Source organism: Saccharopolyspora hattusasensis, assembly GCF_050972075.1.
Classification (GTDB): Bacteria; Actinomycetota; Actinomycetes; order Mycobacteriales; family Pseudonocardiaceae; genus Saccharopolyspora; species Saccharopolyspora hattusasensis.
Map to the genome: position 1 here is coordinate 3,653,789 of NZ_JBPCDC010000001.1, position 54,980 is coordinate 3,708,768.

At 69.4% G+C, this 54,980-nt stretch carries 60 protein-coding genes (1 of these 60 cut by a window edge); 11 read left to right on the plus strand and 49 right to left on the minus strand.

Annotated elements, in window-relative coordinates; all coding sequences use genetic code 11:
• The 4 genes in view from ACRXBZ_RS16870 to ACRXBZ_RS16885 are tightly spaced (at most 54 nt apart) and all read right to left on the minus strand, a layout consistent with a single transcriptional unit that may run on beyond the window.
• Positions 1–84 carry the 5' portion of an acyclic terpene utilization AtuA family protein gene (locus tag ACRXBZ_RS16870; RefSeq protein WP_433879897.1) on the minus strand. 345 nt of this gene lie to the left of the window's left edge, so the window shows 84 of its 429 coding nt (coding positions 1–84); its start codon is at positions 82–84; the stop codon falls past the left edge of the window.
• A 54-nt stretch (positions 85–138) separates the two neighbouring features.
• Positions 139–411 carry a hypothetical protein gene (locus tag ACRXBZ_RS16875; RefSeq protein ID WP_433879898.1) on the minus strand — a complete coding sequence of 91 codons (273 nt, stop codon included), beginning with the start codon at positions 409–411 and terminating at the stop codon, positions 139–141.
• The gene (locus tag ACRXBZ_RS16880) at positions 338–1,165 is read right to left on the minus strand and encodes an SLC13 family permease (RefSeq protein WP_433879899.1); all 828 of its coding nucleotides are present in this window, start codon (positions 1,163–1,165) and stop codon (positions 338–340) included. The genes ACRXBZ_RS16875 and ACRXBZ_RS16880 overlap by 74 nt, the downstream gene beginning before the upstream one ends.
• Positions 1,162–1,428 carry a hypothetical protein gene (locus ACRXBZ_RS16885; protein WP_433879900.1) on the minus strand — a complete coding sequence of 89 codons (267 nt, stop codon included), beginning with the start codon at positions 1,426–1,428 and terminating at the stop codon, positions 1,162–1,164. The genes ACRXBZ_RS16880 and ACRXBZ_RS16885 overlap by 4 nt, the downstream gene beginning before the upstream one ends.
• Positions 1,429–1,851: 423 nt before the next feature.
• Here ACRXBZ_RS16885 and ACRXBZ_RS16890 point away from each other — a divergent pair, with 423 nt between their 5' ends.
• A complete protein-coding gene (locus ACRXBZ_RS16890; RefSeq protein ID WP_433879901.1) occupies positions 1,852–2,388 on the plus strand; it encodes a LysR substrate-binding domain-containing protein in 537 nt (178 codons plus the stop codon).
• A gap of 78 nt (positions 2,389–2,466) precedes the next feature.
• Here ACRXBZ_RS16890 and ACRXBZ_RS16895 read toward each other — a convergent pair whose 3' ends face one another.
• The 3 genes from ACRXBZ_RS16895 to ACRXBZ_RS16905 form a co-directional block, all read right to left on the minus strand.
• Positions 2,467–3,156: a demethylmenaquinone methyltransferase gene (locus ACRXBZ_RS16895; RefSeq protein WP_433879902.1), complete on the minus strand. Its 690-nt coding sequence runs from the start codon at positions 3,154–3,156 to the stop codon at positions 2,467–2,469.
• Entirely contained in the window at positions 3,078–3,671 is a 594-nt protein-coding gene (locus ACRXBZ_RS16900) for a GNAT family N-acetyltransferase (protein ID WP_433879903.1), read from the minus strand. The genes ACRXBZ_RS16895 and ACRXBZ_RS16900 overlap by 79 nt, the downstream gene beginning before the upstream one ends.
• A 270-nt stretch (positions 3,672–3,941) precedes the next feature.
• Complete coding sequence (locus ACRXBZ_RS16905) at positions 3,942–5,066, minus strand: glycosyltransferase family 4 protein (RefSeq protein ID WP_433879904.1); 1,125 nt, start codon at positions 5,064–5,066, stop codon at positions 3,942–3,944.
• Positions 5,067–5,243: 177 nt separating this feature from the next.
• On the opposite strand from ACRXBZ_RS16905, the gene ACRXBZ_RS16910 reads away from it, so the two are divergent.
• Positions 5,244–6,104, plus strand: a complete 861-nt coding sequence (locus ACRXBZ_RS16910; protein WP_433879905.1) for an inositol monophosphatase family protein — start codon at positions 5,244–5,246, stop codon at positions 6,102–6,104.
• A 3-nt stretch (positions 6,105–6,107) separates the two neighbouring features.
• On the opposite strand, the gene ACRXBZ_RS16915 is transcribed toward ACRXBZ_RS16910, so the two are convergent.
• The 3 genes from ACRXBZ_RS16915 to ACRXBZ_RS16925 all read right to left on the minus strand — a co-directional run bounded on the left by ACRXBZ_RS16915 (position 6,108) and on the right by ACRXBZ_RS16925 (position 8,430).
• Positions 6,108–6,692, minus strand: a complete 585-nt coding sequence (locus tag ACRXBZ_RS16915; protein ID WP_433879906.1) for a hypothetical protein — start codon at positions 6,690–6,692, stop codon at positions 6,108–6,110.
• Between the two features lie 205 nt (positions 6,693–6,897).
• The gene (gene paaC / locus ACRXBZ_RS16920) at positions 6,898–7,773 is read right to left on the minus strand and encodes a 1,2-phenylacetyl-CoA epoxidase subunit PaaC (protein ID WP_433879907.1); all 876 of its coding nucleotides are present in this window, start codon (positions 7,771–7,773) and stop codon (positions 6,898–6,900) included.
• Between the two features lie 174 nt (positions 7,774–7,947).
• A complete protein-coding gene (locus ACRXBZ_RS16925) occupies positions 7,948–8,430 on the minus strand; it encodes a DUF3592 domain-containing protein (protein ID WP_433879908.1) in 483 nt (160 codons plus the stop codon).
• Between the two features lie 205 nt (positions 8,431–8,635).
• Here ACRXBZ_RS16925 and ACRXBZ_RS16930 point away from each other — a divergent pair, with 205 nt between their 5' ends.
• Complete coding sequence (locus tag ACRXBZ_RS16930) at positions 8,636–9,832, plus strand: isochorismate synthase (protein WP_433879909.1); 1,197 nt, start codon at positions 8,636–8,638, stop codon at positions 9,830–9,832.
• A gap of 13 nt (positions 9,833–9,845) precedes the next feature.
• Here ACRXBZ_RS16930 and ACRXBZ_RS16935 read toward each other — a convergent pair whose 3' ends face one another.
• Entirely contained in the window at positions 9,846–11,345 is a 1,500-nt protein-coding gene (locus tag ACRXBZ_RS16935) for a M1 family metallopeptidase (RefSeq protein ID WP_433879910.1), read from the minus strand.
• Positions 11,346–11,938: 593 nt separating this feature from the next.
• On the minus strand, positions 11,939–13,609 hold the full coding sequence (menD, locus tag ACRXBZ_RS16940) for a 2-succinyl-5-enolpyruvyl-6-hydroxy-3-cyclohexene-1-carboxylic-acid synthase (protein WP_433879911.1): 1,671 nt from the start codon (positions 13,607–13,609) through the stop codon (positions 11,939–11,941).
• A gap of 133 nt (positions 13,610–13,742) precedes the next feature.
• On the opposite strand from menD, the gene ACRXBZ_RS16945 reads away from it, so the two are divergent.
• The 3 genes from ACRXBZ_RS16945 to ACRXBZ_RS16955 all read left to right on the plus strand — a co-directional run bounded on the left by ACRXBZ_RS16945 (position 13,743) and on the right by ACRXBZ_RS16955 (position 17,065).
• Positions 13,743–14,666, plus strand: a complete 924-nt coding sequence (locus ACRXBZ_RS16945) for a 1,4-dihydroxy-2-naphthoyl-CoA synthase (protein WP_168585572.1) — start codon at positions 13,743–13,745, stop codon at positions 14,664–14,666.
• Between the two features lie 280 nt (positions 14,667–14,946).
• Complete coding sequence (gene menE, locus ACRXBZ_RS16950) at positions 14,947–16,137, plus strand: o-succinylbenzoate--CoA ligase (RefSeq protein ID WP_433883902.1); 1,191 nt, start codon at positions 14,947–14,949, stop codon at positions 16,135–16,137.
• A 55-nt stretch (positions 16,138–16,192) separates the two neighbouring features.
• Complete coding sequence (locus ACRXBZ_RS16955; protein WP_433879912.1) at positions 16,193–17,065, plus strand: 1,4-dihydroxy-2-naphthoate polyprenyltransferase; 873 nt, start codon at positions 16,193–16,195, stop codon at positions 17,063–17,065.
• Positions 17,066–17,191: 126 nt separating this feature from the next.
• Here ACRXBZ_RS16955 and ACRXBZ_RS16960 read toward each other — a convergent pair whose 3' ends face one another.
• Genes ACRXBZ_RS16960 through ACRXBZ_RS16970 form a run of 3 tightly spaced genes read right to left on the minus strand, consistent with a single transcriptional unit; the run spans position 17,192 to position 19,206 of the window.
• Positions 17,192–17,758 (minus strand): DUF3558 family protein, encoded by a 567-nt coding sequence (locus ACRXBZ_RS16960; protein WP_433879913.1) that lies wholly within the window; start codon positions 17,756–17,758, stop codon positions 17,192–17,194.
• 33 nt (positions 17,759–17,791) lie between these two features.
• Positions 17,792–18,895, minus strand: coding sequence for an L-cysteine desulfhydrase Cds1 (gene cds1 / locus ACRXBZ_RS16965; protein WP_433879914.1), 1,104 nt, complete (start codon positions 18,893–18,895; stop codon positions 17,792–17,794).
• Entirely contained in the window at positions 18,892–19,206 is a 315-nt protein-coding gene (locus tag ACRXBZ_RS16970; protein ID WP_433879915.1) for a DUF4229 domain-containing protein, read from the minus strand. The genes cds1 and ACRXBZ_RS16970 overlap by 4 nt, the downstream gene beginning before the upstream one ends.
• 174 nt (positions 19,207–19,380) lie before the next feature.
• Here ACRXBZ_RS16970 and ACRXBZ_RS16975 point away from each other — a divergent pair, with 174 nt between their 5' ends.
• Both ACRXBZ_RS16975 and ACRXBZ_RS16980 read left to right on the plus strand, forming a co-directional pair.
• A complete protein-coding gene (locus ACRXBZ_RS16975) occupies positions 19,381–19,605 on the plus strand; it encodes a BldC family transcriptional regulator (RefSeq protein WP_168585575.1) in 225 nt (74 codons plus the stop codon).
• Between the two features lie 218 nt (positions 19,606–19,823).
• Positions 19,824–20,015, plus strand: a complete 192-nt coding sequence (locus ACRXBZ_RS16980; protein WP_190820593.1) for a hypothetical protein — start codon at positions 19,824–19,826, stop codon at positions 20,013–20,015.
• A 43-nt stretch (positions 20,016–20,058) separates the two neighbouring features.
• Here ACRXBZ_RS16980 and ACRXBZ_RS16985 read toward each other — a convergent pair whose 3' ends face one another.
• The 17 genes from ACRXBZ_RS16985 to ACRXBZ_RS17065 form a co-directional block, all read right to left on the minus strand.
• Positions 20,059–21,681 carry a MinD/ParA family ATP-binding protein gene (locus ACRXBZ_RS16985; RefSeq protein WP_433879916.1) on the minus strand — a complete coding sequence of 541 codons (1,623 nt, stop codon included), beginning with the start codon at positions 21,679–21,681 and terminating at the stop codon, positions 20,059–20,061.
• Positions 21,682–21,917: 236 nt separating this feature from the next.
• Positions 21,918–22,916: a c-type cytochrome biogenesis protein CcsB gene (ccsB, locus tag ACRXBZ_RS16990; RefSeq protein ID WP_433879917.1), complete on the minus strand. Its 999-nt coding sequence runs from the start codon at positions 22,914–22,916 to the stop codon at positions 21,918–21,920.
• Entirely contained in the window at positions 22,916–24,538 is a 1,623-nt protein-coding gene (gene resB / locus ACRXBZ_RS16995; protein ID WP_433879918.1) for a cytochrome c biogenesis protein ResB, read from the minus strand. Before resB ends, ccsB begins: the two co-directional genes overlap by 1 nt.
• On the minus strand, positions 24,538–25,320 hold the full coding sequence (locus tag ACRXBZ_RS17000) for a cytochrome c biogenesis CcdA family protein (RefSeq protein WP_433879919.1): 783 nt from the start codon (positions 25,318–25,320) through the stop codon (positions 24,538–24,540). Before ACRXBZ_RS17000 ends, resB begins: the two co-directional genes overlap by 1 nt.
• A gap of 296 nt (positions 25,321–25,616) precedes the next feature.
• Complete coding sequence (locus ACRXBZ_RS17005) at positions 25,617–26,213, minus strand: TlpA family protein disulfide reductase (RefSeq protein ID WP_433879920.1); 597 nt, start codon at positions 26,211–26,213, stop codon at positions 25,617–25,619.
• Entirely contained in the window at positions 26,210–26,845 is a 636-nt protein-coding gene (locus ACRXBZ_RS17010; protein WP_168585581.1) for a histidine phosphatase family protein, read from the minus strand. Before ACRXBZ_RS17010 ends, ACRXBZ_RS17005 begins: the two co-directional genes overlap by 4 nt.
• On the minus strand, positions 26,842–28,191 hold the full coding sequence (gene hemL / locus ACRXBZ_RS17015; RefSeq protein ID WP_433879921.1) for a glutamate-1-semialdehyde 2,1-aminomutase: 1,350 nt from the start codon (positions 28,189–28,191) through the stop codon (positions 26,842–26,844). Before hemL ends, ACRXBZ_RS17010 begins: the two co-directional genes overlap by 4 nt.
• A 49-nt stretch (positions 28,192–28,240) precedes the next feature.
• Positions 28,241–28,594 (minus strand): hypothetical protein, encoded by a 354-nt coding sequence (locus ACRXBZ_RS17020; RefSeq protein ID WP_433879922.1) that lies wholly within the window; start codon positions 28,592–28,594, stop codon positions 28,241–28,243.
• 180 nt (positions 28,595–28,774) lie between these two features.
• Positions 28,775–29,113 carry a transport-regulating membrane protein Mce1N gene (gene mce1N / locus ACRXBZ_RS17025; RefSeq protein ID WP_433879923.1) on the minus strand — a complete coding sequence of 113 codons (339 nt, stop codon included), beginning with the start codon at positions 29,111–29,113 and terminating at the stop codon, positions 28,775–28,777.
• A complete protein-coding gene (locus ACRXBZ_RS17030; protein ID WP_433879924.1) occupies positions 29,106–29,525 on the minus strand; it encodes a hypothetical protein in 420 nt (139 codons plus the stop codon). The genes mce1N and ACRXBZ_RS17030 overlap by 8 nt, the downstream gene beginning before the upstream one ends.
• On the minus strand, positions 29,525–30,196 hold the full coding sequence (locus ACRXBZ_RS17035) for a proline-rich domain-containing protein (protein ID WP_433879925.1): 672 nt from the start codon (positions 30,194–30,196) through the stop codon (positions 29,525–29,527). Before ACRXBZ_RS17035 ends, ACRXBZ_RS17030 begins: the two co-directional genes overlap by 1 nt.
• A gap of 52 nt (positions 30,197–30,248) precedes the next feature.
• Positions 30,249–30,803, minus strand: a complete 555-nt coding sequence (locus ACRXBZ_RS17040; protein ID WP_433879926.1) for a hypothetical protein — start codon at positions 30,801–30,803, stop codon at positions 30,249–30,251.
• Between the two features lie 73 nt (positions 30,804–30,876).
• Entirely contained in the window at positions 30,877–31,404 is a 528-nt protein-coding gene (locus ACRXBZ_RS17045; protein WP_433879927.1) for a hypothetical protein, read from the minus strand.
• Between the two features lie 42 nt (positions 31,405–31,446).
• On the minus strand, positions 31,447–32,034 hold the full coding sequence (locus tag ACRXBZ_RS17050; protein WP_433879928.1) for a hypothetical protein: 588 nt from the start codon (positions 32,032–32,034) through the stop codon (positions 31,447–31,449).
• A complete protein-coding gene (gene hemB, locus ACRXBZ_RS17055; protein WP_433879929.1) occupies positions 32,031–33,014 on the minus strand; it encodes a porphobilinogen synthase in 984 nt (327 codons plus the stop codon). The genes ACRXBZ_RS17050 and hemB overlap by 4 nt, the downstream gene beginning before the upstream one ends.
• A gap of 77 nt (positions 33,015–33,091) precedes the next feature.
• On the minus strand, positions 33,092–33,298 hold the full coding sequence (locus ACRXBZ_RS17060) for a DUF397 domain-containing protein (protein ID WP_433879930.1): 207 nt from the start codon (positions 33,296–33,298) through the stop codon (positions 33,092–33,094).
• 23 nt (positions 33,299–33,321) lie between these two features.
• Positions 33,322–34,158, minus strand: a complete 837-nt coding sequence (locus ACRXBZ_RS17065; protein ID WP_433879931.1) for a helix-turn-helix domain-containing protein — start codon at positions 34,156–34,158, stop codon at positions 33,322–33,324.
• A gap of 152 nt (positions 34,159–34,310) precedes the next feature.
• Here ACRXBZ_RS17065 and ACRXBZ_RS17070 point away from each other — a divergent pair, with 152 nt between their 5' ends.
• Entirely contained in the window at positions 34,311–34,676 is a 366-nt protein-coding gene (locus ACRXBZ_RS17070) for a hypothetical protein (protein ID WP_433879932.1), read from the plus strand.
• A gap of 113 nt (positions 34,677–34,789) precedes the next feature.
• Here ACRXBZ_RS17070 and ACRXBZ_RS17075 read toward each other — a convergent pair whose 3' ends face one another.
• The 6 genes from ACRXBZ_RS17075 to ACRXBZ_RS17100 all read right to left on the minus strand — a co-directional run bounded on the left by ACRXBZ_RS17075 (position 34,790) and on the right by ACRXBZ_RS17100 (position 41,083).
• Complete coding sequence (locus ACRXBZ_RS17075; protein WP_433879933.1) at positions 34,790–35,254, minus strand: transposase; 465 nt, start codon at positions 35,252–35,254, stop codon at positions 34,790–34,792.
• Between the two features lie 474 nt (positions 35,255–35,728).
• On the minus strand, positions 35,729–37,261 hold the full coding sequence (locus ACRXBZ_RS17080) for a bifunctional uroporphyrinogen-III C-methyltransferase/uroporphyrinogen-III synthase (protein ID WP_433879934.1): 1,533 nt from the start codon (positions 37,259–37,261) through the stop codon (positions 35,729–35,731).
• A 14-nt stretch (positions 37,262–37,275) separates the two neighbouring features.
• Positions 37,276–38,214 carry a hydroxymethylbilane synthase gene (gene hemC / locus ACRXBZ_RS17085; RefSeq protein WP_168585597.1) on the minus strand — a complete coding sequence of 313 codons (939 nt, stop codon included), beginning with the start codon at positions 38,212–38,214 and terminating at the stop codon, positions 37,276–37,278.
• Positions 38,211–39,596 carry a glutamyl-tRNA reductase gene (locus ACRXBZ_RS17090; protein WP_433879935.1) on the minus strand — a complete coding sequence of 462 codons (1,386 nt, stop codon included), beginning with the start codon at positions 39,594–39,596 and terminating at the stop codon, positions 38,211–38,213. The genes hemC and ACRXBZ_RS17090 overlap by 4 nt, the downstream gene beginning before the upstream one ends.
• Positions 39,593–40,447, minus strand: coding sequence for a redox-sensing transcriptional repressor Rex (locus tag ACRXBZ_RS17095; RefSeq protein ID WP_433879936.1), 855 nt, complete (start codon positions 40,445–40,447; stop codon positions 39,593–39,595). Before ACRXBZ_RS17095 ends, ACRXBZ_RS17090 begins: the two co-directional genes overlap by 4 nt.
• Positions 40,448–40,846: 399 nt before the next feature.
• Positions 40,847–41,083 (minus strand): glutaredoxin family protein, encoded by a 237-nt coding sequence (locus ACRXBZ_RS17100; RefSeq protein ID WP_168585600.1) that lies wholly within the window; start codon positions 41,081–41,083, stop codon positions 40,847–40,849.
• A gap of 697 nt (positions 41,084–41,780) precedes the next feature.
• Between ACRXBZ_RS17100 and ACRXBZ_RS17105 the strand changes: the two genes are divergently transcribed.
• Positions 41,781–42,668: an HAD family hydrolase gene (locus ACRXBZ_RS17105; RefSeq protein WP_433883903.1), complete on the plus strand. Its 888-nt coding sequence runs from the start codon at positions 41,781–41,783 to the stop codon at positions 42,666–42,668.
• A gap of 163 nt (positions 42,669–42,831) precedes the next feature.
• Here the strand turns inward: ACRXBZ_RS17105 and ACRXBZ_RS17110 are convergent, their stop codons facing one another.
• From ACRXBZ_RS17110 to proC, 7 genes are all read right to left on the minus strand, one after another.
• The gene (locus tag ACRXBZ_RS17110) at positions 42,832–43,245 is read right to left on the minus strand and encodes a VOC family protein (protein WP_433879937.1); all 414 of its coding nucleotides are present in this window, start codon (positions 43,243–43,245) and stop codon (positions 42,832–42,834) included.
• A gap of 164 nt (positions 43,246–43,409) precedes the next feature.
• Positions 43,410–43,997: an HdeD family acid-resistance protein gene (locus ACRXBZ_RS17115; protein ID WP_433879938.1), complete on the minus strand. Its 588-nt coding sequence runs from the start codon at positions 43,995–43,997 to the stop codon at positions 43,410–43,412.
• 380 nt (positions 43,998–44,377) lie between these two features.
• Positions 44,378–45,301 (minus strand): lysophospholipid acyltransferase family protein, encoded by a 924-nt coding sequence (locus ACRXBZ_RS17120; RefSeq protein WP_433879939.1) that lies wholly within the window; start codon positions 45,299–45,301, stop codon positions 44,378–44,380.
• A 64-nt stretch (positions 45,302–45,365) separates the two neighbouring features.
• Entirely contained in the window at positions 45,366–46,400 is a 1,035-nt protein-coding gene (locus tag ACRXBZ_RS17125; protein ID WP_433879940.1) for an NAD-dependent epimerase/dehydratase family protein, read from the minus strand.
• A 166-nt stretch (positions 46,401–46,566) separates the two neighbouring features.
• On the minus strand, positions 46,567–46,668 hold the full coding sequence (locus ACRXBZ_RS17130) for a 30S ribosomal protein bS22 (protein ID WP_010241351.1): 102 nt from the start codon (positions 46,666–46,668) through the stop codon (positions 46,567–46,569).
• A gap of 261 nt (positions 46,669–46,929) precedes the next feature.
• The gene (locus ACRXBZ_RS17135) at positions 46,930–47,154 is read right to left on the minus strand and encodes a helix-turn-helix domain-containing protein (RefSeq protein ID WP_029535864.1); all 225 of its coding nucleotides are present in this window, start codon (positions 47,152–47,154) and stop codon (positions 46,930–46,932) included.
• A 335-nt stretch (positions 47,155–47,489) separates the two neighbouring features.
• Positions 47,490–48,311 carry a pyrroline-5-carboxylate reductase gene (gene proC, locus ACRXBZ_RS17140; protein ID WP_433879941.1) on the minus strand — a complete coding sequence of 274 codons (822 nt, stop codon included), beginning with the start codon at positions 48,309–48,311 and terminating at the stop codon, positions 47,490–47,492.
• Between the two features lie 172 nt (positions 48,312–48,483).
• On the opposite strand from proC, the gene ACRXBZ_RS17145 reads away from it, so the two are divergent.
• A complete protein-coding gene (locus ACRXBZ_RS17145; RefSeq protein ID WP_433879942.1) occupies positions 48,484–50,112 on the plus strand; it encodes a long-chain fatty acid--CoA ligase in 1,629 nt (542 codons plus the stop codon).
• 264 nt (positions 50,113–50,376) lie between these two features.
• Here the strand turns inward: ACRXBZ_RS17145 and ACRXBZ_RS17150 are convergent, their stop codons facing one another.
• The 4 genes from ACRXBZ_RS17150 to ACRXBZ_RS17165 form a co-directional block, all read right to left on the minus strand.
• Positions 50,377–51,165: an acyl-CoA thioesterase gene (locus ACRXBZ_RS17150; RefSeq protein ID WP_433879943.1), complete on the minus strand. Its 789-nt coding sequence runs from the start codon at positions 51,163–51,165 to the stop codon at positions 50,377–50,379.
• 206 nt (positions 51,166–51,371) lie between these two features.
• The gene (locus ACRXBZ_RS17155; RefSeq protein WP_433879944.1) at positions 51,372–52,229 is read right to left on the minus strand and encodes a sugar phosphate isomerase/epimerase family protein; all 858 of its coding nucleotides are present in this window, start codon (positions 52,227–52,229) and stop codon (positions 51,372–51,374) included.
• A gap of 49 nt (positions 52,230–52,278) precedes the next feature.
• Positions 52,279–53,448, minus strand: a complete 1,170-nt coding sequence (locus ACRXBZ_RS17160) for an Rv0497 family membrane protein (protein ID WP_433879945.1) — start codon at positions 53,446–53,448, stop codon at positions 52,279–52,281.
• The gene (locus tag ACRXBZ_RS17165; protein ID WP_168585611.1) at positions 53,445–54,479 is read right to left on the minus strand and encodes a Ppx/GppA family phosphatase; all 1,035 of its coding nucleotides are present in this window, start codon (positions 54,477–54,479) and stop codon (positions 53,445–53,447) included. Before ACRXBZ_RS17165 ends, ACRXBZ_RS17160 begins: the two co-directional genes overlap by 4 nt.
• Positions 54,480–54,980 lie beyond the last annotated feature (501 nt).

Here is a 54,980-nt window from a genome sequence, read left to right on the forward strand (position 1 = left end):
CCGCTGCTGGCCGAGCGCGATTGTGCGTTCCGCCAGGCATTCCAAGACCAAGTCGTCCAGTTCGGCCCGCGCCGCGAGGTCCACCGCCGGTTCGATCCGGTCCGTCCCCGGCGAATCCGGCTCCGCCCCCGATGCTCATCACAGCACCCCCGTGACCAGTGCGACCGCGGTCATCACCAGTGTCGTGCAGAACGCCCACCCGAAGATGAACCGCTGGTGGTCGCCGAGGTCGACCTTGCTCATCCCGAGCAGGATGAACGTCGAGGCGGTCAGCGGGCTGAGCGGGAAGCCGGTGGTCATCTGACCGAGGATCGCGGCGCGTCCGATCGCGGCCGGGTCACCGCCGAGCGCGGACGTCGTCTCGGCCAGCACCGGGACCACGCCGTAGTCGAACGCGTCCGGAGTGAACACCAGGCTGAACGGCATGCTGGTGATCGCGGTGGCCACCGGCAGCAGCCCGGCGGCGGAGTCCGGGACGATCGACACGAGACTCTCGGCCATCGCCTTGATCATCCCGGTGCCGGTGAGGATTCCAGTGAACACCCCCGGCTGCGAAGATCACCGCGATGACCAGCACCACGTTGTAGGCATGCTTGGTCAGCAACTCCTGCTGCCCCGACCAGGTCGGCCGGTTGACCAGCAGCGGCGCCAGGAAAGCGAGCAGGAAGAGCACTTCCAGGTCCGCGAGCTGGGTCAGCAGGCACACCACGAGCGCCAACGTCAGGATCACGTTGATCCAGAACCGCACCCGGTCCGCGCCGGTCGGCCGGACCCGGTCTTCGACGGCCACCTCGATGACGCCGAGCCGCTTCCGCTCCGCGCGGCCGATCAGGTAGGCCGCCACCAGCACCCAGAGGATCCCGGCCACCATCGCGGGCAGCACCGGTACGAACAGCCGGCCGCTGTCGAGGTTCAGCACGGCCATCGCGCGGGCCGTCGGGCCGCCCCACGGGACCATGTTCATCACGCCCGCCGCCAGGCAGATGACCCCGGTCAGCACGATGCGCCGCATGCCCAACCGCTGGTAGATCGGCAGCAGCGCGGACACGGTGATCAGGAAGGTCGAGGCACCGTCGCCGTCGAGCGCGACGAGCAGCGTCAACAACGCGGTGCCGACCGTGATCTTCAGCGGATCGCCGCCGGCCCAGCGCAGGATGCGGGTCACGGCGGGGTCGAACAGCCCGGTGTCGACATCAGGCCGAAATACAGCATCGCGAACGTGATCATGATGGCCACCGGCGCGACGGTGACCAGCCCGTCGGCGATCAGCGGGCCGAGCCGGCCGCCGAAGCCGGTGGCGAGCGCGGCCGCGATCGGCACCAGGGTGAGTGCGAAGAGCACCGAGACGCGACGGGACAGGGCCAGGGCCAGGGCCAGGGCCAGGGCCAGGAAGAGTCCGATGGTCAGGAATCCACTTGCGGCGAGCATGCAGTACCTCCGAAGAAATTAATGCGCCGTGAGCATGGATCTGACGCTTCAACAGCTCCGACTGGTGCTCGCGATGCATGACGCCGGGAGCTTCACGCTCGCCGGCGAGCAGCTGCACCTGGCGCAGTCCTCGATGGGCCGCACGGTCCGCGAGGTGAAGACGCAAGCTCGGCATCACGCTGTTCGAGCGCACCACGCGGAACTGATCACCGCGCCGGACGGCCGCGAGTTCTGTCGGGTGGCGCGGCGCATGGTCGAAGCCTTCGACGCCGGGATCAACCACTTCGAGGGGTTTCCTGGCCGGCAGCCGCGGCCGGGTGCGGATCGCGGCGCTGGCGTCGCTGGCGGCGATACTGCTGCCGCCCGTGGTCTCCGCCTACCGCGCGGAGCAACCCCAAGGTCGAACTGCCCATCGAGGACGACATGTCCGACGGGGTGCTGCGGCGGGTCCGCACCGGCGCGGTCGACCTGGCCGTCACAGTGGTGCCCGAACCACTTCCGGACCTGCAGGTCCAGCCGATCGCCGCCGACCGGTTCTGTTGCGTTTTCCCGCCGTCGCACCCCTTCGCCGGACGCCGTCGGCTCGACTCGGCGGAACTGGCCGACCAGCCGCACGTCGCCTTCGAACCCAGCAGCTGCATCCGGCAGCGCGCCGAACAGGCCTTCGCGACCGCCCGGGTTCACCCGGACCTGGTGCTGGAATCGCGCAACATCACCACCATCGCCGGGCTCGTCGCGGCCGGGCTCGGCGTGGCCGTGATGCCTGGGCTGGTGCTGCCGATCGTCCGGTTCGCCGGCCTGGAGCACCAGGCGTTGGGCCGGCCCGAGATCAGCCGGCGCATCGCGGTGGTCCGCGATCCGAACCGTCCCCTCGCCGCGGCATCGGAGGCGTTCATGACCGCGATCGGCCGGACCCAGCGCTCCGCCGACCCCCTGGCCCCGGAAACGACCTGGCTCTGACGGCGAGCGCCGAAGGCTCCGACGGCGAATCCGCGCGACCAAAGCGGTCATCGGCCTTGCGCCCGTTGGCGTAGCGGATCAGGAGGGCTTGACCGCCCGGTGGACCGCCACGACGCCGCTGGTGAGGTTGCGCCACTGCACGCCGGTCCAGCCGGACTCGGCGATCAGCTCCGCGAGCTCGCGCTGGTCCGGCCAATCGCGGATGGATTCCGCGAGGTAGACGTAGGCGTCCGGGTTTGACGACACCGAGCGGGCGATCGGCGGCAGCGCCCGCATCAGGTAGTTCAGGTAGATCGTCCGGAACGGCTGCCAGGTGGGGGTCGAGAACTCGCACACCACCAGCCGACCGCCGGGGCGCACCACCCTGAGCATCTCCCGCAGGCCAGCAGCCGTGTCTGCGAGGTTCCGCAGCCCGAACGAGATCGTCGCGGCGTCGAAGGCATCGTCGGCGAACGGCAGCCGGAGCGCGTCCGCCGCCACCATCGGCACCCCTCGGTTTCGGCCGACCGACAGCATGCCCAGCGAAAAGTCCGCGGCCACGCACCACGCGCCGGAGCGGGCGAACTCCACCGTCGACACGCCGCTGCCGGCCGCCAGGTCGAGCACCCGCTCGCCGGGCTTGGGTGCCAAGGCCCGCCGGGTCACGTCCCGCCACCGCCGGTCCTGCCCGAAGGACAGCACCGTGTTGGTCAGGTCGTACCTGCGCGCGACGCCGTCGAACATCGCGGCGACCTCGCGAGGGTTCTTGTCCAAACCGGCCCTAGACACAGCCGAAGCGTACGTGGCGGGACCGCCAAGATCACCATCACGCCCGTCGAATCCGCATCGCGGAAGTCATGCTCCTTTTCGATCGTCGGAACCCGGCCCCGCGGATCACCTCTCGGTGGCAACTGGATCCGCAGGCATTCCCGGAACGCCCGCTTCCCGGGGTGGGACTCCCGCTGTCCCGTCCGGCGGAATCCGACGCGCTCGTAGAAGCGCCGGGCAGCAAGGTTCGCGTCGAAGACGCGCAGCGTCACAGAGGTGGCGCCGTCTGCCCGCGACCACGACAGGACCGCGTCGACCAAGGCTTCCGCGACGCCCTTGCCGCGCCACTCGGGGGCGACCCACATCGCTTCGAGCAGGTGCTCCGTGCTCCCCCGAGGTCCGAGCCGGCACCGCAGCGACCACCCCCACCGCCGCCGTCCCGGACCAAGCCAGGAACCACGGGCCGCGGGCGAGCCGCGCCCGCCAGAACTCCATCGGCTCCGCCCGCTCCCGGTCCAAAGTGGACCCGAAGGCATCCGGGTCGGCCGCGAGTGCGTGCAGCCTCGCCTCCCGCAAAGCGTTCAGTTCGCTGTCGATCGCTCGCCGCACCAAGACCATGGAACCCATGATGAGCGGTAGAGGCGTTCAGGTACCAGCGATTTTTCCTTGCCGGATAAGCAAGTTCGCCCGATCGAGGCGCACGTGGTTTCAGGGATCGATCCGGTGAGCAGCGGTAGCTGTTCCGAAGTCAGGCCGGAGCCCGGAAAGCCGAACTCCCGCAAGAGCCGCCACGCAGCGCGAAGGGGTCAAGCGGCCAACGGCTCCACGCGGGTCGTCACGTCGGCATAGTGCCCGATCAGCTGTTGGCACAGCGCGGGCCAGGTCCGCCCGGCGACCGCTACGCGCGCCGCTTCGCCGAACCGCTCCCGCACCGCCGGATCTTGCAACGCCGTGACAGCGGTGTGCAGGGCATCAGCGTGCACAGCGGGATCGGCTGCGGGCAGCAGGTAACCGGTGCGGCCGTGGTCGACGAGATCCCGGGGGCCGCCCGCGTCCGGGGCGATGACCGGGACGCCCGAAGCCATTGCCTCCTGCACCGCCTGGCAGAACGTCTCGTGCGGCCCGGTGTGCACGAAAACGTCGAGGCTCGCGTAGATCCGCGCCAACTCATCCCCGGTCCGCTGCCCCAGGAACACCGCACCTGGCAACGCCGCGCTGAGATTCTGGCGTTCAGGCCCGTCACCCACGACGACAAGCCGCACGCCCGGCATCCCGCCCAGCGCTGCCAACCTTTCGATGCGTTTCTCCGGAGCCAACCGCCCCACGTACCCGACGAGCAACTCACCGTTCGGCGCCAACTCGCCGCGCAAGCCCGAATCCCGGTGCTGCGGCGAGAAACGCGTTGTGTCCACGCCCCGCCCCCACCGGTGCACCCGTGGAACGCCGCGCTCCAGCAGCATGTCCACGGCCCAAGTCGACGGCGCGAGCGTCCGGTCGGCGGCACGGTGCAAGCGGCGGATCCAGCGCCACGCGGCTCGCGCGGTCAGGCCCAAGCCGTACGACTCGGCGAAGCCCGCGACGTCGGTCTGGTACACCGCGACGGTCGGGACACCGAGCCGCCTCGCGGCGGCCAGGCCGCGCGCCCCGACGATGAACGGCGACGCGAGGTGCACGACATCCGGGCGGAATTCCTGCAACCCGCGCAGCAACCGCCGCGTCGGGAAGCCGATCGGCAATGACGAAACCAGCGGCAGATCCACCGCGGGCAGCCGGATCACCGGGAAGCCCGCGTACTCCTCCGGGCCCGCTCCTGGGGCGATCACCAGTGCCGCGTCGCCCCGACGGCGCAAGTGCTCCAGCACCCGGAGCACGGAATTCGTCACCCCGTTGATCTGCGGCAGGAAGCTCTCGGTCACGATCGCTATGCGCACGCCGAAAACCGTGACGCCCCGGACCGGCGAACAGTCGACCGCAACGTGACGGCATCGCCAACGCCAACCGAAGACCGCGCCAACTCGTCAGGCGGCGCGCAATCGTGACCTGCCCCTCCACAACCGGTCACCTGAGCGTTGCGCTCCGGTTACCCGCCGCACGGAGCCTGGGACGGCATGACGGTCCTGCCTTCCCCGCCCGCGCAGATCGATCCCGCCCTGGTGTCGCGGGCATTCGAGGTCGCCGGCCGACTCGCGAACGACGCCGCAGACGTGATCATCGCGACCGCGGGCCGGGGAGCGCGCCCCGAGCCCACCGAGTCGCCGTTCGACTGGGTCACCGACACCGGCCGCACCCTGGAACGCCACACCCGGCGGATCCTCGCCGACGAATTCCCCGGAATCCCGGTGTTCGGCGAGGAATTCGACGCAGCGCCCACCACGATCGCCGAGCACTGGGCCGCCCGCGCCGGTGCCGCGAGATTCCGCTGGTCGGTCGACCCGGTCGACGGCACCGCCAACTACGTCGCGGGCCTGCCCTGGTGCGCCTACAGCCTCGCCATGCTCGACGAGCACGGCCCGGTGGTCGGGGTGGTCGCCGACCCGTACCGCACGCAGATCTACGCCGCGGCGCGCGGCCGTGGCATGCGCGCCAACGGCACGCCCGTGCGGTTGCCCGTACCGGGCGAGGCGCGCGGGGGCATCGTGTGCACGGAACTGACCAAGGACGGGCCGTGGCACGGCATGGACCGGTTCATCACCAATGCCGCGAGCGCCCAGGTCGGGGTTCGATTACTGGGCTCCCCGGCGCTGGCGATCACCCAGGTCGCCCTCGGCCACGCGGTCGCGGCGGTGCTGGACTCCTATCAGGAATGGGACGTCGCCGGAGCGCTCGCGCTGGCCACCGAAGCCGGTGCCACCGTGCTGGACCGCCGGGGCAACGCAACCGCGCTCCCGCTGGACGGGTTGCTGGTGGCCGCCCCCGGCGTCGCCGCCGACGTGCACGACTGGTGGCGGCAGGCGTTCGGGCCGAGCTGACCCTTAGGCGGCCCGAACCAGCGCGCGGGCCGGAGCCGAACCCGGCTTCGGGCCGAACACCGCCGACATCGGCCGCAGCAGCGGGAACTGCTCGCGCAGCACCGCCACCTGCTCGTGGACCCGGCTGAGATCGGGTGCTGCGACCAGCTCCACGACCGTCTCCAACACGTGATCGGTGACCATGCTGAACCTGGTCGCGGCGTCATCGAGCTGGCTCTGCACCCGGCGCACAACTCCGTCGTCCCGCGGCTCGGTGCCCGCCAGACCTCGCCCCACCTCGGAAAGCGCGCGAATGTTCGGCAATTCCGCATCCATCCGCCGAACGACCGTCTGCAACTGATGGCGGGCCTGCGTGGAGGACACCGCGTCGACGGCGCGGGCGGCTCGGTACACCGCCTGCTCGCACCGCTGGACCTCTTGCAACCACTTGTCAGGCAAGGGTGACGGAGACAAACCGGGCGGCGCAGCAGGGCGCGCGGCGGCGGGCGCGGTTCTCACTCTCCGGGCGCAGACAACGGCGAGCATCACTCCTGCCCCGCACGCCCCGGCGATCAGCGCGACCAGAACTTGCACCCAGATTCCGTCCATGTCGAGTTGTGTCCTTCCACTTGGCCGCAGAGGCATTCGAAACCGGTGTCCCGCCCCTGGGCACCGATCGGACGATGTCGACCGAACCGAAGTTCCCGAGCGCCCCCCAGGAATCACTCTGCGCCCGCCGAGCCCCGAAGTTCTTGGGGGAAAGTACTCAATCTGATCACGTGTGCCGCGACTCTCTCCCGTTCGGCCCGGCCGATCATGGCTGTGCGGCGGATCTTGCCAGGTACTGCATTTCGGCGAGCAGGAACTCCAGCCCGCCGGTGTGCACCCCGTCCCGGCCACCGGGTCGGACGAACCCACCGAACTCCACAGGGTCCGGCCGTTGAAGGCGGGCCACCGAGAACACTTCGTCGAGCACCCCGCTCACGTCGCCGCGCACGTCCGCCGGATCCGCCCCGCAGCCGGCGTCCGCCAACCGCGCCTCGACCGGGTGCGGGACGAACAGCTCGCCGGTCATCGGCCACACCCGCTGGAACCCAGCCGCCATGAGCCGGGATGAACTGGTGCCGCCATCGCCGAGGCGGATCACCCACTGGGCGGCGTGGTCCCGGTGCCGCGTCAGCTCCGCGAGCGACCGCGCCGCCAAGGTGGCCAGCACCGCGTCCCGGCTCCGCGCCAGCCGTTCGAACACCGCGACCCTCCAAGCGGCGAACAGCAGCAGCCGCGCGACTGTCGCCGAGAAATCCCCGACCTGGCCAGGCCCGCAGTCGATCTCGACCAGGCGGACGTTGCGGAATTCCTCGGACGTCCGCAGGTAGGCGAGGCTGTCCTCGTCCCGCCCCGCACCTTCCACCTCGCCCGCGCGGTGCAGCAGGATCCTGGCCTGCCCCAACAGGTCGAGCGCGATCGCGCCGATCGCGGCAGCCTCTTCCAGTTCCGGGGCGCGAATTCCCCACTCGGACAACCGGTGCGACAGGATCAGCGCATCGTCGCCGAGCATCAGGCAGTACTGCGAGAGGTCCGAAGTGGCCACGCCATCCGGAACCGATCTATCCACAGTGGTCATCGAAGGTGCGCCGAGCACCCACTGCTGCACATCCGACGCACCGGACTGCACTTCAGGCATGTTCATGGCGACCTCGCAGACGCGAGACGGCGGCCGGCAGGAACGGATGGGCCGCTACCCCCACCCCGGCTCCACAACGGTCGTGCGAACCCGCCGCCAGCCCCCTTCCAGCGGGAATTCAGTGTCACACCGCCCGACCGAGTTAGGGAAGCCTGATCAGCGGTACAAGGGCACAACGACTCATCGCGCAGTCGGCCGCCGCAGCAGCCAGTACACCGGCAGCAGAACCGCCCAAACCACGGCGAGCGAACTGGACACCGGTAGCAGCGACAAGACCGCGTTGCGCCCGGCGACCCGGACCAGGTCCGGGTTCCGCGAGTCGTACTCGACCCGGACCAGCTGGCCGGCCTGCAGGTCGGCCGGGTACAGCACGCCGTTCGGCGGGATGTAGACGCGGCCCTCGTCGGTGTTGAAACGCACCACGGTCCGGGTCAGCGAGGTGTCCACCACCTCGGCCACCGCTTCGCCCTTGGACTCCTCGATGGTCCGATCGTTGATGAAGCACGCCCCGATGATGGACAGCCCCATTACGGTCAGCAGCAGGCCGAGCACCAGCACGCCCCGGCGGGCACGCATCCGCCCCCGGCGACGGGTCGGCACCGCCACCGGCTGGTCACCGTCCGTGCTGGAATCGGTCACCGAGTCGGCCGCGTTCTGCGCCACCGCTTCGCTCGCCACGGTGACCGATTGTAGGCATCCCGCCATCGGCGAGTCGCAGGCCTTCGGTGCCGCCCACCGCTTCGGGGGCGGCGCATACCCTCCATGAGTGGCGAATACACCCCGGCTGCCGACGGCGCGAACCCGACGGCTCGAACCAGACGACCCTCGATACGACCGTCCCCTGTTAGAGTTGCTTCCCGCAGCCGGCGTGCTCAGCTGGGTCCGCGACGGCTCCGGGCTCGTCGGCTGGGGCTGCGCGGCCCGCCTCGACGTTTCCGGTCGCGACCGCTTTAGCCAGGCCGACGCCTGGTGGCGAGAGCTTTGTCACCAGTTCGAGGTCGAAGACTCGGTGGGGCTGCCCGGCTGCGGGCCGGTGGCGTTCGCCAGCCTGGCCTTCGCCGACGAGCCCGGGGATTCGGTGCTGATCGTCCCCGAGGTCGTCATCGGACAACGCGACGGGGTGCGCTGGATCACCACGATCGGCGATGGCTCCGCCCAGCCGCAGCAGCCCGAGCCCGTGCACCCGCCCGGCACCGTGTCCTACAGCGACGGGCAACTCTCCGCGACCGGTTACCGCCAGGCCGTGGCCGAGGCGGTGCGCCGCATGCAGGAAACCGGCGATCTCGACAAGATCGTGCTCTCCCACGACCTGCTGGCCAGCACCTCGGAACCGCTCGACGCGCGGTACCTGCTGCACAACCTCGCCGCCCGGTACCCGACCTGCTGGACGTTCGCGGTGGACGGTCTCCTCGGCGCCACCCCGGAGCTGCTGCTCGAACGCATGGGATACGAAGTGCGGTCCCGGGTGCTCGCCGGCACGGTCTGGCCCCGCGAGGGGCACACCGCCGAACAACTCGCCGCCGAACTGCTGGCGTCCGCCAAGAACCGAAGCGAACACGCCTACGCGGCGGAGTCGTTGGCTGTCCGACTCCGCCCCTTCTGCAGTGATCTCACTGTGCCGGACGCGCCGGAGGTCCTCCAGCTGCGCAACGTCCTGCACCTCGCGACGAACGTCGAGGGCAAGCTCAGCGAAAGCAACGCGACCACCGGCCCCGCAACGCTGTTGCGCATGGTCGCCGCGGTGCACCCCACGGCTGCAGTCGGGGGAACACCGACCGATGACGCGGTGCTGGCGATCGGCGAGCTGGAAGGGATGGACCGGGGGCGCTACGCGGGCCCGGTCGGCTGGCTGGACGGCAGCGGCAGCGGCGAGTTCGCCATAGCCCTCCGCTGCGCCCAAGTTGAAGCGGCCGCCACGCCCGGCGTCGAGGCCGGGCGTGGCGGCGGCAAGGTGCGGCTGTTCGCGGGGTGCGGAATCGTCCCTGATTCCGACCCCGACCTCGAGGTCGCGGAAGCGGAAGCGAAGCTGCTCCCAATCCGCGAGGCCCTCGAAGGCGTCCGCTAGCGCGAACCGCTCACTAGTGCTCGTGCAGCAGGGCGTGCGTGCGGTCGAGCTCCGCCACGGCCTTCGGTGGCGCCATCATGACGTGGTTCGCGCGCGGCGGTACCCCGGTCGCTTCGCCGACCGGCGGCTTGCCGTTGGTGAACAACCAGGTGTTGAACAGCTCGTCGAGCTGCTTGCCGGAGCGCCGCTCGGCGAGCGCGATGAACTCCTCGATCGTGCCGGTGGAGTAGCGCTTCTCCGACACCCAGGTCCGGACGATGTCCTGCAGGAGCGCGTCTCCGACCACGTTGCGCAAGGCTTGCACGGTCATCGCGCCGCGGTCGTACACCGCGTCGTCGAACACGGCCCCCGCACCGGGATCACCCGGCAGGACCTGCCAGAACGGGTCGTCGGCCGGGTACAGCCCGTAGTAGTAGTCGAAGAGTTCCTGCGCGGTTCCGGTGCCCTGCTTCTCCGACCAGAGCCACTCCGCGTAGGACGCGAAGCCCTCGTTCAGCCAGATGTTGCGCCAGGTGTCCACCGACACCGAGTCGCCGAACCACTGGTGCGCGTTCTCGTGCACCACCACTGAGGTGTTGGCGCCGTTCCGGAAGAACTTGTGACTGTAGGTCGGCCGGGTCTGGTTCTCCAGCGCGAAGCTCATCCCCTCGGATGAGACCAGTCCGCCCTGCGCCTCGAACGGGTACTCGCCGAGCAACCCACTCAGGAACTCCACGACCTCCGGGGTGCGTTCGACGCTGGCCTTCGCCGCGCCCTCGAACTCGCCGAGGTTGTCGGAGTAAGCGCTGACGAACGGCTGCCCGAACGCGCCGGTCTTGGTGCTGATCCCGTACTGCCCGACGCCGATGAACGCCAGGTAGGTGGCGGTCGGTTTCGTCGTGCGCCACTGCCAGGTCGTCCAGCCCGCCAGGCTGGAGCTCTTGGTGTTCACGCCGTTGGACACCACCTCGGTGCCGTCCGGAACGGCGACCGAGACGTCGAAGGTCGCCTTGTCCCTGGGGTGGTCGTTGCTCGGGAACCACCAGGCCGCGATCTCCGGTTCGCCGACCGCGAGCGCACCGTCGGAAGTGCGGATCCACGGCTTGAGGCCGTCCACCTCGACCGTCGACGGCACGCCCTCGTACTCGACGACGAAGGTCGCGAGGCTTCCCTCGGGCAACGTCACCGGCGGCGTCACCGTCAGTTCCGTGCCGACCTGCGAGAACTGCGCGGGCACCCCGTTGACCCGCACCGACTTGGTGGTCAGCGCGAAGTCCAGGTTGAACGCGGTCAGGTTCTGCGTCGGTTTCGCGACGATCGTCGTGGTGCCCTGCAGATGGTCGTCCGCGGGCTGGTAATGCACCTGGATGTCGTAGTGGGAGACGTCGTACCCACCGTTCCCGTAACCCGGGAAGTAGTCGTCACCCGCGCCCGGCGCCCCCGGTCCGTCGCTGCCGGCCAACGCCGGTGTGGCGAGCAAAGCCGTCGCGCAGCACGCCGCCGCCGTGGCTCGCAGGCCGTGTCGTCGAAACACCTGCCACCTCCTCCGAACTTCTTGGTCCGGTAGGAGAATAAGGAAGCTCCTATCTACCAGGCATGTTTTCGAATCATCGTTTTTTCCCACTGTGCAGGGGAAAACCGCGAACGCAGGCACCAAAACCACCGACGGCTGCCGCACGACCGCCCCGATCGTCGGAGAAACAACCACCTTTCGAGCGACATCGGCGCACCGGTGACGCCAAACCAAACGTGTGACGCCGCCCGCCCGAACGACGGGACCAAACCGAATTCCCGGACGTTGTGATCAACCGGGCACGGCCGAAAAGGCCGCGCTAGTCGGCTGTTTGGGAAGTCGATCCGGCGTTCGTCCTCGAAGCGGCATTGGACACCATCGGCAGCCCCTGATCACGGCGGCTCCGGATCGATCTTCTTACCGCTGCAAGAGGGAGGCGCACCAGAGTCCGTCTTCATGATCAACATAGTTGTGTGCGCTTGCGGACACCAGTCGTTCACGAAGAGCTCAAAGGGCCAGGACGGCTGGATATCCGGCGCCGTTGCCACGGCTCCGCCGGATCGCCACCACGCACCCGGCCACGATATCCCGCGGTCAGGCGGCATGCCGAGCCGTCAGCCGACCAGGGCAGACCGAACCGCAGTCAGCAATCGCTGGTGTACCGCACGCAATTTGGCGCGATCCGCCCGCACCTCGACGACCCGCAATCCCGGCCGCCACTGCAGGGCAGCGGTGAACTCGGAACGCTCCCGCACCAGCACGTGCTCGATGCCGTGCGCCGCGCAGAGCTTGCCGATGCCGGTTCCGTGCGGTGTCGCGAAGACCCGCTCGAAGGCGTCCCGGTGCTCGGGGCTTCCGTGTTCCAGCAAGGCGAAGATGCCGCCGCCGTCGTCGTTCAACACCACGATCGTCAGATCGGGCCGCTGTTCGTACGGTCCGAGCATCAGGCCGTTGCTGTCGTGCAGGAAAGTCAGGTCACCCAGGAGCGCGTAGGCCGGGCGGCCGTGCGCGGCCGCGGCGCCGATCGCCGTCGACACCATGCCGTCGATCCCAGCCACACCCCGGTTGCGGTGCACGACCACATCGGGCCGTTGGCGCGCGGCCAACGCCACGTCGCGGCTCGGGTTCGACGAACCCAGAACCAGCAGGGCGTGCTCGGGCAACATGTCCACGACCTCGCGCGCCACGGCGGCACCGCTCGGCCAACGCTCCAGGTCAAGAGCCGCGTGCAGCGCCTCGGACGCCTTCTGGTCGGCGTGCTGCCACGCGGTGAGCCAGTTGGGATCGGCGTGTCCCGGCGCAGCGCCGAAAGTCGCCGCGACCTCCCGCAAGTTATGCGCCGGTGCAGCCCAGTCCACCCCACCGTGCGCGAGCAGCACTTCCACGTCGGTGTCCGCCAGCAATCGTTGGACCTGCCGGAACACCGTCGGGCGGCCGACGCACAACACCTGTTCTGGCCGGTGGTCCCGCATGAACTCGGGCAGGTTCAGCAGCCACATCCCGGTGCTGATCACTGCCGAGCCGCCTAAGCCCACACCGCCGGACTCGGACAGCACCGGCCAGCCGTGACGATCGCCCCATTCGTTGGCGCTCTCGACACCCCAGTCGGCGACCAGCACGAGGCCGCGTCGAGCGTGCACTTGCGACAGTTCAGTCGGCGCGCTGCCTCGTTGGGAGACCTCCGTCCACCGGGCGTCGCCCGGGCGTCCGGTCAGCGGCTCGCACCACTGGTCGTCGCCGTCGGGCGCCAGCGGCTCCCGGAACGGGATGTTCAGGTGCACCGGGCCGCCCCGCGTTCCATCGGCCGCGACGTGCCAGGCGCGACACACCTGGCTTCGCCAGTACGCGTTCTGCCCCGGGCGGCTCTCGGCGACGGCGAGCTCGTCGAACATCCGGACCTCGGCACCGAACAGCCGGTGCTGATCGATGGTCTGGTTGGCGCCCGCTGCGCGCAGCTCCGGCGGGCGATCCGCGGTCAGCACGATCAGCGGGACACCCGAGTGGTATGCCTCACTCACCGCCGGGTGCAGATTCGTCGCGGCGGTACCCGATGTGCAGACGACCGCCACCGGCAACTGCATCCGCGCCGCCAACCCCAACGCGAGAAAACCCGCGCTGCGCTCGTCGATGCGTACGTGCAGCCGCAACCGCGCTTCGTGTGCGGCTCGGTGCAGCGCGTAAGACAGCGGTGCGTTGCGTGATCCCGGGGAGAGGACCACCTGCCGCACCCCGTTGCGGACGAGCTCGTCGACGATGACCTCAGCCTGGGCCGTGGACGGATTCAACCGATCACCTCTGAACATCGCTCGGCGAACGCCAGCCGAGGGAGCCATGGTCCCCCTCGCCGTCGTCCCCAAGCGCCGGGTTGCTGCGGGGAGGCCCCCGCCCCGAGCGCTTGCTGCGCCTATTGTCCCAGGTGTGCAGAATCCCCGTGTCTCTGAGCTGTTCGATCCGGCTTCGTGGGAGCCCGTGGCGGGCTTCGACTTCACCGACATCACGTATCACCGCTGCGTCGAGGACGGCCCCGGGAATGGCACCGTGCGCATCGCGTTCGACCGCCCGGACGTCCGCAACGCCTTCCGCCCGCACACCGTCGACGAGCTGTACCGAGCCCTGGACCACGCACGCATGACAAGCGACGTCGGCTGCGTGCTGATCACCGGAAACGGCCCGTCCACCAAGGACGGCGGCTGGGCCTTCTGCTCCGGCGGCGATCAACGAATCCGCGGTCGTTCCGGGTACCAGTACGCCGACGGCGAGACCGCCGATTCGGTCGACCCGGCCCGCGCCGGGCGGCTGCACATCCTCGAAGTGCAGCGGCTGATCCGGTTCATGCCGAAGATCGTCATCGCGGTCGTACCGGGCTGGGCCGCCGGCGGCGGGCACAGCCTGCACGTCGTGTGCGATCTCACCATCGCCAGCGCCGAGCACGCCCGCTTCAAGCAGACCGACGCCGACGTCGGCAGCTTCGACGGCGGATTCGGCTCGGCCTACCTCGCCCGCCAGGTAGGCCAGAAGTTCGCCCGGGAGATCTTCTTCCTCGGACGCCCCTACACCGCCGAGCAGGCTCACCAGATGGGCATGGTCAACGTCGTCGTCCCGCACGACGAACTGGAGGCCACCGCGCTGCAGTGGTCCCGCGAGATCAACGGCAAGTCGCCGACTGCGCAGCGCATGCTCAAGTACGCGTTCAACGCCATCGACGACGGGCTGGTCGGCCAGCAACTGTTCGCCGGTGAGACCACCCGCCTCGCCTACATGACCGACGAAGCCGTCGAAGGACGCGACTCGTTTCTGCAGAAGCGGACCCCGGACTGGTCCGCCTTCCCCTGGTACTTCTGAGTCGTCGGGATCGGTTCCGGGCGGTTTCGCACCGCTTTTCCCGGCACGAAACCGGTCCTGCCCGCCATCGCCTGCCGGCCATCGGCCTAAGAGGTCCACCAGCAGGTCGGCCGGGCACACCAGCACGATCAGAACCATCATTTTCGGCTCCCTTCCAAGCGCGTACCAATTTCATCGGCCGGAAATTCGAACACTTGATCGCTAGAACAGGTGATCGAGTGTCGAAGTTCTCGCCGAGGTGGCGCAGCCTGTGGGGCCGGTGCTCGCCGACAATGGGCAGATGCCGAAAGCCCGCGACCTGCAGCCGCTTCCGGTGCCACCCGGCACCGGCGCTTTGGACGTGCTGCCCGCGTTGACGCGGGCACTGGACGGCGACGGCCCGGCCCTGCTGCCGGTCGCCACAGGAAACGCGGAGGAAGCCCAGCGGCTCGTCGCAGCCCTCGCCGACGGCTCGCCGCTGGCCGGTGCCGAAGACCACCCCGACGACCCAACCGCGCTGGTCATCGCCACTTCAGGCTCCACCGGCACGCCGAAGGGCGTGCTGCTCCCGGTATCGGCGCTGCGCGCCTCCGCCGAAGCCACCCACCGCCGCCTCGGCGGCCCCGGCCACTGGCTGCTGGCGATGCCCGCGCACCACGTCGCGGGCATCCAGGTCCTGGTCCGGGCACTGCTGGCGGGAACCAGCCCGCACGCCGCCGATACTTACGCCGGGTTCCGCCCCGACCGGTTCGCCGAGGCCGCCAGCCAGGTGCTCGCCGCGGACGGCCCGCACTACACGGCCCTGGTGCCCACCCAGCTGGCCCGGCTGCTCGACGCGGGCGGCGATGGCCTTGCCACGCTACGGAAATTCGACGCGGTGCTGCTCGGCGGCGCGGCCACCCCACCAGCCTTGCTGCGGCGGGCCCGGGACTGCGGAATCGGCGTCACCACGACGTACGGGATGAGCGAGACCTCGGGCGGCTGCGTTTACGACGGGCAGCCGCTGGATCTCGCGAAGGTCCAAATCGACGGCGAGACCGGGCCGATCCGCCTGGCCGGACCGATGCTGGCCAGGGGTTATCGGCACCAGCCAGACGCGGTGGCGTTCACCGACGGCTGGTTCCGCACCGGCGACCTGGGCCGCTGGCGAGGCGACCGGCTGGAGGTGCTGGGCCGCACCGACGACATGATCGTCACCGGCGGGGTGAACGTCGCGCCGCTGGCGGTCGAGCGGGTTCTCACCGAGCAGGACGGGGTCCGCGAGGCATGCGTGCTCGGCGTGCCGGACCAGGAATGGGGCCAGGCAGTGGTCGCGGCGGTCGTCCCGGCGGACCCGGGGGATCCGCCGGCTCCGCACGTCCTCCGCACCGCGGTCCGCGAGCGCCTCGGCGCGGCCGCCACGCCGAAGCGCGTCGCTTTCCTCGCGGAGTTGCCGCTGCGTGGGCCCGGAAAGCCGGACCGACGCGCGTTGGCCGCCCGGCTCGATTCCTGACTCTGGCGGGGAGGCTCTCGCCGACGGCCCGCACGGGTGCGCGAAGATGGCTTCCATGGCGACTGTCGCTCAATGGATCGAAGGCGCTCGCATCCGCACCTTCCCGAATGCGATCGCACCAGTGCTCGCCGGCACCGGCGCAGCGGCGGGGATCGACAAGTTCGACCCCGTGATCGCGGTTCTAGCGCTCATCGTCTCCATGCTGCTGATCATCGGGGTGAACTTCGCCAACGACTACTCCGACGGCATCCGCGGCACCGACGACGACCGGGTCGGGCCGTTCCGCCTCGTCGGCTCGGGTTCGGCGAGGCCGGCCGGGGTGCGCATGGCGGCCTGGACCTGCTTCGGGCTCGCGGCGGTCGCCGGCCTCGGCGCGGTGGTCCTAAGTGGACAATGGTGGCTGCTGGCCATCGGCGCGCTCTGCATCGCCGGAGCCTGGTACTACACCGGCGGCACGCGCCCCTACGGCTACGCGGGCCTGGGCGAGATCGCCGTGTTCGTCTTCTTCGGCCTGGTCGCCGTCCTGGGCACCATGTACGTGCAGGCCGGCACGATCTCCGGCTCCGGCGTCGGCGCCGCGGTGGGTATCGGCTCGCTGTCCAGTGCGGTCCTGGTCGCCAACAACCTCCGCGACATTCCGTCCGACCGGGTCACCGGCAAGCGCACCCTCGCAGTGATGCTGGGCGACCGCGACACTCGCACGCTCTACGTCGCGCTGACGCTTATCCCGTTCCTGATCACGGTCCTGATCGGGCTGCGCAATTCCTGGGCGCTGCTCGGGTTCCTCGCGCTGCCGCTGCTCATCGTCCCGCTGCGCGCGGTGGCCGGCGGCTCGCAGGGACGCGCCTTGATCCCGGCGCTGCGCGACACCGGCTTCGCCATGCTGGCCTGGTCGATCCTCACCGCCCTCGCCATGGCCTTCGGCTGATTGCGGCTGTGCCCCGCCGGACGAAGCGGGGCACAACTCAAGTCCCCGCAGCGATGCGCGCGACCGTCATCGAGCCGTGGTCGGCATTTCCGCACGCCCAACGGAGCCACCCGCCCCGGAACCAGGTCACACCACGACTGCGGCGAGCACGTATTGCGCGATGTGCTGGGCTTTCTCGCACTGGTCGGTACCCACGTCGCTCGCCGTCACAGCGACCTGCAGCGTTGCGCCCGCCACACCGGCGAAGACGGTGCAGTCGTTCGCGTGCATGGTCCGCGTCCCGCGGACGGTACCCAGATCCACCTCGTCGCGACCGAGCTTCGCGAAACCCTCCGGTTGGGCACCGATCACCACGGAACGCGCGCCGGAACGGGCCTGGAAGGTGCAACCGCGCACCGGCGGATCGAACCCGACTTCCCGCGCGACACCGCTTTCCACCGGGAACGCCAGCGCGCTCAGCTCCTCCTGGTCGACCAGCCCGCAGAGCTGGTCGACAGGCAGGTCTGCCAGCCGTTTCCGCTGTTCGGGCGGCACGTTCCGGGTGATCGACGGCACCGCGGATTCCGTCGTGGAATGCTCCGCCGAAGCGGTCTGCGTCGTCGGTGCGGCGGTCGGCGGAGCCTGCTCGCCGGGCGTGCAGCCGGCCACCGTTCCGAGCAGTGCGACCGCGGAAAGCCAACCCCAACGCCTCACCGACACACCAACCTTCCTGCGTGGGCTCCGCGCTCAGTCTGCCCGGAACTCGCCGGTGGCGTGGAAGTGGTCCAGGACCTTGGTCGGCACGATCAGGTCCAGGCCGCGCTCGGCGACCCATTCGTCGTCGTAGTAAGTGTGCGAGTAGCGCTCCCCGCCGTCGCAGAGCAGCGTCACGATGCTCCCGCTGCGGCCCTTCCGGATCATCTCCGACATCAGGCCGAACACGCCCCACAGGCTCGTCCCAGTGGAGCCGCCGACGCGCCGCCCCAGAACTTTTTCGACCCAGCGGATCGTGGCGATCGATGCCGCGTCCGGCACTTTGATCATCCGGTCGATCGCCTGGCCGACGAACGACGGCTCCACCCGCGGCCGCCCAATGCCCTCGATCAGCGACCCGGAGTCGCTGGTGCGCGTCGGATCGCTGTCCCGCCAGGCGTCGAAGAACACCGAGTGCTCGGGGTCCACGACGGCCAGTTGCGTGTTGTGCCTGCGGTAGCGCAGATAGCGCCCGATCGTCGCGCTGGTGCCGCCGGTGCCCGCACCGACCACCACCCACGCCGGTTCGGCGTGCGGTTCCAGCGCGAGCTGCTCGAAGATCGACTCGGCGATGTTGTTGTTGCCACGCCAGTCGGTGGCCCGCTCGGCGTTCGTGAACTGGTCCATGAAGTGGCCGCCGAGCTCGGTGGCCAACCTGCGGGACTCGGTGTAGATCGCGCCTGGCTCGTCCACGAAGTGGCACCGGCCGCCCTGCCACTCGATGAGCGACACCTTCTCGCGGCTGGTGGATCGGGGCATCACGGCAATGAACGGCAACCCCAGCAGGCGTGCGAAGTAGGCCTCGGAAACCGCCGTGGAGCCCGACGAGGCCTCGATGACCGGCGTGTTTTCCGTCACCCAACCGTTGCAGATCGCGTACAGGAACAGCGATCTGGCCAACCGGTGCTTGAGCGAACCAGTCGGATGTGTTGACTCATCCTTGAGGTAAAGATCGACGCCCCACTCTGCGGGCAGCGGAAATCGCAGCAGATGGGTGTCCGCGCTGCGGTTCGCGTCGGCCTCGATGATGCGGACCGCTTCGCTGGTCCAGCTGCGCGTTCGGGTGCAGGAACGGTCGATTTGAGTGCTGTCGGTCACTGGGCTTCCGAGGTTCTCTCGCCGCGCAGCTGCGCGCGGAGCTCTTCTCGGCGCTCCCGGCGTTCGGCCGCACGTTCCGCCATGCCGACGGCGACCCTGCGGCGAAGCCGACCGAACACGAGCATCGACAACGGCATCACGACCACGACGGACACCGCGAGCGCGACCAGGGCGGGAACGTGCACCAGCATCAACACTGCGGCCACCGCGGCCACCATTCCCAACCTGGCGACGGTGTAGAGCACGATGTCGCGCGCGAGATTCGGCTTCGAGCCCTGGGCCACGGTTCCGACTTCTTGCTGTTCCTGCACGTCATCCAGGGTAGAGCAAGCAGGGCGGCGCCCCGTGGGACCCCGCCCGAAGCGCCGTTTTCGTCCCTTACCTTCCCTTTACCTAAACCCAAATGTTCGAGTACCTGACCATCGAGGTGTCAGGATGCGACCGGAATGCCCGAAAAACCACTACTCGCAACGTGGAGGTCACCTGTGACCGCGACGACCCAGCAGCCTCGCCAGAACGGTCAGGAGCAGCTCCTCACCCCCGGTGAGGTCGCCGCGCTCTTCCGGGTCGATCCCAAGACCGTGACCCGGTGGGCGACCGCCGGCCGGATCGGCTCCATCCGGACCCCCGGCGGCCACCGCCGCTTCCGCGAGTCCGAGGTCCGCACCCTGCTGGCCGAGCTGACCAACGACGTCAACCGGTCTGCCTGAGCGGCGATCGGTGCGGCCCGGCGCCTCGGCCGCCGGATAGCACCCCGCCACCGGAGATCTGAAGATCGCCGGCGGTCCCGGCGACCGCCGATCCAGGTGACGCCTCGCCCACCACGCGAGGCGCCACCTGGATCCACCCTTGGCAGTGCCACCTGCGACGACGACAACCGCACCCGGGATTGGCTAATCTCGAAGCGGAACAGTTGGAGGTGGCCACGATGATCTACGTCCTGGCAGCGATCGGTGCGCTCACCGTCGTCGTGCTGATGTGGAAGGCCTTCGGCCCCCAGGCGAGCGGGGCGGCCGGGCGACGTCCCCGGCAGGCCCCCATCGCTCCGGACGACGACCCCGAGTTCCTGCGTCGGCTCGGCGAACAGCAGCGCAAGCCGCGATCTGGAGAGGACGACTGAGCGTGCCGTTGATGTGGGCGGCAGTGCCCACACCAACGCGACATCAGCCCCGGTTGCGGCCCAGGGCGTGCGGGAAGTCGTCGGCCACGATCGCGGCCAGTTCAAGCAGCGCCATCCGGGTGGGCGCGTCGAGCCGATCCAGCTCCACTTCCGCACCTTCTTCCAGGTGCGGGTCGAACGGGATCTTCGAAACCGCGCGGCAGCGAGCCGCGAAGTGCGCGGCCACCTTGTCCACGTCGACCTTGCCGGACCCCGGGCGCACGGAGTTGATCACTGCGACGGACCGGGACACCAGGTCGCCGTAGCCGTGCGCGTCCAGCCAGTCCAATGTGGCCGAAGCGCTGCGCGCCCCGTCGATCGAGCTGGACGACACGATGACCAGCGAGTCCGCCATGTCGAGCACGCCCTTCATCGCGGAGTGCATCAGGCCGGTGCCGCAGTCGGTCAGCACCACGTTGTAGAAGTGCTCAAGCAGCGTGACGGTGCGCCGGTAGTCGTCTTCGCTGAACGCCTCGGAAACGGCCGGATCCTGTTCGCTGGCGAGGACCTCCAGTCGGCTCGGCCCCTGCGAGGTGTAAGAGCGGACGTCGCTGTACTTGCGGATCCGGTGCGCGTCACGCAGCAGGTGCCGCACGGTCGCGGTGGTTTCGAGCGGGATCTTCTGGCTCAGCGTGCCGCGGTCCGGGTTCGCGTCGACGGCGATCACCCGGTCGCCGCGCAGCGACGAGAAGGTGGAGCCGAGCGTCGCGGTGGCCGTGGTCTTGCCGACACCGCCCTTGAGGCTCAGCATCGCGATCTTGTAACAGCCCTGCAGCGGCTGGTTGATCCGGGTGATCAGCTCGCGGCGTTGCCGATCGGCCGGCCCCTCGCCGAGGTTCACGCTCTTCCCGCTGGCCAGGTAGACGGCCTTGCGCCAACCCGATTGGGGTGACCGTTTGGTCGGCCGGAGCAGCTGAGCGGACGAGAGGTCCTGGCCGAATGGCTGATCCCCGGCGCCGCTGGACGGGGCAGCCTGGGGGTATGACGAAAACGACTGCTGCGGGCCCGGTTGCGGCCCGCCCTGCGGGTTCTGCGGCGCGTACGGGTGCGCAGGGAAGGGCTGATCGCCCGCGCTCGGATTCGGCCCGGACTGTCCACCTGACACCGGCGCGTACGGCCCGGACTGCCCTCCGGGAACTGGCGGCGGCAACGGTCCGGACTGCCCTCCGGAAACTGGCGGCAACGGTCCGGAGGGTCCACCGGAAACCGAGTAGGGACCCGACTGCGCTCCGGGCACCGGGTGCGGACCCGAGGTGTTCGGCTGCTGCTGCGGACCGGCGGCCGGCCCCGGTGGGAACTGCTGCGGGCCGGACTGGTTCGGGTCGGCGTACTGCGGCGGCGCTGCGGCGCCGCTCGGCGCACCGCCCAGGTAGTACGGCTGCGGCGCGTCGCCCATCGAGGAAGTCCCGGACTGCTCGGGCTGCGACGTGTCCGTGTAGGACGGTGTCGGCTGCTCGTCCGCCGGGCGCGGTTGCCCCGGCGACGCCGTGGGCTCGACGTACTGACCGTCCGGAGCCGACGCGGCGCCGTTGCCCGTGGTTTGCGGCTCGGCGACCGCACCGTCGGCCTGCGTGGAGGCGGTACCCGTCTCGCGCCGCGCTCCGGGCTCTTCGTACTGACCGGTCACCGTTGCCGTCCCTCCAACAATCGAGTCGGGCCCTGCCGGACCGAATCGAGATCTCCCCGTCTCCGCAAGGCACGCTAGTCCCAGATATACCCACAAGTCACCGGGGGTGGCAGGTCAATTCCGCCGACGGTCGCCGCACTGGGAGCCCGAACTGCGCAGGTGGCTGGCGGCGCGCCGGGAAATGCGGCCGTTGCGGCCGATTCGCGGCGGCGCACCGACCGACGCAGATCACGAACTCACAGCCCAGCGTACGAGTGAAGCCCGGCAACGACGATGTTAATGAAGAACAGGTTGAAGATCATGACGGCCAGACCGAAGATGTTGATCCACGCGGCCCGGACGCCCCGCCAGCCGGCGGTGGCGCGGGCGTGCAGGTACGCGGCATAGACGACCCACGCGATGAACGAGCAGGTCTCCTTCGGGTCCCAGCCCCAGAACCGGCCCCAGGCTGCCTCCGCCCAGATCGCGCCGGCGACGATCGCGAACGTCCAGACCGGGAAGATGATCACGGTGGCGCGGTAGGCCATCCGGTCCAGCGCCTGGCTGGTCGGGAGCCGGGAGCCGAACTTGGCCAGCTTCAGCGGGTTGTTCTCGAACCGGCACCGCAGCAGGTAAAGCACGCTGGCCACACCCGCGAAGAGCAGGACACCGCTGGAGACGATCGCCGCCGCGACATGGATCACGATCCAGTAGGACTGCAGCGCCGGCTGCAGCGGGGCGGCCTTGGCGTAGAGCACCGTGCCGGACAGGAACAGCAGCAGGATGACCGGCAGCATCAGGAAGCCACCGAGTCCGCGCAGCTGCGCCGGGGTGGCCTCGCGGCGCTCGGCGCGCAACTGCCGGAACAGCACGATGACCCAGGCGACCACCGCGGCCAGGCAGATCGCCGAACCGAACTCGTACATGTTGCCCCACGGCACCCGGCCGGTGGCGAAACCGCGCAGCAGAAGGGAGGCAGCGTGCACCAACGCGCCGAGCACGGTCATGGCGACGGCCATGCCGCCGAGTCGCTCGCTCAGCGGGCGCTTCTGCGGGGTCTCAACGTGCCCGATCACCGGGGTCGAGGCGGCCCCTCCACCGGCGTTGACCAGCGCCGACTCGCACTTGCGGACTCCCGCCCCGGCCCTGCCGTAAGCGAATTCCCCGAAGTACAGCAACATCGCGGCGATGTAGACGACCACGGAGGTCGCGTACGCCATGTCGCTGTAGGTCGACAGCGTCTGATTGACCGGCATCAGCTCTTCCTTTCGCGCGCGGGCCCTGCGACCGCGCGTGACTGCGGCGAGTGATCGACACCCGTGCCGAGCAGGTCGGCGGTAAGCCTGGTGAACTCCTCGCCATAACCGGCCTGATCGGTTCGGGCGAGTCCGCCGACTTCGACAACGGTACGCGCGGAAGCGGAATCATCCGGTTCCGGGCTCGGCACGGCACGGACCCACACCCGGCGGCGCTTGATGGTCAGCGAGGTCCCGATGCCGAAGATGATCGCGATGGCGAAGCCGAGCACCCACGGCTGGAACGGGTCGTACGAGACCTGCAGGTTGGCCCAGCGTTCGACACCGTCGAAGTGGACCCTGGTGCCGTCGTCGAGGCGGATCTCCTCGCCCGGGCGCAGGTTCTGCCGGGCGACCCGCTTGAGCCTGCCCTGGTCCACCATGGACTGGTCGACGCTGAAGATCGACTGGCCGCGCCCGGAGTCGAGGCCGAGGTCGCCGCGCAGCACGTCCACGGCCACGGCCGGATCGAGCAGGTCCGGGAAGCCGGAGCTCAGGACCTTGCCGTCGAAGGCGGCGGTGGGCGCGAACAGGCCGGTGATCGCGAGCTGGCTCTGACGCCGCTGCGCCTCGTCCTGCACGCCTGGCGGGTCGAACTTGGTGGCGCCCTGCGACAGCATCGTCTGAACGGAAACCGGCTGCCACTGGATGAGCCCGGTGCGCTGCTGGCCGTCGGGGAACGTGACCGTGAACTTCGGGGCGTAGCCGTTGCCGGTCAGGTAGACGCGGTCGCCGGCGATGCGCAGCGGGTGGTTGACCTGCAGCAGGTAGGGCTGCCAGGTGTTGGTGTCGAGGTCGCCACCGGCCTGGTACTGCATGTCGACGCGGTAGCTTTCGACCTGCCCGGTCGGCTGGTACTTCACATCGAAGTCGTTGAGGCGCACGCAGAACGGGTTGAGCTGGGTGCCGTCGACGGTGAGCCCGGCGCGGAAGGAGTCGTAGTTGTAGGTCCCGGAGTTGCAGAACTCTGAGCCGTCGGCGACCACGATGACCTGGCCCTCGTAGCCGTACAGCTTGCCGCCTGCGACGCCGATGAGCATGCCCACCAGGGCGAAGTGGAAGACGAGGTTGCCGATCTCCCGCAGGAAACCGCGCTCGGCGCTGATCGAACGCGCGCCATCGGCCTCTTCGCGTTCGACCATGCGCCAGCCGCGCAGCCGCTTGCGGGCGGAGGTCATCACCTCGTCGACCGAGGCGTCGAGGGTGGCCTGCACGTAGTGCGGCATCCGGCCGAGGTTGCGCGGCGTCCGGACCGGCTTGCTGCGCCACTGCTTGTAGTACTCCCAGCAGCGCGGCAGCAGGCAACCGATCAGCGAGATGAACAGCAGCACGTAGATGGAGGCGAACCAGACCGAACTGAACACCTCGAACGCACCGAGCTTGTCCAGGATCGGCGCGAGATTCGGGTAATCGCTGAAGTACCGGTCCACTTCGGTCTGGTTCAGCGAGCGCTGCGGGATCAGCGCACCGGGCAGCGCGGCGAGCGCGAGCAGGAACAGCAGCACCAGCGCGGTGCGCATCGAGGTCAGCCCGCGCCAGGTGTTGCGCAGGAACGCCAGGGTCGCCTTGAGGAGTCCGGGCATCAGATCGGCGTCTCGAAACCGGCGATCGGACCACGCAGCACCGCGATCAGCTCTCCCCACAAACCGGTGACGAGCAGCAGGCCCACCACCACCAGCAGCACGCCACCCACGATCTGGATGGCTTGGGCACGCCTACGCAACCAGCCGGCGCTTCGGATCGCCCACCGGGCCCCGATCGCCAGCAGCACGAACGGCAGCCCCAGGCCGGCGCAGTAGGCCAGGACGAGCAGTACGCCGCGGACCGCCAGGCCGGTACCGGCGTCGGTGGCGATCGCGACCGACGTGACCCCGGCCAGCGTCGGGCTCAGGCACGGCGTCCAGCCGAGCCCGAACACGGCCCCCAGCAGCGGCGCACCCCACACCCCGGCGCGTGGCACCCGGTGCAGCCGAACGTCGCGCTGCAGAGCCGGCACGAAACCGAGGAAGACCAGCCCCATCGCGACCGTGACGACCCCGCCGATGCGCTGCAGCAGCAGCTCATTGGCCAACAGCACGTCTGACAGACCGAGGAGGATGAGCGTTCCCGAGGCGAAGACAGCGGTGAACCCGGCTACGAAGAGCAGGGCGGCTCCGGCGACCCGCCAGCGCCCACGGCGGCCTTGCTCGGCTTCCGCGACGTCCACCGGCGGCGCCTCGGCGCCGACGACACCGGCCAGGTAGGCCAGGTATCCGGGCACCAGCGGCACCACGCAGGGCGAGGCGAAGCTGATCGCCCCGGCGAGCACTGCGATCGCCGCCGCGAACAGCAGCGGACCGGTCGCGGCGAGCTCGGTGGGGTTCACACTTCGAGGGTAGGAAAGTCAAGAGGGCGATCTACCACCGGGCTCGGTGAACCGGCCCACATCTTTCCTGGTGAACGTCTTGCGCAGGCACGATGAGAACCTGCCAGGGCCTTAGGTCCCGCGTTTTCGGGACCACCGCACACTCCTCCGGGCGGCCAGGAGGCGAGCATCACAACGGGCCGGAGCCTAGCGCGCGCCCGCTTCCGCATGGGCCGCCACCTGCACGTACGGAGGGTGTCCAGAGCGGCGTTTTCGCGCGAAATCGCCGCTCACCTACCGGCACGGGCGTGGAACCCTCAGCTCTGCTCGGCGGCGACTTTCTGGACTTCGGGGAGCAGTTCGCTTTCCAACATCTCCGTCAGGAAGACCGCCGCGACACGGTGCTGCCGGTCGAGGACGATCGTGGCCGGGACGGTGCTGCGCGGGAACTGCCGCAGCGCCAGCAGCGTGCGACCCGAGGGGTCGAAGATCGACGGGTAGGTCAGCTTCCGGTCGCGGTGGAAGTCCGCGGCGGCCGTCTGGCTGTCCCGCACGTTGATGCCGAGCACCTGGACGCCCTGGACGGCGGTCTTGTCCTGCACCGCCTGCAGGTCGTCCGCCTCGGACCGGCACGGCCCGCACCACGAGCCCCAGATGTTCAGGACGACGACCTTGTCCTTAAAGTCGTCCAGCCCGATCTGCTTGTTCGGTTCCAGGAGGCTCTCGCCGGACATGCCGGAAACCCGGCCGCGCTGCTGCGGCGGGTAGAAGATGCGGGTCTGCCCGCCGGGCGAGACGAAGGCGAACTCACCGCCGCCGCCCTGCGAGACAGCATCGTCGCCCTGGGTCGCGCAGCCGGCGACCAGCGCTAACGCCGCCGCGACCAGCCCGAACCGCACCAACAGTCGTTTCATGCCCCTGTCACCTTCGGATCGGTTTCCCCGGCCGGTTCGACGTAAGCGATCCGCACCAGTTCTTCGCCGCGGAACACCAGGCTCGTCAGCGACGCCAGCGAGCACTGCCGCCGCCGCGGGTCGTGCCACATCGGCTTGCCTTCCAGGAAGCGGCGCAGCGTCCAGATCGGCAGCTGGTGGGAAACGCACACCGCCTCGTGACCGGCGGCGGCCGCCCGGGCCCGGTGCGCCGCGCCCAGCATGCGGTGCGCGATCTGCAGGTACGGCTCGCCCCACGACGGACGCAGCGGGTTCCACAGCTTCGGCCAGTGCTTCGGCGACCGCAGCGCACCGTCCCCGACCGAGACCTTCAGGCCTTCGAAGCGGTTGTCGGCCTCGATGAGCCGCTCGTCGGTGGCCACGTCGAGTTGGAACGCCGCGCTGATCGGGATGGCGGTCTGCTGCGCGCGCTGCAACGGCGAAGCGACGACGTGCGTGACCTCGCGCCCGGTCAGGAACTCCGCGACGATCTTGGCCTGCTGTTCGCCCCGGTCCGACAACCGGTATCCCGGCAGGCGGCCGTAGAGGATGCCGTCGGGGTTGTGCACCTCGCCGTGGCGCAGGAAGTGCACCACGGTCTTCTCGCCGGTCATGCGCGCGCCTCCGGGGCGGCGGCCGCGGCGGCGGCCCGGGCGGCATGCGGCAGAGCTTCGGCGATCGCCTCGAATGCCGCCTCGTCCATCGCCGCGTTGACGAACCAGGACTCGAAGGCGCTCGGCGGCGCGTACACACCGCGCCGGAGCAGCTCGTGGAAGAACGCGGGAAACCGCCAGACCTGCTGGGCCTGCGCCTGTTCGTAGTTGTGCACCGGGGTCTCGCTGAAGAAGACGCTGACCATGTTCGCGGCGTATGCGACCTGGTGCGGCACGCCTTCCGCGATCAGCGCCGCGCCGAGCAGTTCGCCGAGCCGCTTGCTGTTGCGGTCCAGCGCCGCATAGACCTCGGCGTCGGCGGCGCGCAGGTTTGCCAGCCCGGCGGCGACAGCGACTGGGTTCCCGGACAGCGTTCCCGCCTGGTACACCGGCCCGGACGGGGCGAGACGGGCCATGATGTCGGCACGTCCGCCGAAGGCCGCCGCGGGCAGCCCGCCGGACATCACCTTGCCGAACGTGTAGAGGTCACCGGCGATGCCGTCGATGCCGAACCAACCGGCCGCGGAAACGCGGAAACCGGTCATGACCTCGTCCATGATCAGCAGCGCCCCTGCGGCGCTGGTGAGCTCCCGCAGCCCGGCGTTGAAACCGGGCAGCGGCGCGATCGCGCCCATGTTGCCCGCCGCGGCCTCAGTGATCACGCAGGCGATCTGGTCGCCCTGCTCGGCGAAGACCTGCCGCATGGCTTCGAGGTCGTTGTAGGGCAGCACGATGGTGTCCGCCGCCTGGGCACCGGTGACGCCCGGCGACGTCGGCAGCCCGAGGGTGGCGACCCCGGAGCCGGCGCTGGCCAGCAGCGCGTCGACGTGGCCGTGGTAGCAGCCGGCGAACTTGACGATCTTCTGGCGGCCGGTGAACCCGCGGGCCAGCCGGACGGCGCTCATCGTCGCCTCGGTGCCGGAGTTGACCAGCCGGACCTGCTCGACCGGTTCGACGCGGTCGATGATCTCCTGGGCGAGGTCGATCTCACCGGCGCCCGGCGTGCCGAAGGAAAGCCCGTGCGAAGCGGCCTCCTGCACCGCCCGGACCACGTCGGGGTGCGCGTGGCCGTTGATCATCGGCCCCCACGAGGACACCAGGTCGACGTACCGGTTGTCGTCGGCGTCCCACAGGTAGGCGCCTTCGCCGCGGGCCATGAAGCGCGGTGTGCCGCCTACCGAGTGGAACGCCCGGACCGGCGAGTTCACGCCGCCCGGCGTCACCGCGAGTGCGCGCTCGAACAGCTGCCGCGACCGCGGAGCCGGATCGTCGTTCGAATTCGATGCGGGGTTCGCAGGAGCTGTCACGTCCCCAGTCTGACAGGCGCGGCGCAGTGACCAGTCACACCCCGTTTGACTAACGGCGGCGGGCCCGTGACGCCAGCACCAACTGCCGGATCGCGTCAAGCAGCAGCAACCCGGCCAGCGTCACCGCACCCACGGAGGTGCCCAGCCAGCTCCCGATCGACCTGGTGACGACGTCGACGGCGCCTTGCGGTCCCGGCAGGTAGATCGTCACTGTCCCGCGCTGCCACGCCCACCAGCCCACGAGCAGCAGCACCACGGCAACGACGAGCTCGATCCCGGCAACGGCGGCCCGCCACGGCTGGTTCAGCCCGGCCGAACGAGTTGGTTCGTCGGCATGCTCGGCGCTTTCGGTGTCGACGGTGAGTTTCGGCCCGTCGGCAGGCCACGGTTCCGGAGTCGTCACGCGAAGAAGCGTCTCACGACTCACCGTGCACACCGCAAACAGCCGAGCAAGCGCTGCTCCAACCGCGGGCAGAGCCGTGACGACTACTCCTCCACCAGGCGGGCCAGGGCCGCCGACAGGGCTTCGGGGTCCTTCGCCCAGGCCAGGACCACTTCGTCGGGTTCGAGGCGCAGCGGCACCTCACCCGTTCCCTTCGGGATCGTCCAGCTCCCGCCGAGTACTCGTGCCCCCACGGGCGTTCCTACATCGGTGACCGCCGCGATGCGGCTGACCGCGAGCTCTTCGGCGCCCCTGCACCAGCTCTGCCGGCGTCAGCCGCACCGAAACCAGTCGGCGGCGGCCGTACACCCAGGTCGCGGCGGCGGCCGCGAGCACACCGCCGACCAGCAGCCACGCCACCGCGTTCACCGAGCCCGGTGTCAACGCCTCGACGCCGAACCCGAGCAGCGCGAACACCGGTCCCCACAGCACCGGCCACCAGCTGCTGCCGCGCTCCGAATACAGCACCAGTTCAGTCATGCTCACCTGTCAGCCAGTCCGTGCTCGAACGCCGCCACATCAGCACCGCGGCGATGGCCCCCAGGATGAGCAGGACCACGTTCACGCTGAACACCGCCCCGGTGCCCAGCAGCATTACCAGGTGCAGCAGTGCGAACACCGACAGCACGACGCGGGCCCAGGGGCGCCGCTTGAACAGCAGCGCCCCCAACACCAGGTAGGCCGCCACTAGCGCCGCGGCGATCCCGGTGTTCGTCACGAGCAGTTGCTGCGTGCGCTCGACCGCGTCCGCCGGTGTGGCCTGGCGCCGCTCGATCATCCGTCCCGCCAGTTCGGCGCGCCCGAACCACATCAACGCCGTCTGCCACGCGAGCACGAGCGCCACCACCCACCACAGGACGATGGCGTAGCGCAGCGGTCGCGGCGAATCCATCAGAACCGGCTCGCCGCCTTGAAGTACCAGTTCGACGGCTTAAGATAGGCCAACGTGAGGAACACGATCATCCCTACCAGGCCCAACCCGGTCTGGCTGTAGGACAACGCGAAGTACGAGCTGGGCAGGTTCGCGCCGTCCAGGTCACCGGACATCGTCATGCTGCCGCCCTGGATCAGGGCGATGACGCCGAACAGCATCCAGAGTCCCGCGAACACCGTGAGCGTAATCCGCGCCCAGTTCTTCCCGGCCCGCATCTTGAAGCCGAAGAGGATCCACAACCCGGTCAGGACCAGGTAGATGATCGTGATGAAGACGAAGAAGAACAGCATGACCCCGTTGGCGACGGACGCGATCTGCTGGTCGAGATCCGGGTCGCCCATGCTGCCGGCGATGGAGTCGTTCACGAAGCCCTGCAGCAGCATGTAGCTCAGCACGGACAGCACCGTGGCCAGCAGCGGCACGACGATCGCGATCCAGAACGCGATCTCCACGGTGATCGGCCGCTGGAACGTGCTCAGCTCCTGCGCCGGAACCGGCGGCGCCGCGAACGGATTCGACTGCGGGTACTGCGAATACCCGCCCTGTGGATGTTGCTGCGGAAAACCGCCGGATGGAGTCCCGCCCTGCGGGTACCCACCTTGTTGCCAAGGATTTTGCGGTGAAGTCACGCGGCAAACAGTATGAACAGGGCGGAGTAGCTGTCTACTTGGTTGCGGAAACTCACCTGCACCGCGTGGCCTTGAAGTAGTCGTTCGACGTTTTCAGGAACACGAGGACGATGAAGAGCACCGTCGTGATCGGGACGATGATGAACATCTGGACCATGCCGATGACCGCCGAAGGATTGCCGAGGACGGGCCCGATGTTCCCGCCGACTGCCACCAGGAACGAGGCGATCGAGTAGCTGGTGTAGATCAGCCAGATCGCGGACATGACCACCAGCACGGTCCGGGCCCAACCGCGCCCGCGCCGCATCAGCAGGGAGAACACGATCCAGAGGACCGCGGACACCACTGCGATGCCGACGAAGATCACGTTGGTGAGGAGGATGGACCACATGTCCGGGATGTACTTGCCGAACATGACGATCATGATCACAAAGTTGAGGACGCTTAGCGCCGCGGACAGCGGCGGCATCACGAGCCCGACGACGCTGGCGAAGCCCACGGTGCCGGGCACGCGCGGCTTCCCGGCGGGAATCTGCTGCGGATAGCCCGCCTGCGGCGCGACCTGCTGGGGATTCTGGCCCTGCCAGGGGTTCTGGGGCACTGTCACCCGGAAACCGTAATACAGCGCAGCATGCCGACTTGCCTGAATGTCCGGCATCCGGCCGAAGAAGGGGCCGCGGTCACCGGTGCCGACCGGCTTGGAAGTACTGGTTCGACGGTGCGAGATAAGCGAAGACGATGGTCGCCGCGACGGTCAGCACCTGCAGCATCGAGAGCAGCGCGCTCGCGACGCCGCCCGCCGCGCCACCGGCGATCGCCGGGAGGGTGAGGAGGATCCACACGGCGCCGACCACCGTGATCACGATCCGCGCCCAGTTCCGCCCGCGCCGCATGAAGAACAGGAACATGATCCACAGCGCCGCGATGGTGGCCACGATGACGGTCAACATCACCAGCACCGCGGAGTAGATGCCGCGCGCCTGCTCCATCGTGAGCGGCTGGCCCTGCGCCGCCGTCTCCTCCAGCACCAGTTGCAGCTCGGCGTCGGAGACCAGCAGGAAAGCCGCCGCCAGCAGCGCGAAGCCCACCACCACACTGGCGATCCCCGCCCAGAAGGCGTTGTTGATCGAGCTCGGCCGCCACGGCTCGTGGCCGGGCACCTGCCGGGCGGCGTACGGCTCGCGCTCGGGTTCCTGCGGCGGCGTCACATGGCCCAGGTTAGGAACCGCAATGACCGCTGTCCAGGGGAATTATGACCAACGGTTTCCAGTCGGTGCCGGCGCGTTACCGGGCCGCCGGTTCCGCATCGCCTGACAGAACCGGTTCGAGTCCGGGCGGTACATGAACACGATCGCGGCGATCTCGACGAGCATCACGACCAGCGAGAACACGACGTCCACACCGTTGACGGCGACGCCGGTCAGCTGGCGGATCAGCGCGCTTCCGACCAGCGACACGGTGAGCACTGTGATCAGCGCGTTGATGATCCCGAAGCCGCCGAAGACGGTGAGCACAATGCGCGCCCAGTTGCGGCCTTCCAGCATCCGCCGGGACAGCATCACGTAAAGCAGCAGAATCATCGCCTTGAGCAGGAACGTGAACATGATCCCGCTGTTGGCCGCGGCCTCCAGGTCCAGCTGGGACATGTCAGGTTGCAGCTGGCGCAGCTTGTCGATCAGCTGGGGCCGGTCGAGGAGCTGGATGAACGCCTGCACGACCCCGATCAGCACCGACCCGATCCACAGCCACCGCGCCACCAGCAGCGCCTGCGGTGGCGTGGGAGCCGGCTCGGGTACCGGTCGGCCGAACGCGTCCACCTGCTGCTCCAGGTCCGTCATGCCCGCGCGTTCTGCAGCCAGCGCGCGGCCTCGACCGCCCAGTAGGTCAGGACGATGTCGGCACCGGCCCGCCGGATCGAGGTCAGGGTTTCCAGCACGGTGCGCTGCCGGTCCAGCCAGCCGTTGGCGGCGGCGGCCTCGATCATCGAGTACTCGCCGGACACCTGGTAGGCGGCCACCGGCACGTCCGCGACGCCAGCGACGTCCCGCAGCACATCGAGGTAGGACATCGCGGGCTTGACCATCACCATGTCGGCGCCCTCGGCGAGGTCCAGGTCTGCCTCGCGCAACGCTTCCCGGCCGTTGCCCGGGTCCTGCTGGTAGGTCTTGCGGTCGCCCTTGAGCTGCGAGTCCACCGCGTCGCGGAACGGCCCGTAGAAGGCGGAGGCGTACTTCGCGGAGTAAGCCAGGATCGAGGTGTCGCCGAAGCCGGTCGCGTCCAGCGAGTCGCGGATCACGCCGACCTGGCCGTCCATCATGCCGCTGGGGCCGACGACATGCGCCCCGGACTGGGCCTGCACGACGGCCATCTCACCGTAGATCTGCAGCGTGCGGTCGTTGTCGACGTTGCCGTCTTCGTCCAGCACGCCGCAGTGCCCGTGGTCGGTGAACTCGTCCAGGCACAGGTCGGCCATCAGCACGGTGTCGTCGCCGAGCTCGGAGTGCAGGTCGCGCAGCGCGACGTTGAGGATGCCGTCCGGGTCGACAGCGCCGGAACCCTCGGCATCGTGCTTGGCCGGCACGCCGAACAGCATCAGGCCGCCGACACCAGCGTTGACGGCGTCGACGGCGGCCTTGCGCAGCGAGTCGCGGCTGTGCTGCACAACGCCGGGCATCGACTGGATCGGCACCGGCTCGGTCGCGCCCTCGCGAACGAACATCGGCAGCACCAAGTGCCGGGGCTCCACGGAAGTCTCGGAAATCAGTCTGCGAAGCGCGGCGTTGCGGCGAAGTCGACGCGGACGGTGCGAGGGGTACATGACGGCGGCTCCCCAAACAGGCTCGGCGGGGTGACACCACGAGCCTAACGACCCGACAGAACGGACGAGCCGAGGGCTCAGCTCGAGAAGCGGTCGGCCTTGATCCCGTCGAGGAACCCCCCGAACGCCCGACCGTCGAAGATCAACGCTGGACCATCCGGCTCCTTCGAGTCCCGCACAGCGATGGTCTGCGCAAGGCTCGCAACTTCAACGCAGTTGTTGGCGCCGTTCTGGCTGCGGCTGCTCTTGCGCCAGGTGACGGGGAGTTCGGACGCGCGGATCACTTAGATCACTCCACTGAGTTGGATCAGAACTTGGCTTGATCGAGCATCTCCAGCGACTCAGCGCGAGGCAGTGCTGCGCGGTGTGCTCGGTCGAAGGCCAGGATATAGACCTCGGTATGGGGTGGTCTATCTAGGAAGTCGGAGTCGGTCAGGGCTTCGATGTATGCAAATGTCACCACAGGATCGCCAAGGTGCAGCAGCGTGAACGATGTGCCGAGCGCAAGGTGTGCACCCGCCGAGAACGGCAGGACATGAACCGCAAAGTTGGGAAGATCCGTCAGTTTGCGCAGGTAGTCGAGCTGTCCACGCCATACTTCTGGCCCGCCCACGCCGCGACGCAGGACCGACTCGCTCAGGACGACGGTGACACGTGGGGCGTTGGGTTCGGTGAGCCTGTGCTGACGTTCGGCTCGACGAGCGACCGCGCGGTCGATTTCGCGAGGCGTCAAGCTCCTGCCTTCTTCAAGGATGGCGCGGGCGTAATCCTCCGTCTGCAGCAGGCCAGGAAGCAGTTCTTCTGCGTAGAACTTGAGATGTGATGCTGCAACTTCAAGAGCGAGGTAGGTCTGTGCCCAGTCGGCGGCGAATGCCGGGCCTGCGTCGCGCTTGCGGGCTTCTTTGGCAAGTTCGACAACCCGTTCCCGTTCTTCAGTACCCAGTTCGTAGAGGTCCAGAAGTGCGTTGACCTCCAAGGGTGCCAGCTTCCGCTTGCCGGACTCCATGAGCCCGACTTTCTGGACGTAGGTCCAGCCGAGAGCCTCTGCGACTTCCCCGACCTCCAGGCCCGCGCGTTCGCGGTACGTCCGCAGAAGCGCACCGAGTTCGATCCGTCGCGCCAGCGGCGGAGGAGGATTCGCCATCGTCTCGTCCTCTCAAGATCGACCATCCAGGGCACCGCACTATCTCACGATCACCCACATCCCAACATCATCCGATCGGGATCTTTTCTGATGTCACGTGACAGTTGTAGCGTGATGGAAACGCGAGTTGCTTCAGTGACAAGGAGAACAGGATGCGCGAGGAGCCGGAGGCTTGGTTGCGGCCGCATCTGGGGGCCGTTGAGGCGAGTGTTCGGGCCGGGTTCCGGTTCTCGTACCTCCCGGCGGTCGACGGTGTCCTTGCGGTGCAAGGGATCCGGGTGCGGCACGGCGCGATGGACATGTACCTGGCCCGGTCGGCCTCCGACGCCTTGGCGGCTCGGGTCCGGGTCGATGACCTGGAGTTCCACTCCTCGCCGCCGCTGTGGCACGCCCGCGGCGCGGTTGCCGACGTGGTGATGGAACTGCTCGGCCTGCCGCCGCACGGCTCGCCGGGAGCCCCGGCGCTCACCCTCTCCCGCCCGAGCGAGCTGTGGATTCCCAGCGACTCCGTGAACTGACCCGATCACCGAAAAGGAATGCTGATGACCTCGCTGCTCGTTCTCACCACGTGTCTTGCTGCCGCGGTCACCGCCCTGACCGCCTCCGGCTGGGCGTGGCGCGCCTTCGCCGCCTACGGGCAGCACTCAGGGGCAGGCGAAGGGTCATTGACGGTGTGGCAGTTGATCGCGCACGTCGAGGAAGAGCGACAACAGCGCGAACACCAGGGCAGGCACCGGCTCCGGGAGCCCGAGCCCTTCGCCAGGTCGCCTTTCAACTTCTCGTTCTGGCGGCGAAGCTTCTCCAGCTCGACTTGCTCGGCCGATTTCTTCGAGCGCTTCGATGCCGCCGCCGGACCTGCCGCTCGACCGGTCAACACCCCCGCGTCACGAGTACGCGTCCACTCGATGACATGTGAGGAATACAAGCCTTCTCTACGCAGAATCGCGCCTTTCTCGCCATTGGGGGCGTTCTCGTACTCGGTGACGATCGCCAGCTTGTACTCCGGGCTGAACACCCGGCGGGACGGGCGCGGTGCTGGGTCGCCCGGACCCGCCAGCGGTGACGGGTCGGGCTGCTTGTCAGATGGTGTGGACACGTGCACCAGGATCTCCGATCCCGCCCTCGGTCAGGAACCCCGCACTCACACGAGGTGTCTCACATCAGTCTGGCAAAGAGGGATCAGCCTCGACGTGACGGCTTCCACCGTTCACGAAACGTGTCAAAACGTTCCGTGAGCAGATGACTTGCGCCACCTGCGTTGACCATCAGGAAGACTGGTGGCCTTCACGCTTCCTCGACCACTGCCAGCACGAACGCTGGTCTGACACGGTCTCCACGTGCGTTTGGCCTTGCGGCCGGTTCCCACGCAACTCGCGGTACCTAACGTGTTTCACCTGCCGCCGCAGGAAAACCGCTGACCGGGCTTGGCTTTCGCTCGGTCAGCAAGCAACACACTACACCACGCTCTGTCACACATTGACACAGGATCCGGAACTGTCAGAAACCCCATCGGATGAAGCACGAAGGGCACCTTCCGACCGGTGGCCGGAAGGTGCCCTTCGTCAACGGATCAGCTGCGGCGGGCCCGCTTGGCCTTGCGGGGCGGCGGGAGCGCGCCTTCGGCGCGGAGCCGGGCCGCGTGTTCGGCCAGGGCGTCCACCAGGTCCTCCACGCGCGGGATCTCCGGCTGGACGTCGACCCGCAGGCCGAACTCCTTGGCCGTCTCCGCGGTGTTCGGGCCGATGCAGGCCACCAGCGTCCGGGCGTGCGGCTTGCCCGCGATGCCGACCAGGTTCCGGACCGTCGACGACGAGGTGAAGCACACCGCGTCGAACCCACCGGTCTTGATCATCTCGCGGGTCTCGGCCGGCGGCGGCGCGGCGCGGACGGTGCGGTAGGCCGTCACGTCGTCGACCTCCCAGCCGCGCTCGCGTAGCCCTGCCGACAGCGTCTCGGTGGCGATGTCGGCGCGCGGCAGCAGCACCCGGTCCACCGGGTCCAGGATGTCGTCGTGCGGCGGGAATTCCTGCAGCAGGCCCTCGCTGGACTGCTCACTCGACGGCAGCAGCTCCGGGATGATCCCGAACGAGCGGACCTTCTGCGCGGTGGCCTCGCCGACGCAGGCGATCTTCACGCCGGAGAACGCCCGGGCGTCCAGCCCGAACTCGCCGAACTTCTCCCACACCGCGCGAACCGCGTTGGCGGAGGTGAACACCACCCACTGATAGCGGCCGTCGACCAGGCCCTTGACCGCGCGCTCCATCTGCGCGGGGCTGCGCGGCGGCTCGACCGAGATCGTTGGCACCTCGTGCGAGACGGCGCCGTGCGACCACAACCGGTCGCTCATCGCGCCGGCCTGCTCCTTGGTGCGCGGCACCAGGACCTTCCAGCCGTACAAGGCGCGCGACTCCCACCAGGAGAGCTTGCTGCGCTCGGACACCACGTCGCCGATGGTCACCACCAGGTGGCCCTGCAGCTCACCGGCGTCGGCGGCCAGCGAGGCCAGCGTCGTGTCGATGGTGCGCTGCTGCACGGTGGTGCCGGAGGCGGTCACCGCGACGGGAGTCGTCGCGGGCCTGCCGTGCTCCACCAGCCGCGAAGCGGCCTCGGCCAGGTAGCTGCCGGTGGTGTGCAGCACCAGCGCTCCGGGCACCGCGGCCAGCGAAGCCCAGTCCACGTCGCCTCGGACATCGACCTCGGTGTGCACCGCGCCGAGCGCGACGCCGGCGTAGGCCGGGACCGCGCTGCCGCCGGCGACGCCGGGGATGATGTCGAAGGCGGCGCCGGTCTTGGCGACCTCCTGGACCTCGCGGACCACCGCGTCGGCGGTCAGCGGGTCACCGGCGACCAACCGCACCACGGTGCGACCGGTCGCGGCCTCGTTCGCCAGGTCCTTGGCCACGTCCGCCGGGTCCCCCACGGCGGGGCGGACCTCGGCGCCGTCAGCGGCCTGACCGACGATATCGGCGGGTACGTCCGGGTCGGTCACCAGCAAGGCGGCGCGGGTGATCGCATTCCGCCCCCGGACGGTGAGCAGTCCGGCGTCACCGGGACCGGAGCCCACGAAAGCGATCCGTCCGGGGGTCTTACGTGCTCGGGTCATCAGGGCACTCCCCATCAACTACTGCCGGGTCCGCTGAGCAAAGCGGCCCTGGCTTCGATCAGCTGGGCGGCCAATTCCCGGCCCAGCTGATCGGCGGCGGTCGTCTCACCAGTGATGGAGGCGCGGACCAACTGATCGTCGTCGGTCGCCACCACCCCGCGCACGGACAGTCGCAGCGCCACGCGCCCGTCCTCGTCGAGGTCATCCACCACTTCGGCCAGCGCGCCGACCGGCGCGCTACAGCCCGCTTCGAGCGCGGACAACATGGCGCGCTCGGCGGCCACCGCGGCGCGGCTGGCCTGATCGTCCAAAACGGACTGCAGCAAATGCTCGGTGTCCACGTCATCGACGCGGCATTCCACTGCAAGCGCGCCCTGGGCGGGCGCGGGCAGCATCTGCAGTGGATCGAGCGTTTCCGTGATCACCGCAAGCCGGCCCACTCGGGCCAGCCCGGCTCGGGCGAGCACGACGGCGTCCAGCTCACCGTCGGTCACCTTCCGCAGGCGGGTGTCCACATTGCCGCGGATGCTGCGCACCTCCAGCCCCAGGCCTAGGGCCCGAAGCTGACTGGCGCGGCGCGGCGAACCGGTGCCCACAATGGACCCCGGGGGCAGTTCGCCGAGCGTCAGACCATCCCGTGCCACCAGCGCGTCCCGCGGGTCCTCCCGGACCGGGACAGCAGCCAGCGACAACCGGGGGTCCGGTTCGGTCGGCAGATCTTTGTAGGAGTGCACCGCGACGTCCACCTCGCCGGCGGCGAGCGCCTCGCGCAGCGCGGAGGTGAACACGCCGACGCCGATCTCGGCGATCGGCGCCATCGAGCGGTCACCAGGGGTCGACACGGTGACCAGCTGGGTCGGGTAGCCCGCCTTCTCCAGCTCCTCGGCGACCTGCGAGCTCTGCGCCATCGCCAGGGCGCTGCCGCGGGTGCCGATGCGGAGGGTCTTGTTCAACGGTCCTCACCGTCCTGTCCTGCTCGATCCCGCAGCCGCGCCTGGGCGACAGAGGCCCCGCCGGGCAGGCCCTCGTCGGCCTGCGGGGTGCCGAGCACCGCGGTCGTCTGCGGATCGAGTTCGAAGAGCTCTCGGAGTGCGTCGGCGTAACCGGCACCGCCCGGCACCGACGCGAGTTGCTTGACCCGGACCGTCGGCGCATGCAGGAGCTTGTCCACCACGCGGCGGACCGTGCGCGCCAGTTCGTCCCGCACGTCGCCGTCCAGTTCGGGCAGCCGCGAGTCGAGCCGCAGCAGCTCGCTGTCCACCACCTCGGCGGCGCGCTTGCGCAGCGCGGCCACGGTCGGGGTCACCTCGGCCGAGCGTTGCGCGGCAAGGTAATTGCGCAGTTCCTCGGCGACGATCTGCGCGGCCCGCTCGGACTCGTTGCCGCCCTGCTTCTCGGACAGCCGTTGCTGCAGGCTTTCCAGGTCGACGACTGTCACGCCGGGCAGTCCGGCCACCTCGGGCGCGATGTCCCGGGGCAAGCCGAGGTCGCAGCACAGCAGCGGACGGTCGTCGCGGACCGCCAGCGCCGCCGCGACCACGTCTTCGGTCACCACCGCGCCGATCGCGCCGGTGCAGGCCACCACCAGGTCGGCCGCGGCGATCGCGCTGCGCAGGTCCGTGAGGCCGGCGGTGCGCGAGGCGACGCCGTCGGCGAGCAGCGACTCGACCAGCCGCTCGCCGTTGGCCGCGGTGCGGTTGGCGATCACGACCTCGCCGATGCCTGCGCGCTTCAGCTGCGCGGCGGCCAGGCCGCCCATCGAACCCGCGCCGACCACCAGCGCGCTGCGCCCGGCCAAGCCGTCGAGCGCGACCTCGGCGTCGGCGAGCGCCTCGGACACCACCGACGCGCCTTCGGCGTCGATACCGGTCTCGGAGTGCACCCGCTTGCCGACCCGGAGGGCCTGCTGCGCGAGCTCGTGCAGGGTTCTGCCGACGGTGCCGTTCTCGTCGGCCGTGCCGTAGGCCTGCCGCAGCTGGCCGAGGATCTGCGCCTCGCCGACGACCATCGAGTCCAGGCCGGCGGAGACCGAGAACAGGTGCTCCACCGCGGCGCCCGCGTAGTAGACGTAGAGGTGATCGGCGAGATCAGCGACCTCCGCGCCGGCGTGCCGGGCGAGCACCGACGTCACGTCGTCCAGGCCGCCGTGGAAGGTCTCCGCGACCGCGTAGACCTCGACGCGGTTGCAGGTCGAGATGATGAACGTCTCGCAGATGCGCTCGCGCTGCAACAGCTCGTCGAGGAGCTTCGGGACGTCCGCTCCGCTGATCGAGACCCGCTCCAGCATCCGCACCGGGGCGCTGTGGTGGGAAATCCCGACGGTGAGCAGGTTCACAGCCGTTCCACCATCCTGTTCGCCGATTCGACCTCGCCTGGCACCCGACCGCCGCCGCCCGGCGGACCGATGTCCGCACCGTCCACAACGGACCGATCGGCTTCCGCCGCCGCTTCCTGCTGGCGTCGGGCCACGTGAAACGACAGGATCTGCATCTCCACCGCCAGGTCGACCTTGCGCACCTCGACGTCCTCGGGGACCTGCAGCACGACGGGCGCGAAGTTCAGGATGCACGTAACGCCCCCAGCGACCAAACCGTCGCAGACCTCCTGGGCGCCCTGCGCAGGTGTGGCGATGACGCCGATCGTGACCTCGCGCTCGGAGCACACCTCGACGATGTCGTCAATGTGGTTGACGGGGATGCCGCCGACCGGCACCCCCACCAGGTCCGGGTCGAGGTCGAACAGCGCGGAGACCGGGAAGCCGCGGCTCGGGAAGCCGCCGTAGTTGGCCAGCGCGTGGCCGAGGTTACCGATACCGACGACGGCGACGCTGTGCTTGCGGGTCAGGCCGAGGGTGCGCTCGATCTGGCCGACGAGCACCGCCACCTCGTAGCCGACGCCGCGGGTGCCGTATGAACCGATGTAGGACAGGTCCTTGCGCAGCTTCGCGGAGTTGACCCCGGCGACCACGGCCAGTTCGTCACTGGAGACGGTGTTCACGTTCTGGTCGGCGAGTCCGGACAGCGCCCGCAGGTAGACCGCAAGCCGGGCGACGGCGGCTTCCGGGATCGCCCTGGCGCGCTCCCGCGCCGCGGGAACCTCGATCGCCGGCGACTGCTTGGAGTCGGCCCGGGAATCGGCCCCGGCCTGCCCGTCACCGTCCTGCACGTCCGCTCCGTGGGCCGTCACGCTGGATCTCCCTCGCCCTACCTACTACTCTGGCCTGCCCGCCCGCACCCGGTTTGGGTACAGCCGTGCGACGGTCGTCGCCTACTTCCCGACTTCGTTCCTCAGGCGGGGAGCACCGACGTCGACCGGTCTGCCACCCGGCGGCCCCGGCGTCGTCCGCGAGCGCCGCTGAAATCCGGCGGCTAACACCTGATCCGCTGGTCCACACCGAGAATCCGGCGACCCGACCCGTACACCGTAACCAATTTGTGAACGCATGCACAAAGTCGCAGGGCCAGACCCCACCGGAGGCACAAACCTTCCCCGCCATCATTGCCGATGGCCCCCCGACGTGCCAAAACGCGTGGTCTGGCGCACGTGACGGGCGCAACCCGCGCGGCGCGGGGGCAAGATCACCGGTCAGCGGGCCAGGGCCCGGCGGAAGCGGTCCTCCTCGACCTTCCAGTAGCCGTGCTCGACTCCATCGATCAAGATCACCGGGACCCGGTCGCCGTACTCGGCGCGCAGTTCCGGATCGGCGTCCACGTCCTGCCCGGACCAGGGCACGCCGAGTTCCGCGCAGATCCGCCGCACGTCGGAGATCGCGTCCGCGCATGCGTGGCAACCCTCGCGGGTCATCACCGTCACCTCGTGCATGCCTTCGCTCCAGGGTCGTATTCGGGCCTGATTTCGCGGGTTCCAACGTACCCAGCAGGCGGACACGTGCCGCGGCACCAACCACGCTGGTCAAGTGTCCAAAATCACCTGACTGATTGATGCGGGACCCACCCGTGAACACGTTAAGTAACTGAACAATCACTGATTCGCACTAACTACTTCCGAGTAACAACACGTAGGCTCCCGCTTCAGCGCCCACGCCCCCGGCGTCACCAGAACGGGCCTGGATGCCGCCCGAGCGATCCGCCGGCCGCCGGAGGCGGGTGTCCGCCGGAGACCGCGGCATGACACCGGCACCGATGCGTCCCACCCGCACCACGCCGGTGGCGCCAACGACGGCAAGAGGTCGCAAGAGATGAGCAGCCCGAAGACGCTCGCACCCCCCGCCCCCGCAAGGCGTTGCAGCACCGCGCGATCGGACGGCTGGCGCGACTCCTCCCGATGATCTCCGCTAGGCGCTCGCCGGGTCTCCCCGAAGCAGTTACCGGACCGTTGCCGCACCCCGGTGGAGGTGCGCAAGTTCGGTTGCGGCCAGGTCTTAAGCTAGAAGTCTGCTGAGCCGGGTCGGCCCGGGTCGGCAAGACCTGGAACTTCGCACGACAACACCGGAGGACCCCGGGGAGGCGCGGCGGTGCCGACACGTCAAGGCTCAGCCGGTGGCGCGGACCACAACGGCTTGCACGCGCCCGGTGCCGATCCGATCGACAGCGCGAAGGTAGCGGGCCGCGCGTCCGCGGAGGCCGCGGTTGCCGCCGCGCCCGGCCCGGACGGCTCGCTGGCCACCCCGCCCGACCTCACCGCCGCGGCGTTCTTCGATGTCGACAACACGATGATGATGGGCGCCTCGCTGTTCCACTTCGCCCGCGGCCTGGCCGCCCGCAAGTTCCTCACCGCCACCGACCTGGCCGGGTTCGCCTGGCAGCAGCTGAAGTTCCGGGTCGGCGGCCGGGAGAACCCGCAGGACATGCAGGCCAGCCGGGAGCAGGCGCTGTCGTTCGTGGCCGGCCGCAAGGTCTCGGAGCTGGTGGAGCTCAGCGAGGAGATCTACGACGAGCTGATGGCGGACCGGATCTGGGCGGGCACCCGGGCGCTGGCCCAGATGCACCTCGACGCGGGCCAACGGGTGTGGTTGGTGACCGCGACCCCGGTGGAGCTGGCGCAGATCATCGCGCGGCGGCTGGGGCTGACCGGCGCGCTGGGCACGGTTGCGGAGAGCTCCGACGGCGTGTACACGGGCCGGCTGGTCGGCGAGATGCTGCACGGCCGAGCGAAGGCGCACGCGGTCCGGGCGCTGGCTGCCAGCGAAGGCCTGGACCTGCGGCGCTGCACGGCGTACTCGGACTCGGCCAACGACATCCCGATGCTGTCGGCGATGGGCACGGCGGTGGCGGTCAACCCGGACCAGCGGCTGCGCGACATCGCACGGGCCCGGGGCTGGGAGGTCCGGGACTTCCGGACGGGCCGGAAGGCGGCCCGGATCGGCCTGAATTCGATCATGGGAGCCAGCGCCATCGCGGGCGCGGTGGCAGCGGGCCTCGCCTACCGCCGCCGTGACCGCTCCTGACGCCCCCGCGGTGCAGCGGGGCTCCGGAAAGCGCGGGGTCGTAAGTCTTTCGGGCTGCTGCAGCGGCTGGTGCAGCAGCGGCTGGTGCAGCGGCGGCTGGTGCAGCGGCGGCTGGTGCAGCGGCTTAACAGACTCACGACCCCGAGAACCACCTGCGCTGCGGTCACGATTCGGAGATGTCGACCATCCAGCCGATGCCGAACCGGTCCACGCACATGCCGAACACGTCGCCCCACACCTGCTTCTCCAGCGGGACCGACACGGTGCCCGATTCGGACAGCTTCGCCCAGTAGCCGCGCAGTTCGTCGCCGGAGGCGGCGTCTCCGCTGAGGCTCACCGTGATGTTGTTGCCCGGCTTGTGCTCCATGCCCGGCGGGGTGTCGGAGGCCATCAGCGTGAAGCCGCTGCCGCTCTCCAGCCTCGAGTGCATGATCTTGTCGGTCATGCCCGGATCCGAGGCACCGAACTCGCCGAAGGTGCTCATCGTCAAGTTGCCGCCGAACACGTCCTTGTAGAACTCCATCGCCTCGCGAGCGTCGCCGTCGAAGCTGATGTACGGGTTGAGCCGGGAACTCATTGGAACCTCCCACCGGTAGCGGAATCGGACCTGCGCGAAAGCATGACCGCCCCCACCGACAGCGGCCACGTGAAAACCGGGCCGGTGCGGTGGCGTCCCCGCCCACCGCACCGGCCCACCCGAAGGCCGGGCGCGCCCCTCCCGCGCGCGCCCGGACATCGGCGTCACCCGGACGTCGCCGGCTGCTTCGCGGCGTGGTGAATCCGGAACGCCGTGATGACCTCCACCACGCCCAGGATGATCAGCCAGAACCCGCCGAACAGGACCAGCAGCGCCACCGAGGCCAGCGGCGAGACGATCAGCACGATGCCCGCCAGGGCCGTAACGATGCCCATGAAGATCTGCCAGCCGCGCGCGGGCATCGCCCGGTCGGCGACCGACGCGGTCGTCTGGGTGACCCCGCGGAACAGCCAGCCGATGCCGATCCACAGGCCCAGCAGCAGGATCGACTGCATCTCACCCCGGAAGCACAGCAATCCCAGCAGGATCGACAGCGCGCCGCTGATGAACGCCAGCACCCGGATCGCCGCCGCCACGTGCGTGCCGAACGCCGCGACGATCTGCAGCACACCGCTGACCAGCAGGTAGATGCCGAACAGCACCCCGAGGACGATCAGCGTCGCGCGGGGCCAGGCCAGCGCCAGCACACCGACGACGAGCGAGCAGACGCCCACCACGAGGACCGACTGCCATGCCATCTTCGCCAACCGACCGGCCGCCGATCGGCCCGGATCGTCCTGAAGGCTACTCATGATCCATCCTTCCCACGGGACCTGGATCAGTGCATTCCCGAACCGCTCGTATCACCGATCCGAGTGCAAGTCCGGTCTTCGAGGCGGCGCGTGGGACCGGGAGCCGAGCGTGCAAACCCGGCTCGAGCCCGGTTGAGCAGATCCGCGAAGGGATCTTGGGATCGAAAGCCGAGGGTAGCTCATCACGCACCGTCCGTTATGTCTGGTCGCTGCCCGGATTTCCGCGTTCGAGCGCGCGGGGAGAAGCACGTTTACCAGCACAAATAGACCCCCGGACGGCCCCCGCCGCAACGCGGCACCGACCCGGCCTCCGCCTTACAATCCCCCGCGACGCACCGCCTCGTGGAGCGCAGTTTCAATTGAAACCGGTGTCAGCCGTGTCAGCCCAGGAAGACGTTGGTTCGCTGGGCGAGGAGGCGGTACAGGGTTTGCTGGATGATCTCCCGGACCTGGTCGCTGAGGCTGAACACCAGCATCGGGTCGTCCGCCGCGCCCGCCGGGTACGACGAGGTCTCGATCGGCTCGCCGAACTCGATGTACCACTTCGACGGCAACGGCACCGCCCCCAGCAGGCCGAAGTGTGGGAACAGCGGCGTGACCGGGAAGTACGGCACCCCCAGCAACCGCGCCAGCGGCTTGATGTCGGCCAGCTTCGGGTAGATCTCCTCCGCGCCCACGATCGAGCAGGGCACGATCGGCGCCCCGGTGCGCAACGCCGCCGAGACGAACCCGCCGCGCCCGAAGCGCTGCAGCTTGTACCGGTCCTTGAACGGCTTCCCGATGCCCTTGAAGCCCTCCGGCCACACCCCGACCAGTTCGCCGTTGGTCAGCAGCCGCTCCGCATCCGGGTTGCAGGCCAGCGTATGGCCGGCCTTGCGAGCCAGCGCGCCGAGCACCGGCATCCGGAACACCAGGTCGGCGCCGAGCATCCGCAGGTGCCGGGTCGCCGGGAGGTGGTCGTGCAGCGCGACGGTGGTCATCAACGCGTCCCACGGCAGCGTGCCGGAGTGGTTGGCCACCACCAGCGCGCCGCGTTCGGCGGGCACGTGGTGGCCGCCGATCACCTCGATGCGGAACCACTTCTCGTAGAAGGGCCGCAGGAAGCGGAGGAACACCTCGTCGGTCAACTCCTGGTCGAAGCCGAACTCGTCGACCTTGTAGTCACCGAGCAACCGCCGCCGGGCGAACGCCAGCACGTCTATGACGGCGTCTTCCCACCCGGGCTCGTCCGGCACCGAGGGCTCGGACGCATCGAGCCGCTCCCGGTCCGCCGCACGCAGCGGGATCACCTGCGCGTCCGCCATTCACGCCCCCACACCCGGCCGGGCACAAGCGCAGAACGCACGACTGCCGCTCATGCCGCCTCCGTCACCGATGCCTCGCCAACAGGTCTCCGACGCTGCGCTCCAGCGCCATGATGTTCTCCGGGTCGATCACCGGCCGCAAGCTCCGGCCACGAACGAAGTCGTCGAAGGCCTGCTGGGTGGTCCAGCGCGGGCTGAACCCGAACTCCTCGCGGAGCTTCGTGGTGTCCAGTACCCGGCCGAAGTTGAGGTACCGCAACTGCTCCGGTGAGAAGTCAACCAGCCGGGCGTTGCGGAAGAACCCAGCCAGCGGCGACACGGCGGTGCTCGGCAGCGGCATCGCTATGCGACCGGCGCGCCGGATCGCCTGCGAAAGCATCAGAACGCCCTCACCGGCCACGTTGAACACGCCGGGCCGATCCGCCATCGTCGCCCGCTCGAGCACCGCCAACGCGTCCTCGGAGTGCACCATCTGCAGCCGCGCGTCGAAGCCGAGCACGGTCGGCACCACCGGCAGCGCGAAGTAGCGGGTCAGGCTCGCGTCTATGCGCGGGCCGATCAGGTTGCTGAACCGCAGCGTCGTGATGTCCGCGTCGGGCCGCCGCCGGCCGAAGCCGCGCACGTAGTCCTCGATCTCCACCGCGTCCTTGGCGTACCCGGACGACGGCAGGTCCTTCGGCTCGATGTCCTCGGTGAACACCGCCGGGTCCCGCGAGCTCGACCCGTAGACCGCGCAGGTCGACCGGACCACCACCTTGCGCACCAGTGGCGACTGCTGGCAGGCGGCCAGCAGCTGCATGGTGCCGATGACGTTCATCTCCTTCACCGTGGCCCGCCCACCGGGCCCGGAAGGGGAGTTGACCGCCGCGTGCACCACGGTGTCGACCTTGGCGTTCGCGATCACCTTGCCGATCAGCGGGTTGCGGATGTCGGCGCGGACGAACTCGGTGCGGCCCATCCGGCGCAGCAGATCGCGACCGGGCTGCACGGTGTCCACGCCGAGAACGCGCTCCACGGCCGGGTCGGCGGCCAGCCGCGCGGCGAGATATCCGCCCAGAAAACGGCTGACCCCTGTCACCAGCACGACATTCGGGCCCATCTGTCTCCCAGCCTTCTCCGGCACGGCCGCCGACTGCGATGCTACCGCCGAATGCGCCGGTCACCGGGCATTCGGAGTTACGGGACTGGGTCGGTTGCGCATCCGGCTCGAACCGGGAGCGAAAACACAACCGCCGCCGACCCAGCGGTCGACGGCGGTGCTCAGGTCACTTGCCCAACTTGCGACGCTGGACGCGCGTCTTGCGGAGCAGCTTGCGGTGCTTCTTCTTGGACATGCGCTTGCGGCGCTTCTTGATGACCGAGCCCATGCGGACTCCTTCACTCTTGACGGCAGTTCGAACGTCTCCCGCACCGGTGCAGCCGCATGAACGCGCACACCTGGCACGACCAACCCAAAACTTTACCTGCCCAGGTCTCCGGCCCTTCCGCCGTGGTCCTCGAAACGCCTGCGGGCTCCTTCCACCCGCCGCCGCGCGGCGCCTCGATTCGGGCCCGCGACGTTCGGGCCACGTCGGCAAGCCAACGGGCCCGCGGCCGATGACCTGGGCATTCAGCTCAGCCGGGCAGTCTCAGCCGGCGTTGTAGTAGGCGCTCTCCAGGTACGCGTGTACGTCCTTCTCCGCGACGCGGAACGATCGCCCGACCCGTGCGGCGGGGAGTTCGCCGGCGTGCACGAGCCGATAGACCGTCATCTTCGACACCCGCATCAACTTGGCGACTTCCGCGACGGTGAGGAACCGCACCTGCCCCATGCTCGGCGGCGCCTGTTGGCTGGGTTCGGAGTTCGCAGACATGCTTCACCGTGCCCTTCGGCACGTGTCGCGCCGTCGGCTTCCCCTCCGACGGAAATCTCACGCACGTGCTCTATCGAGAGTAGCGGGACACGCGGGACACCTGCGATGGTCGAACGTCCCCCTTGCTCCTGAGTAGTTCGCACCACCTCCGGCGACCTGCAGTTGAAGCGACGCCAGCCGCCTGGGCCCACCCCCGCAAGCGGGCTCGCAGACCGTGCCCGTCGGCGCTCTTGGCGAGGGCAGTTCCCCGAGGCCGCGCATTGCAGACGGGGCGACGTCCCAGGTTCCGACACCCGTATCGCCACGCAAGACGAGTTCAGAGAAGGTGCTGCCGCTCAGGAGGGTTCGTCGTCCTCGTGGGCCTTGCCGAGCTCGACGGAGCGGTCGCGAGCCGCCTCGATGGCGTCGATGAGCGCCGCGCGCACGCCGTGCTTCTCCAGCTCGCGGATGCCCGCGATGGTCGTACCCGCCGGCGAGGTGACCGCCTCGCGCAGCATCACCGGGTGGCCGCCGCCCTCGCGGAGCATCGCCGCCGCCCCGACCGCGGACTGGACGATCAGGTCCGCGGCGGTGGCCCGCGGGATGCCCAGCAGGATGCCCGCGTCGATCATGGCCTCGACCAGGTAGAAGAAGTACGCCGGGCCCGAGCCGGACAGCGCGGTCACCGCGTCCTGCTGGCTCTCCGGCACCCGCACGACCACGCCGACGCTGTCGAGCAGCTCCTCGACCAGCGCCAAGTCCGCGTCCGAGGCGTGCGCCCCGCCGGAGATCGCGCTCATCGCCTCGCCGACCAGCATCGGGGTGTTCGGCATGACCCGGACCACCGCGGTGCCTTCGGGCAGCCGGCGCTCGAACAGCTTCGTCGGCAGACCCGCGCACAGCGACACCACGAGCTTGCCGCTGGGCAGGTTGGGCGCCATTTCGTCCAGCAGCGGCTCGATGTCCTGCGGCTTGACGGCGACGACGATGACGTCCGCGCTCTGCACCGCATCGGCCACGTCGGCGTGCGTGATGCCGTAGGTCTTGGTCAGCTCCGCGGCACGCGTCGGGAACCGCTCGGTGAACAGCAGGTCCGACGGGGCGCGCCCCGCCTTCAGCAGCCCCGACAGCAGGGACTCACCGATCTTTCCGGCTCCGAGTACGGCGATCGTCGTCATGCTGCTCAGGGTGCCAGACCACGCAGCGCATGCGGCACGAACCGCCAGTGCACGCTGCGCGACGAGCCCTGCCGAAAAGTCGTTTTCAGCAGCTACTGTTTCTGCCACCAGAGCGCCGCCGCAGCCGAGCGATCTTTCGCGCCTGAGTGACCAGCCTGAAGGAGCCCTGATCATGTTCAGCACGATGCAGGACAGCCCCCTCTCGATCGCCCGGATCCTCGAGCAGGGCAGCGGACCGCACGGCGCGTCCGCCGAGGTCGTGACCTGGACCGGCGACGGGGCGCGACGCAGCAGCTACGCGGAGGTCGGCCGCCGGACCGCGCGGCTGGCGCACGCGCTGCGCGGCCTCGGTGTCACCGGCGACCAGCGGGTCGGCACGTTCATGTGGAACAACGCCGAACACCTGGAGGCGTACTTCGCGGTGCCGACCATGGGCGCGGTGCTGCACACCCTGAACATCCGGCTGTTCCCCGAGCAGCTGATCTACGTCGCGAACCACGCCGAGGACCACGTCGTGCTCGTCGACTCGACGCTGCTGCCGCTGTTCCAGAAGCTGCTGCCGGAGCTGAAGACGGTGCGGCACGTGATCGTCGTGGGCGGCGACACGGCCGCGCTGGAGGCACCGGCCGGGGTGGCGGTGCACGGCTACGAGGAGCTGCTGGCCGGGCAGCCGGACGAGTTCGACTGGCCGGAGCTCGATGAACGCTCGGCAGCCGCCATGTGCTACACCTCCGGCACCACCGCCAACCCGAAGGGCGTCGTCTACTCGCACCGGTCGATCTACCTGCACTCGATGCAGGTGTGCATGACCGACGGCATGGCCCTCTCGCAGTCGGACCGGTCGCTTGCCGTCGTGCCGATGTTCCACGCGATGTCGTGGGGTCTGCCGTATGCGGCGTTCATGGTCGGCGCGACGATGATCATGCCGGACCGGTTCTTGCAGCCGGACCCGCTGCTGAAGATGATCGCCGCGGAGCGCCCGACGATGGCCGCAGCCGTGCCGACGATCTGGCAGGGCGTGCTGCAACACCTGGAGTCCGACCCGCACGACGTGTCCTCCCTGCGAGAGGTCGTGGTCGGCGGGGCGGCGTGCCCGCCGTCGCTGATGAAGGCGTTCCATGAGAAGTACGACATCGTCGTGCTGCACGCGTGGGGCATGACCGAGACGTCGCCGCTGGGCAGCGTGGCCCGACCGCCGGTGGACGCCACCGAGGAACACCGCTGGACCTACCGCGCAAGCCAGGGGCGGCTGCCGACCGGGGTGCAAGGCCGGCTGGTCGGCGACGACGGTGCGGTGCTGCCGCGCGACGGCGAGAGCGTCGGTGAGCTGGAGGTTCGCGGGCCCTGGATCGCCGGGGCGTACTACGGCGACGACGACCCGGAGAAGTTCCGCGACGGCTGGCTGCGCACCGGCGACGTCGGGTACATCACGCCCGACGGGTTCCTGCAGCTGACCGACCGGGCAAAGGACGTGATCAAGTCCGGCGGCGAGTGGATCTCGTCGGTCGATCTGGAGAACAAGGTGATGGGGCACCCGGCGGTTGCCGAGGCGGTGGTCATCGGCGTGCCGGACGAGAAGTGGTCGGAGCGACCGCTGGTGGCCGTGGTGCTGCGCGACGGCCACCAGGTCGACGCGGCCGAGCTGCGCGACTTCCTCGCCGGCGAGGTCGCGCGGTGGCAGCTGCCGGAATACTGGACGTTCATCCCGGAGGCGCCGAAGACGAGTGTCGGCAAGTTCGACAAGAAGCGCCTCCGCAAGCAGCACGCCGACGGCCAGCTCGACGTCACCAACCTCACCTGAATGCGCCCCGCGATTTCAATTGAGCTTTTCCAACCGCTTCTTGCGTTGCGGAACGAGTGGCGGAACGAGTCGCGGAACCTCAGCGGCCTTCTCGACTCCGGGCCCCCGGACTTGTGTATGACCAGCTCCATGGAAATCAGATGTCCAATTTCCATTGAATTTGCGGGAGTTGTCCACAGCCTCCGGCGTGTCGTCGCCCGACACGCCGGAGGTCCGCAAGTTCCATTGAAATCGAATGTCCAATTTCAATGGAAATTGCGGGGATCAGGGGGCGATGGCGAGTTGGCGGGCCTGGCAGATCAGGCGGCCCACCGAGTCGACCACCGTGATGTCCTCGTCGAACCACTGGCCGTGCACCGCGCGGCAGTCCACCATCAGCCGCAGCCAGCCGTTCGCCGGGTGCGCCCGCAGCAGGGCGGTGAGCTGCACCGTCGGCGCCCAGCCGAACCGGCCGAGGTTGAGCGTCACCGGCACCGTCAGGTCCCCGGCGACCAGCCCGAACAGCAGGTCCGGCTGCGCCTCGCGGGGCTTGACCCACAGCCGCAGCCGCGGCTCGCCGGTGCCGCCGTTGAGGAAGTCCGCGGTGTTCGCGTCCAGCCGCATGTCGCAGACCCGCGAAAGCGCGAAGAACTTCCGGGCCTCCGTCGCAGCGAGGTCGATCGCGGTCGACGGCGGATTCACCGGCATGTCCGGCAGATCCGACCACTCCGGCTCCGTCTCGGGCACCTTGCCGAGGGTGGCCGTGGCGTCCACGCAGACCCGGCCGCTCTGCTCCAGCAGCGCGCGGGCCGACGTCACCGTCTTGCCCACCTTGAGCACCTCGGTCCGGACCAGCACCGGGCCGACCCGGGGCGGGCGCAGGAACTGCGCGCTGACCGACAACGGCGCCAGCCCGGTCGTGTCGCCGAGGGCGCGGGCCAGCAGCGCGAGCAGGTAACCGCCGTGCGGGCGTTCTCCGACGGCCCACTCCGGATGCAGGCTGGCGACGAAGGTGCCGTCGCCGAGCGGGCGCACCGAAGTGGCCGCCGCGAAGGGATCCAGGACCTCGGTCACGTGCGGTCCAGCGGACGGAAGCGCTCGGCAGCCGATGCGCGCAACGGGTTCATGGTCACCGATTCTAGTGACCTTCGGCGAAGTTGATCACTAGGCATCGGTTAGCCGGTCCGACCACCGGAAAGCGTGCGCGGGGAACGGGAATCCGACGGCCGTGAGCACTTTCGGGTGCTACCGCGCCGAAAAGCGCTCACGGGCCCGAGACCTCAGGTCGCGTGGAGCGGCTCCAGGTGGAGCCGGGCGAACAGCAGGGCCTCGGACAGCAACGCCGCGCGCTGCAGGGGATTCCGCGCCTTGCGGGTATTGATCTCCAGGACGACCGCGCCGCTGTACCCGTCGGCGGCCAGCGCCTCGCACACCTCCGCGCACGGCTGATTGCCCTGCCCTGGCACCAGGTGCTCGTCCCGCGGCGCTCCGGTCCCGTCCGCCAGGTGCACGTGCGCCAGGCCGTCCTTCATCCGCTTCAGCAGGTCGATGGCGTCCACGTGCGCGGCGGCTGCGTGCGACAGGTCGAGCGTGTAGTTGCGGTAGCCGACCTCCGTCGGGTCCGGCGAAGGCTTGAACGCCGACAACCCGCTGCTCTTGCCGCCGCGCAGCCGGTTCAAGGTGCTCGGCGGGCGGAGCGGGAACATATTCTCCACCGCGACCGCGATCCCGCTGGTCTCCTCCAGCTCCGCGACCAGCTCGCCGAACCGCTCGGCGTAGCGCTTCTGCCAGCGGAACGGCGGGTGCACGACGACCGTCGACGCGCCCAGTTCGCTGGCCACCACCACGGCCCGACGCAACCGCTCCTCCGGCTCCGGCGACCAAACCCGCTGCGTGATCAGCAGGCACGGCGCGTGGATCGCCAGGATCGGCACGCCGTGCCGCTCGGAAAGCCGATGCAGCGCCGAGACGTCCTGGCTGACCGCGTCCGCCCAGACCATCACCTCGACACCGTCGAAGCCGAGGTCCGCGGCCATCTCGAACGCCGCCCTCGCCGGCTGCGGCCACACCGACGCGGTGGACAACCCGACCGGGATCCGGCCGGGAACGTCCTCGCGCGGTGGCGGTTGCACTGTCATCGCCTGCCAAGCATGACCGACGGTGGGTGAGTGGTGGCGCGCTGGTGGCTCACGAGTGGCTGAACAGCAGCAGTGCCGCTGGGGACACCGTGCAGAACAAGCCGACCAGCACCGCCAGCAGGATCGTCTGCAGATCGTGGGTGCGCAGGAACTTCCACGCGATGAACACCAGCAGACCGGTGATCACCAGCGCGGCGCCCAGCGCGGCCAGCGCGTTCGTACCCCACAACCAGCGGAAGCCGACCCAGACCAGCCCGCCGCCGACCAGGCCCGCGACGCCCTGCAGGACCAGCGTGCCCCACACCTTGCCGGCGGAGGCGGGCTCTTCCTCTTCCTCGCTGTAGTCGTCCGCGTCGAGGCCGGCGGGCAGCTCGGGGTCGTAGTCCTCGTCCTCGACGAACTCGGCCTCGGGCTCGGGCTCGTCGTAGGAATCGAAGTCGTACGGGTCCTCCAGCTCGGCCTGCTGGTCCTCCGGCTGCGGCTGCGCTTGGACCTGCTGCGGCTGCGGGTAGGCCAGCACAGCCGTGCCTTCCGCGTCGGGCTCGGCCGGGACCGGAACCCGCGGGAGCTGCTCCGTGACGCCCTCCGGCGGGGTGGGCTTCGGCGGAGCCGCAGGTGGAGCCGCAGAAGCGGGCGGCACCGGAGGCGGCACGTCCTGCTGCGGTGCCGGGCGTCGCAGGGCGGGCTGCTGGATCGTCACCTCGGCGTCGCCTTCCGGCGGGACCGCGGAGGTCGGCGGGGCCGGTGTCTTGCCCTTGCCCTTGCCTTTGCCCGCGCCAGCGAACCGCTGTGCCCAGTAGCTCGCGCCGGAGGACTCCTGCGCGACTGCCGGTTCGGCGGGCGCGGGTTCCGGAGCGGGTGGCGCAGCAGGCGGCGCCGATTGTGGTGCTTGTGCGGTCGGCGGCTGAGCGTCCGGAGGCTGAGCGTCCGGAGGCTGCGGTGCTGGAGGTTCCGGTGCTGGAGGTTGCGGACCCGGCGTGTTCGGCGCGCCTGGACGGTGGCTGCGGCGCTGCGGCGGCTCGCCGTCCGGCGGCACGGCGCGCAGCTGACCGCTGTCCGACAGCACCCGGTCGATGATCGCCTGCGGTGCGGTTTCTGTCGGATCCTCGGCGCGCCGACGCCGACGCCGGGAACTCTTCTGCGAGCTGCCGCCGTATTCGGCCAGCAGCTCCGCAACGGTGCGCTGGGTGGGCTGATCGGCCCCACTGTCCCGACTCATCGCTCCCACCGTGCCCCGTGCCGCGTCTGGCGTCCAGTTCCGTTCGCGGACCCCGCCTCCGCGAGCCCGAGCGTTTCGCGGGCCTGAATGGCAGTGTGACCGTCTCCATTGGTGTGGTCCAGTCGCCGCAGGATCACACCCTCCCGCAACGCCCAGGGGCAGATGTCCAGCTCCTTCAGCTCCAGCGCCCGCATGGCGGCCTCAGCCACCAGCGCGCCGCCCACCAGCTGGTGCGCCCGCGCGCCGCTCACCCCATCGAGCGCGGCCAGATCGGAGGACGACATCCGGGTGATGAACGCCAGCAGCTGCCGCAGGCCGGTTTCGGTGAGGGTCCGCGGCATCCGCGGTCCCGCGGAAGCCGGCGCCGCGCCGGTCAGCCTGGCCAGCGACCGGAACGTCTTGGAACTGGCCACCGCGCGGTCCGGGCGCCCCAGTTTGCGGAACCGCTTCGCAGTGGGCGCCAGTTGCCCCTGCAGCCATTCGCGCAGCTTCTTCACCTCGTCCTGCTTCGGCGGGTCGTGCAGCATCGTGCGGGCCAGCCGACCGGCCCCCAGCGGGAGCGACACCGCCAGGTCGGGCTGCTCGTCGATGCCGACCGCCATCTCCAGCGAACCGCCTCCGATGTCGAGCATCAGCAGGTTGCCCGCCGACCAGCCGTACCACCGGCGGGCCGCCAGGAACGTGAACCGGGCCTCGTCCTCGCCGGGCAGCACCTCAAGCTCGATGCCGGTCTCGGCGCGCACCCGAGCCAGCACCTCGGCGGCGTTGTCCGCATCGCGGATCGCCGACGTCGCGAACGCCATCAGCTCCTCGCAACCGGCTGCTATCGCCGCCTCCTGCGCGTCGGCGACGGTGCGGATGAGCTCCACAGCGTCCTCCTCCGCGAGCCGACCGCCGTGCGAACCGATCCGCTCGGCCAGCCGCAGCACAGTCTTCTCCGATGTCATCGGGGTCGGATGGGCACCACGATGCGCGTCCACCACCAGCAGGTGGACCGTGTTGGATCCGACGTCGAGCACCCCTAGGCGCATGCCCGACAAATTACCGGCTGCGCACGTGGCCGGGGGCGAGGTGGGCAACAAACGGCCTACTCGACGTCCCCGCGCACGCCGCAGACCTGGCCGACCACGGCAGTAGTGCGTCACGTCACGCGGCCAACCTCACCTCCTCGAACTGTCGAACCCTTCTGTCACTCTGCGTGCACGTCGACCGGCGGCGGAATTCCGGTCGGCGCGGAAACCAATCTCCGTGCCGATCTGGCGGCGGGAACCTGAGTCGGGTGCGGAACGCTTGCGGTGGCGTTCGAGATCGGTTGGTTCACGGCATCAAGATTGCCCATTCCGCCCGAATCCACACATTGGCCGATCAGCTCGCCGACATCGGCCGATCGGTTGATCATCAGCGCTCCACACTCGGCCGAACGTCCGGCGGTACGGGAGTCGGCGCGCGCAGAAGCTGCCTGACCAGCACCTCGAGGCACAGAAGAGCCCCCAGGGGCGTCCCTGGGGGCTCGTTCCGACTGCGCGATGTCC

Excerpts from the sequence above, each read along its gene's own strand:
- ACRXBZ_RS16885 (WP_433879900.1), bottom strand. The coding sequence starts at position 1,428 with ATGCTCGCCGCAAGTGGATTCCTGACCATCGGACTCTTCCTGGCCCTG.
- ACRXBZ_RS16890 (WP_433879901.1), top strand. The coding sequence starts at position 1,852 with ATGTCCGACGGGGTGCTGCGGCGGGTCCGCACCGGCGCGGTCGACCTG.
- ACRXBZ_RS16900 (WP_433879903.1), bottom strand. The coding sequence starts at position 3,671 with ATGCCTTCGGGTCCACTTTGGACCGGGAGCGGGCGGAGCCGATGGAGT.
- ACRXBZ_RS16910 (WP_433879905.1), top strand. The coding sequence starts at position 5,244 with ATGACGGTCCTGCCTTCCCCGCCCGCGCAGATCGATCCCGCCCTGGTG.
- ACRXBZ_RS16915 (WP_433879906.1), bottom strand. The coding sequence starts at position 6,692 with ATGGACGGAATCTGGGTGCAAGTTCTGGTCGCGCTGATCGCCGGGGCG.
- paaC (WP_433879907.1), bottom strand. The coding sequence starts at position 7,773 with ATGAACATGCCTGAAGTGCAGTCCGGTGCGTCGGATGTGCAGCAGTGG.
- menE (WP_433883902.1), top strand. The coding sequence starts at position 14,947 with ATGCCGAAAGCCCGCGACCTGCAGCCGCTTCCGGTGCCACCCGGCACC.
- ACRXBZ_RS16955 (WP_433879912.1), top strand. The coding sequence starts at position 16,193 with ATGGCGACTGTCGCTCAATGGATCGAAGGCGCTCGCATCCGCACCTTC.
- ACRXBZ_RS16980 (WP_190820593.1), top strand. The coding sequence starts at position 19,824 with ATGATCTACGTCCTGGCAGCGATCGGTGCGCTCACCGTCGTCGTGCTG.
- ccsB (WP_433879917.1), bottom strand. The coding sequence starts at position 22,916 with ATGCCGGTCAATCAGACGCTGTCGACCTACAGCGACATGGCGTACGCG.
- resB (WP_433879918.1), bottom strand. The coding sequence starts at position 24,538 with ATGCCCGGACTCCTCAAGGCGACCCTGGCGTTCCTGCGCAACACCTGG.
- ACRXBZ_RS17005 (WP_433879920.1), bottom strand. The coding sequence starts at position 26,213 with ATGAAACGACTGTTGGTGCGGTTCGGGCTGGTCGCGGCGGCGTTAGCG.
- ACRXBZ_RS17010 (WP_168585581.1), bottom strand. The coding sequence starts at position 26,845 with ATGACCGGCGAGAAGACCGTGGTGCACTTCCTGCGCCACGGCGAGGTG.
- mce1N (WP_433879923.1), bottom strand. The coding sequence starts at position 29,113 with ATGACTGAACTGGTGCTGTATTCGGAGCGCGGCAGCAGCTGGTGGCCG.
- ACRXBZ_RS17030 (WP_433879924.1), bottom strand. The coding sequence starts at position 29,525 with ATGGATTCGCCGCGACCGCTGCGCTACGCCATCGTCCTGTGGTGGGTG.
- ACRXBZ_RS17050 (WP_433879928.1), bottom strand. The coding sequence starts at position 32,034 with ATGACGGACCTGGAGCAGCAGGTGGACGCGTTCGGCCGACCGGTACCC.
- hemB (WP_433879929.1), bottom strand. The coding sequence starts at position 33,014 with ATGTACCCCTCGCACCGTCCGCGTCGACTTCGCCGCAACGCCGCGCTT.
- ACRXBZ_RS17065 (WP_433879931.1), bottom strand. The coding sequence starts at position 34,158 with ATGGCGAATCCTCCTCCGCCGCTGGCGCGACGGATCGAACTCGGTGCG.
- ACRXBZ_RS17070 (WP_433879932.1), top strand. The coding sequence starts at position 34,311 with ATGCGCGAGGAGCCGGAGGCTTGGTTGCGGCCGCATCTGGGGGCCGTT.
- ACRXBZ_RS17080 (WP_433879934.1), bottom strand. The coding sequence starts at position 37,261 with ATGACCCGAGCACGTAAGACCCCCGGACGGATCGCTTTCGTGGGCTCC.
- ACRXBZ_RS17100 (WP_168585600.1), bottom strand. The coding sequence starts at position 41,083 with ATGCACGAGGTGACGGTGATGACCCGCGAGGGTTGCCACGCATGCGCG.
- ACRXBZ_RS17110 (WP_433879937.1), bottom strand. The coding sequence starts at position 43,245 with ATGAGTTCCCGGCTCAACCCGTACATCAGCTTCGACGGCGACGCTCGC.
- ACRXBZ_RS17115 (WP_433879938.1), bottom strand. The coding sequence starts at position 43,997 with ATGAGTAGCCTTCAGGACGATCCGGGCCGATCGGCGGCCGGTCGGTTG.
- ACRXBZ_RS17120 (WP_433879939.1), bottom strand. The coding sequence starts at position 45,301 with ATGGCGGACGCGCAGGTGATCCCGCTGCGTGCGGCGGACCGGGAGCGG.
- ACRXBZ_RS17125 (WP_433879940.1), bottom strand. The coding sequence starts at position 46,400 with ATGGGCCCGAATGTCGTGCTGGTGACAGGGGTCAGCCGTTTTCTGGGC.
- ACRXBZ_RS17130 (WP_010241351.1), bottom strand. The coding sequence starts at position 46,668 with ATGGGCTCGGTCATCAAGAAGCGCCGCAAGCGCATGTCCAAGAAGAAG.
- ACRXBZ_RS17135 (WP_029535864.1), bottom strand. The coding sequence starts at position 47,154 with ATGTCTGCGAACTCCGAACCCAGCCAACAGGCGCCGCCGAGCATGGGG.
- proC (WP_433879941.1), bottom strand. The coding sequence starts at position 48,311 with ATGACGACGATCGCCGTACTCGGAGCCGGAAAGATCGGTGAGTCCCTG.
- ACRXBZ_RS17145 (WP_433879942.1), top strand. The coding sequence starts at position 48,484 with ATGTTCAGCACGATGCAGGACAGCCCCCTCTCGATCGCCCGGATCCTC.
- ACRXBZ_RS17155 (WP_433879944.1), bottom strand. The coding sequence starts at position 52,229 with ATGACAGTGCAACCGCCACCGCGCGAGGACGTTCCCGGCCGGATCCCG.
- ACRXBZ_RS17160 (WP_433879945.1), bottom strand. The coding sequence starts at position 53,448 with ATGAGTCGGGACAGTGGGGCCGATCAGCCCACCCAGCGCACCGTTGCG.
- ACRXBZ_RS17165 (WP_168585611.1), bottom strand. The coding sequence starts at position 54,479 with ATGCGCCTAGGGGTGCTCGACGTCGGATCCAACACGGTCCACCTGCTG.